The organism is Sphingomonas sp. BK069 (assembly GCF_014193405.1).
GTDB lineage: Bacteria > Pseudomonadota > Alphaproteobacteria > Sphingomonadales > Sphingomonadaceae > Sphingomonas.
In genome coordinates this window covers 279,661-320,330 of sequence record NZ_JACHZH010000005.1, presented here as the reverse complement: position 1 = coordinate 320,330, position 40,670 = coordinate 279,661, and the positions used below count along the sequence as shown (strand labels likewise).

General features: G+C 71.6%; 33 protein-coding genes (1 of these 33 running past the window's edge). 15 read left to right on the top strand and 18 right to left on the bottom strand.

Annotation, left to right across the window (positions count from 1 at the left end):
* The first annotated feature begins 202 nt into the window (after nucleotides 1-202).
* Nucleotides 203-1,486, top strand: a complete 1,284-nt coding sequence (locus tag FHY02_RS16995; RefSeq protein WP_183924333.1) for an Hsp70 family protein — start codon at nucleotides 203-205, stop codon at nucleotides 1,484-1,486.
* A 42-nt stretch (nucleotides 1,487-1,528) separates the two neighbouring features.
* Here FHY02_RS16995 and FHY02_RS16990 read toward each other — a convergent pair whose 3' ends face one another.
* From FHY02_RS16990 to FHY02_RS16970, 5 genes are all read right to left on the bottom strand, one after another.
* A complete protein-coding gene (locus FHY02_RS16990) occupies nucleotides 1,529-1,723 on the bottom strand; it encodes a hypothetical protein (protein WP_183924331.1) in 195 nt (64 codons plus the stop codon).
* Nucleotides 1,720-1,887 (bottom strand): Flp family type IVb pilin, encoded by a 168-nt coding sequence (locus FHY02_RS16985; RefSeq protein WP_183924329.1) that lies wholly within the window; start codon nucleotides 1,885-1,887, stop codon nucleotides 1,720-1,722. Before FHY02_RS16985 ends, FHY02_RS16990 begins: the two co-directional genes overlap by 4 nt.
* Nucleotides 1,888-1,967: 80 nt before the next feature.
* Nucleotides 1,968-2,465 carry a hypothetical protein gene (locus FHY02_RS16980; RefSeq protein WP_183924327.1) on the bottom strand — a complete coding sequence of 166 codons (498 nt, stop codon included), beginning with the start codon at nucleotides 2,463-2,465 and terminating at the stop codon, nucleotides 1,968-1,970.
* 16 nt (nucleotides 2,466-2,481) lie between these two features.
* Nucleotides 2,482-3,477, bottom strand: a complete 996-nt coding sequence (locus tag FHY02_RS16975) for an aldo/keto reductase (protein WP_183924325.1) — start codon at nucleotides 3,475-3,477, stop codon at nucleotides 2,482-2,484.
* A gap of 62 nt (nucleotides 3,478-3,539) precedes the next feature.
* Nucleotides 3,540-4,781: a sulfotransferase gene (locus tag FHY02_RS16970; RefSeq protein WP_183924323.1), complete on the bottom strand. Its 1,242-nt coding sequence runs from the start codon at nucleotides 4,779-4,781 to the stop codon at nucleotides 3,540-3,542.
* A 172-nt stretch (nucleotides 4,782-4,953) separates the two neighbouring features.
* Here FHY02_RS16970 and FHY02_RS16965 point away from each other — a divergent pair, with 172 nt between their 5' ends.
* On the top strand, nucleotides 4,954-5,784 hold the full coding sequence (locus FHY02_RS16965) for an NAD(P)-dependent oxidoreductase (protein WP_183924321.1): 831 nt from the start codon (nucleotides 4,954-4,956) through the stop codon (nucleotides 5,782-5,784).
* Here the strand turns inward: FHY02_RS16965 and FHY02_RS16960 are convergent.
* Nucleotides 5,694-6,620 carry a DMT family transporter gene (locus FHY02_RS16960; RefSeq protein ID WP_183924319.1) on the bottom strand — a complete coding sequence of 309 codons (927 nt, stop codon included), beginning with the start codon at nucleotides 6,618-6,620 and terminating at the stop codon, nucleotides 5,694-5,696. The two genes, FHY02_RS16965 and FHY02_RS16960, sit on opposite strands and share 91 nt — an antisense overlap.
* Before the next feature lie 88 nt (nucleotides 6,621-6,708).
* Nucleotides 6,709-7,713 carry a low specificity L-threonine aldolase gene (locus FHY02_RS16955; protein WP_183924317.1) on the bottom strand — a complete coding sequence of 335 codons (1,005 nt, stop codon included), beginning with the start codon at nucleotides 7,711-7,713 and terminating at the stop codon, nucleotides 6,709-6,711.
* 327 nt (nucleotides 7,714-8,040) lie between these two features.
* Between FHY02_RS16955 and FHY02_RS16950 the strand changes: the two genes are divergently transcribed.
* Complete coding sequence (locus tag FHY02_RS16950; RefSeq protein ID WP_183924315.1) at nucleotides 8,041-9,801, top strand: VWA domain-containing protein; 1,761 nt, start codon at nucleotides 8,041-8,043, stop codon at nucleotides 9,799-9,801.
* Between the two features lie 145 nt (nucleotides 9,802-9,946).
* Nucleotides 9,947-10,522: an opacity protein gene (locus FHY02_RS16945; RefSeq protein WP_183924313.1), complete on the top strand. Its 576-nt coding sequence runs from the start codon at nucleotides 9,947-9,949 to the stop codon at nucleotides 10,520-10,522.
* A 264-nt stretch (nucleotides 10,523-10,786) separates the two neighbouring features.
* Here FHY02_RS16945 and FHY02_RS16940 read toward each other — a convergent pair whose 3' ends face one another.
* Nucleotides 10,787-13,042: a transglycosylase domain-containing protein gene (locus FHY02_RS16940; protein WP_183924311.1), complete on the bottom strand. Its 2,256-nt coding sequence runs from the start codon at nucleotides 13,040-13,042 to the stop codon at nucleotides 10,787-10,789.
* A gap of 69 nt (nucleotides 13,043-13,111) precedes the next feature.
* Here FHY02_RS16940 and FHY02_RS16935 point away from each other — a divergent pair, with 69 nt between their 5' ends.
* The gene (locus FHY02_RS16935; RefSeq protein ID WP_183924309.1) at nucleotides 13,112-13,711 is read left to right on the top strand and encodes an NADPH-dependent FMN reductase; all 600 of its coding nucleotides are present in this window, start codon (nucleotides 13,112-13,114) and stop codon (nucleotides 13,709-13,711) included.
* A 128-nt stretch (nucleotides 13,712-13,839) separates the two neighbouring features.
* Nucleotides 13,840-15,267 (top strand): methyl-accepting chemotaxis protein, encoded by a 1,428-nt coding sequence (locus FHY02_RS16930; RefSeq protein WP_183924307.1) that lies wholly within the window; start codon nucleotides 13,840-13,842, stop codon nucleotides 15,265-15,267.
* A gap of 140 nt (nucleotides 15,268-15,407) precedes the next feature.
* On the opposite strand, the gene FHY02_RS16925 is transcribed toward FHY02_RS16930, so the two are convergent.
* The 3 genes from FHY02_RS16925 to fdhD form a co-directional block, all read right to left on the bottom strand.
* Complete coding sequence (locus tag FHY02_RS16925) at nucleotides 15,408-18,314, bottom strand: TonB-dependent receptor (protein WP_183924305.1); 2,907 nt, start codon at nucleotides 18,312-18,314, stop codon at nucleotides 15,408-15,410.
* Between the two features lie 140 nt (nucleotides 18,315-18,454).
* Complete coding sequence (locus FHY02_RS16920) at nucleotides 18,455-20,719, bottom strand: FdhF/YdeP family oxidoreductase (protein WP_183924303.1); 2,265 nt, start codon at nucleotides 20,717-20,719, stop codon at nucleotides 18,455-18,457.
* A 7-nt stretch (nucleotides 20,720-20,726) separates the two neighbouring features.
* Nucleotides 20,727-21,497, bottom strand: coding sequence for a formate dehydrogenase accessory sulfurtransferase FdhD (fdhD, locus tag FHY02_RS16915; protein ID WP_183924301.1), 771 nt, complete (start codon nucleotides 21,495-21,497; stop codon nucleotides 20,727-20,729).
* A gap of 214 nt (nucleotides 21,498-21,711) precedes the next feature.
* Between fdhD and FHY02_RS16910 the strand changes: the two genes are divergently transcribed.
* The gene (locus tag FHY02_RS16910; RefSeq protein ID WP_183924299.1) at nucleotides 21,712-21,891 is read left to right on the top strand and encodes a hypothetical protein; all 180 of its coding nucleotides are present in this window, start codon (nucleotides 21,712-21,714) and stop codon (nucleotides 21,889-21,891) included.
* Nucleotides 21,892-21,952: 61 nt separating this feature from the next.
* Here the strand turns inward: FHY02_RS16910 and FHY02_RS16905 are convergent, their stop codons facing one another.
* From FHY02_RS16905 to FHY02_RS16875, 7 genes are all read right to left on the bottom strand, one after another.
* Nucleotides 21,953-22,540 (bottom strand): DUF1989 domain-containing protein, encoded by a 588-nt coding sequence (locus FHY02_RS16905; protein ID WP_183924297.1) that lies wholly within the window; start codon nucleotides 22,538-22,540, stop codon nucleotides 21,953-21,955.
* Nucleotides 22,537-23,250, bottom strand: a complete 714-nt coding sequence (gene gntA / locus FHY02_RS16900; RefSeq protein ID WP_183924295.1) for a guanitoxin biosynthesis heme-dependent pre-guanitoxin N-hydroxylase GntA — start codon at nucleotides 23,248-23,250, stop codon at nucleotides 22,537-22,539. The genes FHY02_RS16905 and gntA overlap by 4 nt, the downstream gene beginning before the upstream one ends.
* A 292-nt stretch (nucleotides 23,251-23,542) precedes the next feature.
* Entirely contained in the window at nucleotides 23,543-24,598 is a 1,056-nt protein-coding gene (locus FHY02_RS16895; RefSeq protein ID WP_260158646.1) for a YdiY family protein, read from the bottom strand.
* A 441-nt stretch (nucleotides 24,599-25,039) separates the two neighbouring features.
* On the bottom strand, nucleotides 25,040-28,174 hold the full coding sequence (locus FHY02_RS16890; protein WP_260172955.1) for a TonB-dependent siderophore receptor: 3,135 nt from the start codon (nucleotides 28,172-28,174) through the stop codon (nucleotides 25,040-25,042).
* A 203-nt stretch (nucleotides 28,175-28,377) separates the two neighbouring features.
* Entirely contained in the window at nucleotides 28,378-29,379 is a 1,002-nt protein-coding gene (locus tag FHY02_RS16885; protein ID WP_183924293.1) for an MBL fold metallo-hydrolase, read from the bottom strand.
* Nucleotides 29,376-31,661, bottom strand: a complete 2,286-nt coding sequence (locus tag FHY02_RS16880) for a PQQ-binding-like beta-propeller repeat protein (RefSeq protein WP_183924291.1) — start codon at nucleotides 31,659-31,661, stop codon at nucleotides 29,376-29,378. The genes FHY02_RS16885 and FHY02_RS16880 overlap by 4 nt, the downstream gene beginning before the upstream one ends.
* A gap of 2 nt (nucleotides 31,662-31,663) precedes the next feature.
* The gene (locus FHY02_RS16875; protein WP_183924289.1) at nucleotides 31,664-32,176 is read right to left on the bottom strand and encodes a CHRD domain-containing protein; all 513 of its coding nucleotides are present in this window, start codon (nucleotides 32,174-32,176) and stop codon (nucleotides 31,664-31,666) included.
* A gap of 140 nt (nucleotides 32,177-32,316) precedes the next feature.
* Between FHY02_RS16875 and FHY02_RS16870 the strand changes: the two genes are divergently transcribed.
* From FHY02_RS16870 to FHY02_RS16835, 8 genes are all read left to right on the top strand, one after another.
* Nucleotides 32,317-33,273, top strand: coding sequence for a cupin domain-containing protein (locus tag FHY02_RS16870; RefSeq protein WP_183924287.1), 957 nt, complete (start codon nucleotides 32,317-32,319; stop codon nucleotides 33,271-33,273).
* Between the two features lie 23 nt (nucleotides 33,274-33,296).
* Nucleotides 33,297-35,300, top strand: a complete 2,004-nt coding sequence (locus tag FHY02_RS16865; protein ID WP_183924285.1) for a PQQ-binding-like beta-propeller repeat protein — start codon at nucleotides 33,297-33,299, stop codon at nucleotides 35,298-35,300.
* A 22-nt stretch (nucleotides 35,301-35,322) separates the two neighbouring features.
* Complete coding sequence (locus tag FHY02_RS16860; RefSeq protein WP_183924284.1) at nucleotides 35,323-35,760, top strand: c-type cytochrome; 438 nt, start codon at nucleotides 35,323-35,325, stop codon at nucleotides 35,758-35,760.
* Nucleotides 35,761-35,851: 91 nt separating this feature from the next.
* Complete coding sequence (locus FHY02_RS16855; RefSeq protein WP_183924283.1) at nucleotides 35,852-37,036, top strand: CaiB/BaiF CoA-transferase family protein; 1,185 nt, start codon at nucleotides 35,852-35,854, stop codon at nucleotides 37,034-37,036.
* Complete coding sequence (locus FHY02_RS16850) at nucleotides 37,033-37,809, top strand: enoyl-CoA hydratase (RefSeq protein WP_183924282.1); 777 nt, start codon at nucleotides 37,033-37,035, stop codon at nucleotides 37,807-37,809. Before FHY02_RS16855 ends, FHY02_RS16850 begins: the two co-directional genes overlap by 4 nt.
* Nucleotides 37,810-37,816: 7 nt before the next feature.
* On the top strand, nucleotides 37,817-38,962 hold the full coding sequence (locus FHY02_RS16845; protein WP_183924395.1) for an L-lactate dehydrogenase: 1,146 nt from the start codon (nucleotides 37,817-37,819) through the stop codon (nucleotides 38,960-38,962).
* Nucleotides 38,963-39,004: 42 nt separating this feature from the next.
* Nucleotides 39,005-40,339: an amidohydrolase family protein gene (locus FHY02_RS16840; protein ID WP_260172954.1), complete on the top strand. Its 1,335-nt coding sequence runs from the start codon at nucleotides 39,005-39,007 to the stop codon at nucleotides 40,337-40,339.
* Nucleotides 40,336-40,670 carry the 5' end (the start) of an MFS transporter gene (locus tag FHY02_RS16835; protein ID WP_183924281.1) on the top strand. Its footprint extends 991 nt past the window's final position, so the window shows 335 of its 1,326 coding nt (coding positions 1-335); its start codon is at nucleotides 40,336-40,338; its stop codon lies beyond the right edge, outside the window. The genes FHY02_RS16840 and FHY02_RS16835 overlap by 4 nt, the downstream gene beginning before the upstream one ends.

Genomic DNA, 40,670 nt, shown 5'->3' with positions numbered 1-40,670 from the left:
CAGGCTCATAACCTGAAGGTCACAGGTTCAAATCCTGTCCCCGCAACCAACCTTCCCCTTACCGACACTCCCCCGCAGCTCACCGCTGGCGGGGGATCATCGCGTTTGTCGCGCAAGTACGCCAGCTCACCGCGTCGTCGCGTAGAGCTGGCCGCGCACTTCGCGCGGCGCTAGGGCACGCTCCCCCTTACCGGAGACCCGCATGACCGCGCTCGGCCTCGACTTCGGCACGACCAATACCGTCCTCGCGCGCATGGACGCTGGCGATATGGCGCCGATGCTCGTCGCGCTCGACGACAATGAGTCGATCTATCGCACCGCGCTGTGCTTCTGGCACGAGGCGGGCGCTCGCGACGGTCTCGCGGTAGCCGCTGGCCCTGCTGCGATACGCGAATATCTCGACTTCCCCGCCGACAGTCGGTTCCTCCAGTCGTTCAAGTCGGTGGCGGCCAGCACCTCGTTCGACACCGCGCCGGTGTTCGAGAAGCGTTACGGCTTCGAGCAGCTCGGGCGTCTGTTCCTAGCCCGGCTCGCTGAGGCGGCGGGCGGCGCGTTCGACCGTGTCGACCGCCTCGTCGTCGGTCGACCCGTCACCTATGCGGGGACGCGCCCCGACGCGGCGCTCGCGCGCCGCCGCTATGATGCCATGTTCGCCGGTATCGCGCACGAGATCCATTACGTCTATGAACCGCTTGCCGCCGCCTTCGCCGATGCCAGCGCGCTCGATCGCCCGGCGACGCTGCTGGTCGCGGATTTCGGGGGCGGTACGAGCGACTTCTCGGTCGTCCAGGTCGCCACGCCGGGCGCAGTGCGGCGCTGTACGCCGCTCGCGCACGCCGGCGTCGGCATCGCGGGCGATCGTTTCGATGCGCGCATCGTCGATCAGCTCGTCCTGCCCCAACTCGGCAAGGGCGGGCGCTACCGCTCCTTCGACAAAGTGCTGGATATCCCCGCGGGCTGGTTCGCCGACGTCGCCGACTGGTCGCGACTGGCGCTCATGCGCAATCGGCGCACGCTCGCCGAGCTCGAGAAACTGCGACGCAGCGCGCTCGATCCCGAGGCGATCGCGCGGATGATCGCGCTCATCGAGCATGAGCAGGGCTATGCGCTGTACGACGCGGTCGGGCAGCTCAAGCGCGCGCTGAGCGGGGCCGAGCAGGCGCGTTTCCGCTTCGAAGGGGAGGGGATCGCGATCGATACCGAGGTGCGTCGTGCCGACTTCGAGCGCTGGATCGCCGACGACGTGGCCCGCATCGCCGCCACGCTGGACAGAGCGCTGGCGCGCGCCGCCTTGCCCGAGCAGGCGATCGATCGCGTCTTCCTGACCGGCGGTACGTCGCTGGTCCCCGCCGTGCGGGCGCTGTTCGAGGCGCGCTTCGGTCGCGAGCGCATCGCATCGGGCGGCGAGCTCACCTCGATCGCGCACGGCCTCGCACAGGTGGCGCGGGAGGACGATCCCACCGTCTGGGTACAGGCGGAGGGATAGCCGCCCCGCGGTGCTGCCGGATGTGTCTGCGTCGGTGGCGCGTCAGTCGGCCACGCGCTCCATCAGCGCGACCGTCTGGGCCGAGAGCCGGCCGCGTGGCGCCGCACGCGGCAGCGTCACCAGGCGGCGCCGCTCGCCGCGTGCCGCCATCGCCACGCCGGCACCCAGCGCGCCGGCGACGAGCGCGCCCGCGGTGAGGAGCTGCGCCATCGCCCAGCCGAGCGTCAGCGCGCTCACGCGCCCGTCGCGCTGATCTTGGCGGCGGTGCCGCGGTCGCTGTCGCCGAGCTGGTTGCCGAGGCGTGTCATCGCCGAGCTCGCGGCAACAGCCACCAGCGCGGTGATCAGCCTACATCCGACCGCGGTGGCACCGCGGCGATTACCCCATAAGCGACGGAACATGGCAGCGCATCCTCGGCGCCCGTGCGGCGGGCCGGTCGCCACCGCCTTAACCAGGCGACGTTAACGCTTCGCCACCAGCCTCACGGCACCGACAGTGGGCCGGGCAGAGCGTGGGGGAACCAGCGCAGCAGCGCGTCGCACAACGCGGTGGCCACTGCCTCGGGTGAGCCGGTCGCCGTGCCGGCAGCGCGCGCGGTGCTGGCCTCGGCCGTCCACACCACCTGCGAGTCGGCTCGCAGCGAGACGGTGACGCGCAGCTTGGTCACCACCAAGGCGTGGAGCTGCTCCTTGCGCGAGGGCAGGCCGACCGAGAAGCCGCCGCCATGATAGACCGGCGGCGCCACCTCGGCGCCGCGCGACGCGACCACGCCATTCTCGCTCGCGCTCACCGCAAGCTCGGCGACGTAGCGGCTGTGTCCGGCGTCGGGCAGCGGGGTGAAGTCGGCGCGCGCCAGCGCTGCGGTAGCCGCCTCGACGTAGCGCGCCGCGGCGGGCACCGAGTCGCGGTCTCGCACCACCACCGCCACCGTGCCCGGCACCGGCGCCGCCGCGGCGGCGAGGAGCAGCAGCGGGGTCACGCCCTACGCCCCCCGCTCACAGGAAGCTCTGCGTCGAGTGGCCGACCACCGCGTGCGGGACATAGGCCTCCTCCAGTCGCGCGATCTCCCCCTCGCTGAGCCCCAGCTCCAGCGCGGCGATCGCGTCGTCGAGGTGCGCCGGCTTGGAAGCGCCGACGATCGGCGCCGACACCTCCGGCTTGGCGAGGACCCACGCCAGCGCGACCTGTGCGCGCGGCACGCCGCGCTCGGCCGCCACCGCCGCGACCGCCTCGACGACCCGGCGGTCGGCCGCGGCGGTATGCTCGTACAATGTCTTGCCGAATTCGTCAGTGCGCGAGCGCTCGGTCGCCTCGTCCCAGTCGCGCGTCAGTCGTCCGCGCGCGAGCGGGCTCCACGGGATCACGCCCACCCCTTCCGCGGCGCAGAGCGGCAGCATCTCGCGCTCCTCCTCGCGGTACAGCAGGTTGAGATAGTTCTGCATCGTCGCGAAGCGGGTCCAGCCCTCCGCGTCGGCGACGTGGAGCATCGTGGCGAACTGCCACGCCGCCATCGACGACGCCCCGATGTAGCGCGCCTTGCCCGCCTTGACCACGTCGTGAAGCGCCTCGAGCGTCTCTTCTATCGGCGCCTCGAAGTCGAAGCGGTGAATCTGGTAGAGGTCGACATAGTCGGTGCCGAGGCGGCGCAGGCTGGCGTCGATCTCGGTCATGATCGCCTTGCGGCTCAGCCCGCCGCCGTTGGGGCCGGGGCGCATCCGGCCGTGCACCTTGGTGGCGATCACCAGCTCCTCGCGCCGGCCGAATTCCTTGAGCGCGCGGCCGACGATCTCCTCCGAGGTCCCGTCGGAATAAACGTTGGCGGTGTCGAAGAAGTTGATCCCCGCCTCGACGGCCTTCCGCAGGATCGGGCGGCTCGCCTCCTCGTCCAGCGTCCAGCCGTGATTGCCGCGGTCGGGCACGCCGAAGGTCATGCAGCCGAGGCACAAGGGTGACACGTCCAGGCCGGTGGTGCCGAGTTTGCGATAGTCCATCTGGGTGCCTCGTCTCGAGTTCGCCTTGCCCGAACGTGCGGGATCGCGCCACGGTCCGTCGTTCACGCCGCGACCGCCGCCCCGGTCGGTAGCGGAGACGTCGGCGCGAGCCCATAAGCGACCGGGTCGTATCGGTGAGGCGCGCGGCGCCCCGGCGCGGTGGCCGCGACATAGGCGCGCATCGCCGCGCTCACCCCGGCGGTGAGCGGCAGCCCGAGCAGGCGGTAGACGCGGCGCATCTCGCCGAGCCAGTCCGCGCCGACGTCGTCATAGGCGAGGTCGAGCTGCGGCCCGTCGGCGCGCGCCCGCGCCACGGCGGTGCGCGCGGCGCGCAGCGCGACCTTGCGGCGCCACTCCGCGCCGATCCAGGCCGGGTCGACGTGGTGCGACTGCAGCCGCATCTGGTTGCACACCAGCGAGGCCGAGGAGGCCACCACCGCCTCGGTGTCGCGGTGCAGGTGGACCAGCCGTGCGTCCGGAAAGGCGCCGAGCAGGCTGGGCAGGTCCTGCGCGAACTGTGGCACCTTGAGGATCCACGGCCGCGCGCACCGCTCACGCCGCTGCCAGCGGATCGTCTGAAGCAACTGGCGGAACTCGGCGTAGACCGGCGCGGCATCGTCCTGCTCGACCGCGGCGGTGAAGCCCGGCACGCGCCACTGCGCCTCGAAGGCGGCGCCGAAGATCGAGACGTTGTGCAGCCCGATCTCCTCGTCGGCGGCGTCGAGGCTGGTGGGGTGGATCGCGGCGAAGTCGGGGTTGAGCGCGTGCGCGCAGGCGAGCCCCAGGCGGCCCTTGAGCCGGCGCGAGTCGAGCCGCGCCGCGCCCGCGCCGACGGGGTGCCAGCCCTCGTAGAAGCGCGTGTAGGTCAACCGCGGGTCGCAGGCGAGCAGCCGCTGCACGCGGGTGCTGCCCGAGCGCATCTGGCCCACCACGATCACCGGCGCGGCGATCGGCTGCGCCGCGATCTCGGGGTGGCGTCGCCACAGCGCGTGCGCGCGGAAGCGCGTGGCCAGTGCGCCGACGAGCTGGCCGTGCGCGATCGTCCGGCCGAGGCCGCTGAGCTGCGCCGGACCCTCGAGGTCGTCGCACAACAGCGCGAGCCGGCGGCGCCAGCCGACCCGGTCCTCGTCCGGTTCGACCCCCGCGCGCCGCACTGCCTTGGTGATCAGTACCGTCGGATCGAGGCTCGGCGTCTCGGCCCAGCCCGCCGCCCAGAGCCGACGGAGCGCCACATCGGCGACGCGGATCCGGGTCGAGGGCGGCCCCCGGTGCAGCGACGGGGGCGGAACGGCGGGGGGCAGCATCGAGCGAGAACGCGCTGCGTCGCCGCACGTGCCCTAAGCACGCGACAGATAACAATAATTTACGAGGACACCGCCCGGCGGCGTTGCCCCGCTCGCCGGCGCGTTCCGGTCGGCGGAACCGCGCGCCGGCCCGCTCGTCTGCTCGCCGGGGTAGATCAAGGGGAAACACGACATGCGGCTGTTCGTCTTCGGGCTCGGCTATGCCGCCCGCGCCATCGCCGACGCGGCGGGGGCGCCGCTGCTCGCCACCACGCGCGACGGACGCGACGGCACGATCCGCTTCGACGACGCCGACGCCGTGCGCGCCGGGCTCGCCGCCGCCACGCACGTGCTCGCCTCCGTCCCGCCCGAGCGCGACGGCGCCGGCGACGATCCGGTGCTCGCGCGATATGGCGCGCTGCTCGGCCGGCGGTGGCTCGGCTATCTGTCCTCGACCGGCGTCTACGGCGACACCGCAGGTGCATGGGTCGACGAGAGCGCTCCCGCCGACCGCGGCCGCCGCGCCGGGCGCAATCGCGCCGACGCGGCCTGGCTGGCGCTCGGCGCGCACGTCTTCCGCCTGCCCGGCATCTACGGCCCCGGCCGTTCGCCGCTCGACCGGGTCGCCGCCGGCGCGGCGCGCCGAACCGGCGTGGCGGGTCAGGTGTTCAGCCGGGTCCACGTCGCCGACCTCGCGCGCGGCGTCGTGGCCGGCTTCGATGCGCCCGCCGGGGCCTATAATCTCGCCGACGACGTGCCCGCGCCGCAGGACGCGGTGCTCGAGCACGCCGCCCGGCTGCTGGGCGTGCCCGCACCGCCGATCGTCCCGGTGGACGCGCTCAGCCCGGCGGCGCGCGCTTTCCACGCCGAGAACCGTCGCGTCGCCAACGCGAAGGCCAAACGCGTGCTCGGCTGGCACCTGCTGTACCCCGACTATCGCGCCGGCCTGCGCGCGCTGAGCGCCACCACCAGCCCGATGCCGGCGAGCGCCGCCCCGGTCGCGGCCAGCGGCGTCCAGCGATAACCCTCGTACAAGGTCGACAGCAGCATCGCGATCACCGGCACGATCACGCTGTTGTAGGCGGCCTTGGCCGGGCCGATCACGCGGATGAGGCGGAAGTAGAGCGTGAAGGCCAGTGCCGAGGCGGCGATCCCCAGGTACAATACGCCCGCGACATAGCTCGGCCGCGGGTCGAACACTGGCGGGCCGGTGGTGAGCCAGGCCCAGCCCGCGTCCATGCCGGCGCCGATCAGCATCGCGGCGGCGAGCATCGGGACCATCGGGTAGCGCCGCGCGCGCTCGGTCGCCTGCATCACGTTCGACACCGAGGCCGAGAGGATCGCCACCAGGGTGAGCGCGATGCCCAGCACGGTCTGGTGCGCGCCGTTGGCGTCGCCGCGCACCTCGCGCACGAACAGCAGCGCCACCCCCGCCATCGCGATCGCTGAGCCGAGCAACAGCTGCGGGCCCAGTCTCTGACCCAGGAAGATTCGCCCGAACAACGCGTTGGGCACTAGCAGCAGCGCGAAGGTGACCGCCACCAGGCCGGAGGTGATATGCTGCTCGGCGCGGTAGACGAAGTTGAAGTTCATCACGAACTGGAGCAGCCCGACGAGCGCGGCGAAGCGCCAGAAGCCGGGATCGCGGCGGTGCGCCCCGCCGAGCTCGCCGCGCCAGGCGGCGACCGCGGTGAGGGTCAGCCCGGCGACGAAAAAGCGATAGCTCACCGACCAGCTCGGCGGCACGCCCGCGCCGGCGAGCTGGTCGCGGATGACGATCCAGGTCGAGCCCCAGATCAGCGTGACGATCGCGAAGGGCACCAGCACCGCGGCGCGCGTGCTGTTGGGGCGGGGAGTCATGGCGCGGATGTGCCCGCGAGCGGAGCCCCTTCCCTTGCGGGAACCCCCGACCCCTCGCCTGAAGGGGAGGCGAGAAGTTCACCCCCCCTCACAGCGCCGCGATCGCCTCGGCGAGCGGGCGGATGGCCTCGGCGCGCTGGTCCCAGCTGATCACCAGCCGCGCCTCGCCCGGTCCCCAGTCGTAGAAGTCGAAGCCGAGCGACCGCAGCCGGGCCGCTTCCGCGGGCGTGACGCGCAGGAACACCTCGTTTGCCTCGACCGGGTGGACCAGCCGCTCCCCCGCCGCCTCGGCGAGCAGCGCCGCGCCCGCGTTGCTCGCGCGCGCGCAGTCGAGCCACAGGTCGCCGTCGAGCATGGCGAGCAGCTGCGCGGCGAGATAGCGCCCCTTGCTCAGCAGGTGCCCGGCGCGCTTGCGGCGGAACAGCGTCTCCTCCGCCAGCTCGGGGCGGAAGAAGACGAGCGCCTCGGCGTTCATCCCGCCATTCTTGACGAAGCCGAAGCTCAACGCGTCGATCCCGGCGCGCCAGGTGAGATCGGCGGGCGAGGCGCCGGTCGAGACCACCGCGTTGGCGAAGCGCGCGCCGTCCATGTGGAAGCCGAGCCCGCGCGCCGCCGCCAGCGACCCGAGCGCGGCGACCTCGGCAGGCGCGTAGACCCGGCCATATTCGGTCGCGTTGGTGATCGACAGCGCGTGCGGGCGCTGCTGGTGGACGTCGTAGCGCTGCAGGTCGAGCACCGCGGCGGCGGTCTCGGGCGTCAGCTTGGCGCCCCCGCCCTCGGCGAGCAGCAGCTTGGCGCCATGGGTGAAGAACTCGGGCGCGCCGCACTCGTCATTCTGGATGTGCGACTCGCGGTGGCACAGCACCGCGCCGTGCGGCGGGCACAGCGCCGCGAGCGCGAGGCAGTTGGCGGCGGTGCCGCTCGGCACCCACAGCACGCGCAGCGTCTCGGTCTCGAACAGCGCGGCGAAGCGCGCGTCGAGCGCCTTGGACCAGCGATCGCCGTCATAGGCGGTGTCGAGCCGGTCGGCATCGGCGAGGGCGCGCAGCACGGCGGGGTGAACCGGCGCGGCATTGTCGGAGAAGAAGCGCATGGTCAGTGCCTTCGGTCAGCCAAGCGGGGCGGTCAAGGTGGTGCCGGCGCGCGCGAATGTTGCGAATGTTGAGTCGCTGGCGTGTGTCGGGCGGGGAACGAGCGGGCGCGACCGGCGGCGCAGCGGAGTGCAGAGATGGTGGAGCATGCGACGGGGAATGGCATGAGCCTGGGCGTGTAGGACAGCGTCGCACGAAGATCTCGGTCGCGCGGCAGAGGCGGCGCCTGCGAGGCACGGCATCTGACCCACAGCGGTGGCGATCGCCGGCGGGGCGGCTTGTGCGGGCGGAACCGGGCTGTCACGCTGACGGCCAAAAGGGAGAAGGTCATGTCGGGTCGCACCGTCATCGGATCGCTGGTCAGCGCCGCGCTGCTGGTCGGGGCGGCGCTGCCGCGGGAGCCGGCGCGTGCCGCGACCGTGGCACGATCGCCGGTGCGCTGCACCCCGGCGGGCGAGCGATCCTGGGCCGCGTCGGGCGCGATCGTCACCGCCGGCGTGCCGACGCCGCCTCCGGTGTTCGCGCCGGGTGCGCCTCCGCCTCCGCCTCCGCCTCCGCCCCCGCCACCTCCACCTCCACCTCCGCCGCCACCGCCACCTCCGCCCCAGCCCGGCAGCGCGCCCGCCGCGCCGCCGGCGCCGGGCTACACCGCCTCCGCCGTCGTCGCGCCGTCTGCCCCGTACGGCTCCGCCGCGAATCGCGAGCGCTACGAGGGTCGCGCCGTCGCCGCTGTGATGGACACCGCCACCGCGCCGGTCTCCACCTTCGCGATCGACGTCGACACCGGCGCCTATGCCAATGTCCGCCGCCTGCTCAACCAAGGCGCGACCGTGCCGCCCGAGGCGGTGCGGACCGAGGAGCTGATCAACTATTTCCGCTACGACTATCCGCGCTCGACCACGCCGGGGCAGCCGTTCAGCATCACCACCGACGTCGCGGTGACGCCGTGGAACCCGGCGACGCGGCTGCTGCGCGTCGGGTTACGCGGCGACGATCGCACCGCCGCCGCGCGTCCGCCGGCCAACCTCGTCTTCCTCGTCGACACCTCCGGTTCGATGGCGGAACCGGACAAGCTGCCGCTGGTGAAGACGGCATTGCGCGGGCTGGCGGAGCGGCTGCGCCCGGACGACCGCGTCGCGATCGTCGCCTATGCCGGCAGCGCCGGGATCGTGCTCGAGCCCACCGCGGACAAGCGCTTCGTCGAGGCGGCGCTCGCCTGCCTCGAGGCCGGCGGCTCGACTGCGGGCGGGCAGGGGATCGAGCTCGCTTATGCCACCGCGCGCGCGCACTTCCGCAAGGGCGGGATCAATCGCATCATCCTCGCCACCGACGGCGACTTCAACGTCGGCATCAGCGACACGCGCGCGCTGGAGGAACTGGTCAAGCGCCGCCGCGACGAGGGTATCACGCTGACCACGCTCGGCTTCGGCTCCGGCAACTACAATGACGCGATGATGGAGCGGATCGCCGACGTCGGGAACGGCAATTACGCCTATATCGACAATGCCATGGAGGCGCAGAAGGTGCTCGGCGACGAGCTCTCCGCCACGCTGGTGACGATCGCCAAGGACGTGAAGGTCCAGGTCGAGTTCAACCCGGCGCAGATCAGCCGGTATCGCCTGATCGGCTATGAGAATCGTGCGCTGCGCGAGGAGGATTTCCGCAACGACTCGGTTGACGCCGGCGACATGGGCGCGGGGCATCAGGTCACCGCGCTCTACGAGATGGTGCCCGCCGGCATGGCGGGCTGGACCGCGCCGCACCGCTACGCCGCTCCTGCCGCCGGCGCCGCGGCGGGAGCGCGCGGCGGTGAGGCCTGTTACGTGCGGCTGCGCTACAAGGACCCGGACGGCACGCGCTCGCGCGAGCTGGCACTCGCGGTGCCGGCGCGCGCGCTCGCCGCGGCGTTGCCCGCGCGCGGCGACATGGCCTTCGTCGCCGCGGTCGCGGCCTATGGGCAGAAGCTGCGCGGCGACACGCTGCTCGGCGACTTCACCTTCGCCGACGCGCAGCGCCTCGCCGGGCGGCAGGAGGATTATTGGCGGCAGGAGTTCGTCCGCCTCGCCGGGCTCGCCGCCGCGGCGCGCTAGGCCGGCGCTCTGAGGAGCGGCAGCACGGGCGTGGCCGATCGGCCACACCAACGGTTTTTTCCAATTTCGTCGGACCTGCCGCGGCCGCGACCCGTTCGACCGGGTGAGGCGCAGATGGATCGCGCCTCTCTCACGAAGGTATCTCATGAAGACGTTGCTTCTGGCAGCCGTTGCTGCCGCTTTCCTCGTTCCCGCGGCCGCTCAGGCGCAGGACACCACCAGCGACGGGTCGCGCGCGTTCGGTATCGACCCGTATGTCGGCGTGATGGGCGGCTACGAGGGGTTCGAGAGCGATCCCGGTCACGGCATTCCCTATAACGCGCCGGGCAACCGTCTGAAGGGCGGGCTGGTCGAGGGCGTGGCGGGCGTCAACGTGCCGCTTGGTTCGTTCTTCGTCGGCGTCGAGGGCAACGCCGCCAAGGGCTTCACCGGCGATATCGACTGGGAATATGGCGTCCACGGCCGAGCCGGCGTGCGCGCGGGCGAGACCGGGCTGGTCTACGGCAAGGTCGGCTACCAGTGGGTCAATTTCGACCGCTACGGCTCGAACAGCGGTGACTATGGCCGCATGTCCTACGGCATCGGCGGCGAGTTCGGGCCGTCGGCGATCGGCCTCGACGGGCTGGTGAAGAAGGAGGGCGTGCGCTTCCGCGCCGAGATCTCGACGCGCGGCGACTTCGAGACGGTGCGCCCGATGGCCGGCGTGATCGCGCACTTCTGAGGCGTGCGTGCCGCCCCCGCGCGCGTGCTGTCGCGCGTGGGGGCGGCTCACGCGGAGGTGCGGAGGCGCAAAGAGGGCGCGCCTGCCGCGACGGCTGCTCGTCACCTGCATGACGGCCCTGACGCACGATGGCTCTGCGCCTCTGCGCAGATCCTTCAGCCCGTCTTCGCGTTTCGCGTGAACAAGATGCTGGAGAGCCGCTGACGCGGCGAACTGCGTCTCAGCGCCCCCGCGCCTCCGCGTGCATCTCCACCAAGCCCTCGGTCAGAACGCGCCCGGTCCGCCATCCTCCTCGAAGCCGTCGCCGCCTTCCCCGCCGCCGCGCTCGCCGCGACCCTCGTCTAGGCGCCGCCGCTCGGGCAGGCGCTCGCCGGGCGCGGGCGGGCGGGGCAGCTCGATGCCCATCTCGCGCAGCCGGTCGAGCGCGTCCTCGATCCGCGGCTGCGCGCCGTCGATCGCGCGGCCGACCTCGCCGCCCAGGTCGACGCCCATCTGGTCGAGCATGTTGCCCGGGTCGATCGGCGCCGCCGCCTCGTCCTCCACCGGCGCCACCGCGACCGGGATGTGCAGCGCCGACATCATGAACTGGCGCCAGATCTGCGCCGGGATGCCGCCGCCGTGCAGCCCCGGGTTGGGCGCGCTGTCGTCGCGCCCGACCCACACGCCCACCACCAGGTCGCCGGCGAAGCCGATGAACCAGCCGTCGCGGCCGCCCTGGCTCGTCCCGGTCTTGCCGAAGGCGCTGACCGGCAGATTGGCGCCGCGTCCGGTGCCGCGGATCGACGAGCCCAGCAAGGTGCGCATCTCGTCGCGGATCGTGGCGGACATGGCGGTGTCGCGCCCCGCGATTGCCTCGTACCAGCTCGCGCCGCGCCCGCCCTCGACGCCGCGCGGCACCACCGGGTAGCGCCCGCTCGCCACCGCGGCATAGGCGCCGGTCAGCTCGAGCAGCGACACCTCGGAGGTGCCCAGCCCGATCGTCGCCTCGTTGGCGATCGGCGTGGTGATGCCGAGGTCGCGCGCGGCACGGATCACGTTGCGGACGCCGACCTGCTGCGTCAGCCGCGCCGCCACCACGTTCGACGAGCGCGCGAAGGCGCGCTGCAGCGTGATCGGGCCGAGGTAGCGGCCGTCGTCGTTGCGCGGCTTCCATCCCGCGATCTCGACCGGCGTGTCGTCCATCACCGTCGCGGGAGTCAGGCCCGAGCGCATCGCGGCGAGATAGACGAACAGCTTGAAGGTCGAGCCCGGCTGGCGCTTGGCCTGGACCGCGCGGTTGAACGCGCTGGCGCCGTAATCCTTGCCGCCGACCATCGCGACAACGGTGCCGTCGGGCTTCATCGCCACCAGCGCCGCCTGCATGCCGCGCAGCGTCGCCTGGCGCACGACGCGCTCGGCGGTGCGCTGGAAGCCGCGATCGAGCGTGGTGCGCACGGTGGCCTCGGTGCCCGACTCGCCCGCCACCTCGCGCGCCGAGGGCAGCACCCAGTCGGCGAAATAGGTGCCGGTCGGCAGCGTCTCAGGCCGCTCGGCGAGCACGCGCTGCGGCTGCACCCGGGCGGCCTCGTCCTGCGACAGGAAGCCGGCGTCGACCATCGCGCCGACCACCACCGCCTGACGCGCGCGAGCGCCCTTGAGGTTGCCGGTCGGCGCCAGCCGCGACGGCGCCTTGACCAGCCCGGCCAGCATCGCCGCCTGCCCGACGTTGAGCTGCATCGGGGTGCGCCCGAAATAATGCTTCGACGCCGCGGTGATGCCGTAGACGTTGTCGCCGAAATAGACGTTGGAGAGATAGCGCGAGAGGATCTCGTCCTTGCTCAGCCACGCCTCCAGCCAGAAGGCGATCATCGCCTCGCGCAGCTTGCGCGCGGCGGTGCGGTCCGAGTCGAGGAAGGCGTTCTTGGCGAGTTGCTGGGTGATCGTCGAGCCGCCCTGGCGCACCCCGCCCGAGCCGAGATTGGCCCAGGCCGCGCGCGCGATGCCGCGCGGGTCGACGCCCCAGTGCGAGTAGAAGCGGCGGTCCTCGATCGCGAGGAACGCCTCGCGCACGTGCGCGGGCAGCTTGGCGGCGTCGACGGGCGCGCCGATGATCGCGCCGCGCCGCGCGATCGGCGTGCCGTCCGCGGCGGTGAGCGTGATCGAGGGCGGCGTCGGCGGCTTGAGCGAGCGCGACAGGGGCGCCGTCACCGCGAGCCAGATCACCGCCACCACGAACAGCATGATGAACGCCGCCGCGCCGCGCACCAGCCAGCGCCCCCAGCGCACGCGCCGCCACCATGGCCGCGGCGGCGGCAGCGGATCGGGCCAGCGCCGCCGCTCCTGCTGCCAGAAGCCGTCGTCGCGCGAGGGTTCGTCCCACGGGCGCTCGTCGCGCGGTGGAGGCGGCGGCGGCGGGGCGCGATCGTCACGCCACGGATCGAAGGAGGGGAGCGGCGCGCCGTGCTCGTCGCTCACCGCGCCGGGCGAGTCGCCGCGCGTGTGATGGTAGCGGACGCGGCCGGGTTCGTAGGGGGGGCGCATGCTGCGAAGTGTCTTACAGCGATATGACAGTTGTCGCAAGGCGCGACCGCGTGCCATGAGGTCGCCAGCATGAGCGAGGAAGCGACAGGCGCGGGCGCGCCGCTGGTGGTCGGGATCGGTGGTACGATCGGCGGCATCTCATCGACCGAGCGCGCGCTGCGCGTCGCGCTCGACGCCGCGCGCGAGGAGGGATTCCGCACGCGGCTGTTCGGCGGCGAGGACATGGCGCGGCTGCCGCTCTACGACCCGCGCGCGACCAGCCGCACGCCCGAGGAGCAGGCCTTCGTCGAGTCGGTGCGCCAGGCCTCGGCGGTGATCATCGCCAGCCCGGGCTATCACGGCAGCATCTCGGGCGTGGTCAAGAACGCGCTCGACCTGCTCGAGGAGACCGCGCGCGACCGGCGCCCGTATCTGGCCGACCTGCCGGTAGGGCTGATCGCCACCGCCTATGGCTGGCAGGCGACCGGCTCGACGATCGCGGCGCTGCGCTCGATCGTCCACGCGCTGCGCGGCTGGCCGACGCCGTTCGCCGCGGCGATCAACACCCAGCTCACCAAGTTCGACGACGCCGGCGGGGTCAGCGACCCGGCGGTGCGCGAGCAACTGCGGCTGATCGGGCGGCAGGTCGCGCGCTTCGCGCCGCTCGCCGGCGCGGTGCCGGCGGAGTGAATTACCACCGCCATGGATGTTATACTTTGTTGGTGAGCACAGTCACTTAGCGGAATCTTAGCCGTGTCGGGCGCAGGGTGGCCTCCTCGGCCGCTCATCTCGTTCGGCCGTCAGCGGGGGCGGCCCGGATGGTCGAGTGGTTCGGTCGGCACGCGCCGATTCGCGTGAAGTTCAAGGTCCTGACCTTGGTATATCTGGTGCTGTCGGGCGCCATCGCGGGGTGCGCCGCTTACGGCGTGCTCGCCGGCGCCGCGGCCGATCCGCGCCTCGTGATCGGCGGCGCGCTCGCCGGGGTGGTCGCCGTCGTCGCGGTGACGCTGATCGCCGCGCGGCTGATCTGCACGCCGTACGTCGAGACCGTGGTGCGGATGGAGGGGCTCGCCGCGGGCGACCTCGACAGCCCGGTTGATCACACCGCCAACCGCGACTGCGTCGGCCGCATGACCAAGGCGATGGCGATCTTCCGCGAGAGCTCGCTCGCCGCGCGCGAATGCGACACGCAGCGCCAGATGGCGTTGGCGATGGGCGAGGGGCTCGGCCGCCTCGCCGCGGGCGACCTCACCGCGCGGATCGAGGCCGAGCTCAGCGGGCCGTTCCTCAAGCTCAAGCACGACTTCAACGACGCCGTGACCGCGTTGCAGGCGACGATGAGCTCGGTCGCCCAGGTGTCCGAGGGCATCCACCGCGGCGCGGGCGAGATCAGCGCGGCGTCGGACGACCTGTCGCAGCGCACCGAGCAGCAGGCCGCGAGCCTGGAGGAAACCGCGGCGGCGATGGAGCAGATCACCGCCACCGTCCGCGAGACCGCGTCGGGCGCCGGCCGCGCCAACCAGATCGTCGGCGTCGCCCGCGCCGAGGCGGAGGAGTCGGGCGCGGTGGTGCGTCGCGCGGTCGAGGCGATGGCGGGGATCGAGCGGACCTCGTCGGAGATCTCCGACATCATCGCGGTGATCGACGCGATCGCTTTCCAGACGAACCTGCTCGCGCTCAACGCGGGCGTCGAAGCGGCGCGCGCCGGGGACGCCGGCAAGGGCTTCGCGGTGGTCGCCTCCGAGGTGCGCGCGCTGGCGCAGCGCTCGGCCGAGGCCGCCAAGGACGTCAAGCAGCGCATCACCGCCTCGGTCGAGACGGTCGACGCCGGGGTCGCGCTGGTCAGCGAGACGGGTCGCTCGCTCGAGCGGATCATCGGTCGCATCGGCGAGATCAGCACCTTGGTGTCCGACATCTCCGGCTCGGCCGAGCAGCAGTCGCAGGGCCTCCAGCAGGTCAACACCGCGGTCGGCGAGATGGATGGCGTGACCCAGCGCAACGCCGCGATGGTGGAGGAGGCCACCGCGGCGGCGCGCAACCTGGCGGGCGAGGCGGACACGCTCGCCGCCGAGATCGCGCGCTTCACGCTCGGCGGTGCGCCGGTGGCGGCGCCGCGCGCGACCGTTCGCGCGCTGCCGACGCGCGCGGCCAGCCCGGCGCCGGCGCCGGCGCGTCGGCACGCGCCGGTCGCTCGGCGCGGAAGCGCGGCGGTCGCGGTGGCGGAGGACGACTGGTCATCGTTCTGAGCCTCGCCGCGGTGCTCCTGCGCACGCAGGGGCCCACGGGCTCTGGCGTGACGCTCTAGGCTCCGGCGTGCGCAGGAGCACCGCGCGCTTTCCTGATCCAAGCGGGCGCGGGGTGGGTTCGCCCCGCGATCACCACCCCGTTAATAGAACAACTTCCGCAACGACAGCCGCACGGTGCGCCCGATCGGGTCGAGATAGCCCGGCTGGAAGCCGATCGGCACCTCGCCGGCCTGGTCGGTGACTCGCTGGCGCGTGTTGAACAGGTTGTCGAGCTGCAGACTGACGCGCGCGCCGCGCATCCAGGGGTGCGCGCGGACCCAGTCGATCCGGCCGCCCAGGTCGGCGAAGAGGCGCAGGTTGGCGGTGGCGATGCTGCCGAAGTCGAGCGTCTCCGGGGCTGCCGCGGTCCCGCCGTTGACGCGCGTCGCGCTCTGGTAATTGACCGAGATTCGCGCGCCGAGGCCGTTGTTGGTATAGCCGGCCTGGCCCTCGAGCTCGTGACGGGGCTGGCCGCCGGCGCTGCCGATCGCGTCGCCGTCGAGCAGGTTCAGCACCGGGCCGCTGTCCGCGACCGTCACCCGCTCGGTGAGATGCCAGGTGTGGTAAAGCGCGAACTGGAGCCGGCCGCCCGCCTGCGCGCCGCCGCCGCGTCCGAACCGCCCGAAGCCGCCCCCGCCCGGCCCGCCCCCGCCAGGCCCGCCGCCGCCCGGCCCGCCGCCAGCGCCCGCCGCGCCCGGCGCCGCGCCGCTGCCGCCGGGGGGCGGCGCGCCGTCGCCGCCGCGCGCGGCGCTGCCGTCGGGCCGGGTGCGGTCGCCCGCTCCCTCGCGGCCGCCGCCCTCGCCGCCGCGCCGCTCGCCCGGCGGGCGCATGCCGGCGAAGGGATTGGGCCCGGTGCCGGCGCGGAACGCCTCCAGCTCCTTCTGGATCTTCGACTTGAGCCGGAACGACAGGTTGACGCCGTAGCGCAGCTGCGACGTCTCGCGACGCGCGAAGTTGATCGGGCGCGTGTCGATGCGCAGCAGATTGCCCTCGGCGTCGCGCGTGTAGCGATCGGGGAAGGCCGCCTCGATCGCCGCGGTGGCGCTGGGGAAGCTGGCGATCGGGTCGTCGGTCGTCTGGCGGGTGTAGTCGGCGCGGAAGCGGATGTCGCGCGCGCTCCACGGCCTGACGTCGAGCCCGACCTTGAGCGCGTGGCGCTCGTCCCGCATCAGCAGCGGGTTGCCGCCGGTCACCGTCGTCACCGTCGCGGTGGTGCCGCGGACATAGTCGAACACGCGCACGCCGGGGGTCGACACCACCGGGTTGCCGAGCTGCGCCGCGGTCGGCGCCTCGGCCTGGTCGGTCACCGAGGCGAGCAGCCGCACCGCCTCGATCGGGCGCCAGTTCGCGCCATAGCCATAGGTCCACAAGGTGCCGAAGTCGGAGACGCGGTCCGCCGCGACATTGCCGTTGAGCGAGAGATTGCCGAGGAAGGCCAGCACGCCCTCGGCGCGGCTGGCGATCGGCAGGTCGAGGTTGAGCTGGGTCGAGGCCAGGTCGCGCCCGATGTCGGCCGCGACCGGCGTGCCGAAGCGCACCGAGCGGCTCGAGAAGTCGCTCGTCGAGGCGCCGATGCGCAGGCTGGCGTTGGCGTCGCCCGCGGGCAGCGCGAACAGCGGCCCGCTCGCCAGCGCGTCGAGCCCCGCGGTAGTCGCGGTCGAGCGCGCGCTGTTGTCGGCCGAGCGGCCGAGCGTGAGCGGGCCATAGGGGTTCGCCGCCGGATCGAGTGCGTCGAGCCGCGCCTGGAAGGCGGCGGTGTCGAGTCCGGTCTGGGTGACGGTGTCGCTGGTGTCGCGGTCGACGTTGCCGGTCAGCGACCAGCGCCACCGTCCCTTGTCGCCGTTGAGCGTGCCGCCGAGATGGAGCTGCGTCGTTTCGACCTGCTGCCTCAGCGGCGCGATCGAGTCGGAGGCGCGCGTCAGCGTCACCGGTACCGCGAAGGGCGAGAAGGGGCTGCCCACCGGCAGCGCGAGGTCGAGCTCGGCGAGGCCACGCAGCGACTCGGTGCGGCTGTGATCGACCGTGGCGTTGAGCGTCGCCGCGACGTTGCCGAAGATCGTCGTGGCGTAGGTGCCGTTGGCGGAGAAGGTGCGCTCCTGCGGCAGCAGCGTGCGATAGGCCGACTGGTCGGTGGTGTTGCGCGTCGCGCTGAACTCGCCGAGCAGCGGCGCGCGCGTGGCGGCGATTGCGGGAACGCCGAGCGAGGTGGCGGTGCCGAACAGCGGGTCGATCGCGACTCGTCCGCGGGTGGCGACATTGCCCCCGATCGCCGCGGTGTTGGGCGAGGGCAGGATGTCGCGCTCGGCCTCGGTGAGCGAGTCGGCGCGGTTATATTCGAGATGGAGGTTGATGCGGCCCTGCTCGCGGATACGCAGCAGGTCGAGCTCGCCGCCGGGCGCGTTGCGCCCGCCCTCGGTGGCGAGCCGGTCCTCGATTTCGGTGGTGACCGCGCGGAAGCGGCGGCGCAGCACGAAGTTCACCACGCGCTGGTCGGCGCGATAGCCGTATTTGAGCGCGACCTCCTCGGGCAGGATGTCGACGCGCGCGATCGCCTCGGTCGGCAGGTCGCGGATCTCCTGGAAGCCCGAGATCCGCCGACCGTTGAGCAGCACCACCGGGGCGCCGCCGGCGCCGCGGCCCGAGCGGGTCTGCGGGCTGAGCTCGTTGAGCAGCTCGGTCACCGAGCTGACGCCGTAGCTGCGGATGTCGGCGGGGGAGAGCTGCTCCTCGGGGGTGATGTCGCCGACCACCGCGCCGCGCTGGGTCCGGGCGCCGGTGACGACGATGTCGGCGGGTTCGTCCTCGTTCTCGGCGGGGGCGTCGGCCGGCGCGGTGGCGGGGGTGGCCTGGCTCGACTGAGCGGCGGTGGCGGCGCCGGGCGCTGGGGTGGCGGCGGCGCTGCCGGTCGGCGCGACCGTGCCGGGCAGGTCGCGCTGCGCCGGCTGCTGCGCCGCCGCGGGCGCGGCCATCGGGGCGGCGGACGCCAGCAGAAGGTAGATCACGCGCATCACTCGCTCCCTGCCGGCGATATCGGGCCGGACGAGCGCGCTACGGCGGGTTTGTCGCACAATTATGCCGGGCGGGGTTGATGTGGATGGTGTTGAGCGCGGCGGGATAACGATCCTCCCCTGAAAGGAGAGGATCTTCTCTACCCCACGATCCGCACCGGGACCGACTTGGCCGCGGGCACGTGGCTCTCCTCGGCGTGGTGCGCGAGCGCGATCAGCGGGTTGCACTCGGGATAATAGGCCGCGATGCAGCCCGGCGGCACGTCATATTCCACCACGATCAGGTCGCCGACGCGGCGCTCGTGATTGTCGCCCGCGTCGCTCGCCAGCGTCACCTTGGCACCCGCGGTGAGCCCGGCGCGCGCGATGTCGTCGCGGTTCATCAGCACCACCTGGCGCGTGCCGTTGATGCCGCGGAAACGGTCCGAATAGCCGTAGATCGTGGTGTTGAACTGGTCGTTCGAGCGCAGCGTCAGCAAGCGGTAGCGCCCGTCGCTGTCGGTGAAGCCGGTGGCGTTGAGCACGTCGGGCACCAGGAACTCGGCCTTGCCGCTCTCCGTCTCGAAGACGCGCTCGGCGGCCTTGTTGCCCTTCCAGAAGCCGCCCTTCTCCTCGCGCAGCCGCTCGTTGAAGCGCGCGAAGAAATGCGGGATGGCCTTGGCGATCTCGTCGCGCACCAGCGCATAGTCGCCGACCCAGGCGTCCCAGTCGATCGCGGGGTTGGGCGGGAGCAGCGCCTTGGCGATGCCCGCGACGATCGCTGGCTCGGAGAGAAGGTGCGGGCTCGCCGGGTCGACCTTGCCGAGCGACGGGTGGATCACGCTGGTCGAATCTTCCATCGTCACGCGCTGGGGGCCGCTCGCCTGCAGGTCGCGCTCGATCCGGCCGAGGCAGGGCAGCAGCCAGGTCTCGCCCGCGGCGGGGATGAGGTGGCTGCGGTTGAGCTTGGTGGCGATCTGCACCGAGAGATCCAGGTTCGCCCAACCCTCCTCGAGCAGCTCGGTCTCGGGCGCGGCGCGGACGAAATTGCCGCCGAGCGAGACGAACGCCTTCACCGTGCCGTCGATGACGCCGGCGCACGCCTCGACGGTGTCGAGCCCCTTCTCGGTCGGCGGATCGAAACCGTAGAGTTCCTTGAGCTTCTCGACCGGCGCGAGCTCGGTCTTCTCGGTGATGCCGACGGTGCGCTGGCCCTGGACGTTGCTGTGCCCGCGCACCGGACACGGCCCCGCGCCGGGCTTGCCGATGTTGCCGCGGAGCAGCAGCAGGTTGACCAGCATGCGGACGTTGTCGACGCCCTTGACGTGCTGGGTCAGGCCCATGCCGTAGATCGCCATCGTCGCGGTGGAGCGCGCATAGGCCTCGGCGGCCTGCTCGAGCGCGGCGCGGGTCAGCCCCGATTCGCGCTCGATCTCGTCCCAGCCGGTCGCCCGCGCGCGCGCCTCGAAGGCGGCGTAATCGTGCGTGTGCGCCGTCACGAACTCGTGGTCGACATGGCCGTTCTCGATCACCCATTTGGCGATCCCCATCATCGCCGCGAGATCGCCGCCCGCCTTCACCTGGTGGTATTGCGTCGCGATCGGCGTCTCGCTGCGCGTCGCCATCTCGACCGGATTCTGCGGGTCGGTGAAGCGCTCCAGCCCGCGCTCGCGCAGGGGATTGAACACGATGATCTGCGCCCCGCGCTTGTGCACCGCGCGGAGCTGGTGGAGCATCCGCGGGCTGTTGGTGGCGACGTTCTGGCCGAAGTGCAGGATGCAGTCGGTGTGGTCGAAGTCTTCCAGCGTGGTGGTGCCGACCGGCACGCCGATCGCCGCCTTGAGCCCGACCGAGGTGGATTCATGGCACATGTTGGAGCTGTCGGGCAGGTTCTGGTTGCCGTACAGCCGCGCCATCAGCTGGTACATGTACGAGGTCTCGAGGCTGGCGCGGCCCGAGGCGTAGAACACCACCGAGCGCGGCGCGAGCGCCTTGAGCCGCGCCCCGATCGCGGCGAAGGCCTCCTCCCACGGCGCGACGACGTAGCGGTCGGTCGCGCGGTCGTACCTCATCGGGTGCGTCAGCCTTCCGGCTTCCTCCAGCCGATAGTCGCTCCAGCCGCGCAGTTCCGTCAGCGCATGGGCGCGGAAGAAGTCGGGGGTGACGCGCTGGCTGGTGATCTCCCAGGCGGTCGCCTTGGCGCCGTTCTCGCAGAATTCGGCGACGCTGGGCGGGTTGGGCTTGGACCAGGCGCAGCTGACGCACATGAAGCCGTCGGGCTTGTTCTGGCGCGTCAGCTCGGCGGTGGTGACCGCCACGTTCTTCTCGCGCGGGACGATGTCCGCCAGTGAGCGCATCGAGCCCCAGCCGCCCGCCGGGCCGTCATAGGGGGTGAAATCAGGGCGATCGTCGTGCTGCTTGGTCATGCGCGTCCTAACGCGTGGGATCCGAAAAGAGCACCGCATCCGAGCGCGCGAGCGAGACGAGCGTCAGCCCCGCCGCGGCGGCGCGGTCGAGCGCCAGGCTGGTCGCCGCCGACACCGTTACCAGCGTCGCGCAGCCCGCCAGCGCGGCCTTCTCGACCAGCTCGTAGGAGCAGCGCGACGACAGCAAAGCGAAGCCGTCGTCCCACGCCAGCCCGCCGCGCGCCATCGCGCCGATCAGCTTGTCGAAGGCATTGTGGCGGCCGACGTCCTCGCGCGCGAGCCGGATCGCACCCGCGGCATCGCACAGCATCGCGGCGTGCGCGGCACCGGTGGCGCGGTTGAGCGGCTGGTGATCGCGCATCGCCGCCAGCGCGGCGAAGATCGCCGTGGGCGCGACCGGTGCGCCGGTGACGTGCGGCAGCGCGCGGTGGACCGAGTCGAGATTGTCCATCCCGCACAGCCCGCACGAGCTGTCGCTGGCGCGGCGACGCACCCGGTCGGCCACCGCGGCGGCGCGCGCGGGCGGCACCGCGAGCCGGGCGATCACGCCCTGCGCGGTCTCGACGAGGTCCAGCTCCGCGATCTCGTCCGCCGCCGCGACGATCCGCTCGGACAGCGCGAAGCCGGTGGCGAAGTCGGCGAGGTCGTCGGGAGTCGCCATCATCACCGCATAGCCGAGGCCGTTGACCTCGATCGCCACCGGATGCTCGGCGATCACCGCGCGGCGATGCGGGGCGGCGGTGCCGTCGGCGGCGACGCGGCGGAAGTCACGGTCCATCGGCGATCCCATGCCGCAGCCGCCGGCGCGGCGCCAGCGCGCGGGCAGCGGCGCTCGGCCGCCGCGCGTCGTGTTGACCTAAGTAGTACTGATTCTTTTCGAGTCGCGTCGCTCTTTGTGACGAATGTTGGTGCATCGCGACCAGATGAGCGCACAATGCGAGGCGAGTCGCAGCGTACCGTGACAGAGTCCCCACACCGGGAGGGATCACGCGATGACCACGATGGACGATCTCGATTACTATCGCCGCCGCGCCGAGCAGGAGAGCGCGGCCGCGCGCCACGCGCGCGACGCGCCGATGCGACGTCTCCACCTCGACCTCGCCTCGCGCTACGCCGAACGCATCGCCGAGGCGGAACAGCGCGCGCCGACACCGCGGGCGGGGGTGAACTAAGCGGCGCGGTCGTCGTGCCCCGGCGAAGGCCGGGGAACACGAAGGGTCAGGCTTCCGCCGCTCACTCCACGCGATAATGGATCGGCTTGAAGCTGCCGCCGTTCGACGCTGGCGCGGAGCAGGCGGTGAGGCCGATGATCAGGTCCATCCGTGCCTCGAGCGTGAGATGGTCGCCGGCGCGGCTGGTCGGCGGAAGCACCTCCAGCTTCCCCGTCGCGCCGTCGACAGGCACGTTCATGAAGCAGTTGAACGCCACCGGGATCATGTCCTCGGTCACGCCGTACGGCGCGAGCGCCTCGGCGAGGTTGCCGAAGCAGCCGCGATGCGGCGGCAGCTCCGGGTAGAAATGGTGGAACGTGTCGTAGGAGCACGGCGTCAGCAGGAAGTCGTGCCGCCCGACGGTGTCCTCCACGATCGCCAGCATCGGGCGCGAGCGATTCGAGTAGAGCAGATGGCCGGCGGTGAGCCGGATCGTCTCGGCATAGTCGAAGGTGCGCCCCGAGGAGATCACCTCGCGCACGTCCTCGGCATTGTACGCCAGCAGGTCCGCCACCTGGACGCCGCGCGGGTCGATCACGGTGAGCCGCTGGCCCGCCAGCAGGCGGAAGGCGGTGCCGCTGCGCGGCGCGATCTCGATCGTCGCGCTCACGCGGGGTCGCTTCCGCCGGCATAATGGAACGGGCAGCGCCACGCCGAGTCGACCACGCGCCCGCTATACTGGCGCGCCTCGCTCAGCTCGCCGTGGCGCGCCAGCATCGGGTTGCGCGAGCCCGCGACTTTCTCGTCACGCACCATGATCGCCTCGCGCATCGTCTCGTAGCGACCGTCGGCGCGCAGCTGCTCGAACTGGTCGTGCAGGTTGAACACCATCGTCGGCCGCGCGAAACGCCGCGCCGGGCGCGAGGCGTTGGGGTGGAGGCCGACGACGAAAAAGGCCTCACCGCCGAAGCTCAGCGAGAAATGCGGGCTGTCGGGATCATGGCTGACGCGACCGTCGTAGGACTGGCCGCGCCACACGTCCTTGTCGGATAGCGACTGGATCCGCTCCCACAGCGCCGCCTCGAAGGTGGTCTCGTCGAGCACGTCAGGTCCCTCGAACACCACGGCATAGCTGCGGAACAGCGTCGGCTCGGCGCGATAGGCGGCGGCGAAGCGGACCAGCCCGTCGTGGATGCGCAGATCGTCCCACGCACTGTCGATGCGCGAGCAGGCGAGCACGTCCAGCGTCCCGCGCGCGAGCGCCGCCTTGGCGCCGACGCAGGGGAAGGATCGCTCGGCAACATGGCCGTGGAGCAGCGTCTCGAGCTCCTCCTGGGCCTGGTGCGTCCAGCGGAACAACGGTGTCTCGGGAGCAGGCATAGGGCCGAGGATACGGGTGGCGCCGATGAATCGTTCCGCCTAATCAAACTGATACGGATCAATGGGGGAGGTTTGGCGCGAAATGGCTGGTGCGCGGAACGGCCATGCGGGCGATCCAGAACTACCGCCCCGTCATCCCGGACTTGGTCCGGGATCCACTCTTCCGCGAGAGCGACGCGGTCTGAGTACGCGGCACGGTGGATCCCGGACCAAGTCCGGGATGACGGCAGGTAAGGTGATCAGGGTCGCCATACATATCGAGACCAACGAGGGACGTCGATACGAGCTTTCCTCAGAAACTATACACCAGCGACAATCGACTGAGCGTGTCGGTGCTGAGCCGTTCGTCGCGCGGCTCGCTCTCATATTGCACGGTGTAGGAGAATTTCGCCGAGAGCGGGCCGAGCAGCTTGGCCTCGAGCGCGCTGACGCTGCGCACCGTGCTGTTGTAATGTTCGAGATAGGCCGAGGCTTCCTGGCTCAGCCGCAGGCCGCCGATCAGCGTCCAGTTGAGATTCATGCTGCCGCGTGCGGCGAGGCTGCTCTGCATGAACTCGTCGGTGAAATCGGTCTGGCGGAAGGCGGGACCGGCCTCGAGGTCGAGCGTCAGCCCGGAGCGGCGGAACACGCCGTAGCCGGCCCCGACCGAGACCGCGTAGCGGCTGACATAGCCGAGGAAGCGATCCGACTCATAGCCGAGGTTGCCATAGATGTAGGCGCGGTCGCTGACCTTGTAATTGGGCTGGTAGCCGAAGGTGTAGCGCTCGCGGCTGGTGACGCCGTCGGTGCGCTGGAAGTCGGCCTGGCCGAGCAGCCGGTGGCGCCAGCGCAGCCCCTCGCGGGTGAGATCGGCCGAGCCGGTCAGCCCGGTGATGTTCGAGTTGCCGGTGGAGACGAACCCACCCGCCTCGACCTTGCCGGTCCACAGCTCGAACGCGCTGGCCTGCTGCAAGCGCTCGTCGTGCGCCCGCGCGCGCGCGGAGCGCCAGTCGCTCGCCTGTCGCAGCACCAGGTCGGCCGAGCCGGGATCGCCCGCGCGCGCGTATTTGACAATGGTGGCGACGCCGGCCTCGTCGTTGGCCGCGATCGCGGCGTCGAGCATGGCGCGGATCTCGGGCGGGATCGTCGGGCCGGGGATCTTCGCGAGGGTGACGCCGACGTCGCCGAGCGTCGGCGGCGGCACCTCGGGCTCGGGTGCCTCGACCACCACCGGGGGCAGTTCGAGCTCGGGCAGCCGCAGCGTGCCGCGCGCGCGCCGCGCCGCGCGGCGGCTTCTCGCCTGGGCGAGCGGCGCCGCCGCCGCGGCGGGGGCGGTGAGCGTGAGGGCAGAGAGCGTGAGCAGGATCATCGGTCGGGCGCGGTCGGTACGAGTGTCAGTCGCGTGCGATCACGCGTGCCGGGGCTGGGCTGACGTTCCGACCGACATTCATCTCTCACACTCCCGAGGCCTGCGGGCGGCATCGCGCGTCCGCGTCACGGCGCACTGGTGCGGGACCGACCAGGCAACGCCGATCTCCCTGCGACAGCGCAGCGCATAGAGCCGCTTGGTCGCGGGTGGAAGGGTGCGGCGCGCGCCGGCGCGACGAACTGCGCCAGGGCGAGAGGATCGTCCCGGCGCTCGCCGGATCATCCTGTCGGTCAGCCGCTGAGAGCGGAACGGCCGGCGACGGCCGCGCCGGCTGCCGGTGGGGGCGAGCTGAGCGCGGGGCCCCGTCACTGCAGACGCTTTCATAAAAAATGGCTCCCGAGGAAGGTCCTCGGGAGCCAGGGCAAGGCCAAGGGGAGCGGCCTAGAGGCTGAGGCGCAGGCCGAGCCGGAAGGTGCGGCCGAGCACGTCGTACAACACCGGGTTGAACCCGTACGTCACGCCGTTCTGCGGCGAGGGTTCGGGCGCCTTGTTGAAGAGATTGTCCACCTTGGCATAGGCGGAGATGCTCTTGCTGATGTTGAACGAGCCGCCGAGATCGACGTAGAGCGCGCCGGGCATCGTGTTGTCGCTGATCGTGGTGATGTTGCCGGTCGGATCCGGCGCCGGGCAGCTGCCCGGATCGCACTGGATATATTCGTTCGAGTAGACGCCGTCGGAGAACCAGCGCTCGGTCACCGACAGCGAGAAGTCGTCCGTGTCCCAGCTCTGGATCGCGAACACCTTCCAGTCGGGCACGTTGCCGCGGTTGTTGCCGGCCTGCTCGGTCGGGATCGTGCCGGGGAGGCCCGACGTCTCGGTGTAATGCAGCGTGCGCGTGGCGAGGCCGCGGATCGTGAAGGCGCCCGGCAGCCCGACGCCGCTGAGCGGGCGGCGATAGCTCGCCTCGATGTCGAAGCCGTTGGTGCGCACGCGCGCGAAGTTGAACAGCTGCTCGTTGACGAACAGCGGCCCGGCCGCGGCGTCGAGATTGAACGAGCCGCAGAACTGCGCGAGGTTCTGCAGGAAGCATTGGTTGATCGCCGACTGCCCGCTGAACGGCGTGATGATGCCTTCCACCTTGATGTTGTAATAGTCGAACGAGGCGCTGAAGCCCGGCAGGAAGCCGGCGGTGGTGCCGTCGAAGACGATGCCGCCGGTGGTGTTGCGCGAGGTCTCCGGCTTCAGCGCGGTGTTGCCGATCGTGTTCGACGGCGCCTGGACGAACTGCCCCGCGGTCGGCGAGCTGCCGGGCGCGCGCGGATCGAGGAAGGTGGCGTTGGCGAAGGTCGGCGTGCGGAACAGCTCGGAGAGGTTGGGCGCGCGCACGTCGCGCGAGGTCACGCCGCGCAGCTTGATGCCGGTGAGCGGCGTGTCCCACGTGCCGCCGACCTTCCAGCTCGTGATCCAGCCCGAGGTGCTGTAGCGCGTCTGGCGGACGCCCGCGTTGATGTTGGCGCGGCCGATCTGGTCCTCGTTCGAGATCGGGATGTCGAGCTCGAGGAAACCCTCGTGCACGTTGTAGCGACCGGTGCCGTTCTTGTAGTTGCCGGCGTACCAATTGCCGCCGGTCAGCGTGTTCTGCGTGGGATCGGCGGGATAGTCGGTGGTGTTCGGGTTCGCCGCGGTGACGCCGTTGCCGTACGGATCGGCCTTGGTGCGATACCATTCGCGGCGGTACTCGTAGCCGAAGGCGACCGACAGCGGACCCGCCCAGGTCGAGACCGGCTGGCCGTTGAAGCTGATCGCGCCCGCGTTCTGCGTCGACCAGGTGTGCTGATAGGGTCCGATCGCCGGCTTGACGTAGTTGAGCGCGGCCTCGGTCACGCCGCCGTCGCCGATGATGTTGAGCGGGACGCAGCCGGCGGCGCGCGCCGCCGCGTTGGCGCAGCCGATCGTGCCGTTGGGCAGCCGCACCGCCTGATAGGCCGCACGGAAGCGCGAGATGTTGAGCATGTTGTCGACGTGCAGGTCGGTGTAGTTGCGCCCGTACTCGTAGTAGGCGTCGTAGCTCCACTCGGTGCCGAGGCCGCGGAACTTGCCGTTGGCGCCGACGACGTAGCGCAGGTTGGTGCGCACCGGCTTGACCTCGATGAAGTCGCCGAGCTGCGCCAGCGCCGAGCCGTACTGGAACTGCGTGATGCCGGCGTTGGTGCAGGCCTGCTGGATCGACTGCGGCACGAACGGGTTGGCGTTGGCGTTGTTGAGGCCGCACTGGATCGTGAGGTTGGCCTGCTGCGCGTAGCCCGGGTTGGGCGAATTCTCCGAGCTGACGCGCGAGCCGTTGAACGTGAAGTAGATCTCGTTGTTGGGCGCGAAGTCGAAGCCGACGCGCGAGTAGTAATTGTAGCGCTCCAGCTTGGAGGCGAGGCTGGTGCCCGCGCCGACCACGCCGCTGGTGTCGCCGCCCGAGCAGAAGGAGGGCGTGCAGCCGGTCACGGCGCCGGTCCCGGTGGGCACGCCGTTCGAGCCGTACTGGAACTGATAGGGCTGGCCGTTGGCACCGAAGGCGGTGCCCTGGAGCGGGCCCGAGGTGATCAGGCCGAACTTCGAATATTGGTATTGCTGCGCGTTCTGGATGTAGAAAATGCGCGGCTGGCCCGCGGGCGTGTTGGTCACGCCGGTCTGCACGAACGCGGGCGAGTTGTACCAGTCGCGGCCGTTGGCGCCGACGATCCCGAACCCCGGGTTGGGCACGCCGCCCTGCCGGCCATATTCGGCGCTGACCACGACGTGGAGCCGGTCCTCGTAATAGCTGTTGCCCCAGGCCGCCTGGGCGGTGACGCCGGCGTCGTCGCCGTAGGTGGTGATGCTGCCCTGGAGGTTCGCCTTGAAGCCCTTGAAGCGCTTGTCGGTGATGAAGTTGACCACGCCGCCGACCGCGTCCGACCCGTAGGAGGCCGAGGCGCCGCCGTTGACCACGTCGACGCGCTGGACGAGCAATTGCGGGAACTGGCTGACGTCGGGCACGCCCGAGTAATTGGCGCCGACGAAGCGCTGCCCGTCGAGCAGCGTCAGCGTGCGGATCGCGCCCAGACCGCGCAGCGAGAAGGAGCTCAGTCCCTGGATGCCGCTCGACGTGCTGCCCACCGAGGTGGCGCGCCCGGTCGATCCCTGCAGCGAGGGCAGCTGCGTGACCGCGTTGAAGATGTTGGGCTGCGCCAGCCGCTGCAGGTCGGCCGCGCCGATCACCTGCGTCGGCGTGGGCGCGTTGAAACCGCTCGAGGTGATGCGCGAGCCGGTGACGATGATGTCGCTGCCGGGCTCGGCGGCGGGATCGGGCTGGTCGACCGTCGCCGCGCTGTCGGCGGTGGCGGGGTCGGCGCCCGACGGCGTCGCGGCGGCCGAACCGGGCTGGATCGTCGGGGACGGTGCGGTCTGCGCGGCCGGTTCAGTCTGCGCCTGCGCCTGCGCCGGCATCGTTAATGCCATCGCAAGCGCCGCCCCGCTCGCCGCCATCAGGGCGCTTCGGCGGCATGCCGCCAGGCCGTGCCTCAGCTCCATCTCGAACGCCATCATGTCCAGACCCCTCCTCCCGTCATGGGAGAGGCAGGTCGACACCCCGCGCGGCGCATCGGCGACCCGATCGGTCCGGCGGTTGTTCCGCTCGAACCTGCGCTGCCGGCCGGGCGTCGCCGACCTGATCCTCTCCGTCCGTCGAGTTGTCTGACAGATCTGGATCATTGTCGACAGAAAAGTTGCAGTGTGTGCACCGTCGTTTCTTACAACGGCTGCGGCTCACCGTTGCGCGCGATCCACAACCGCGTGCATTGCTCCTGCACCTGCATGTAGCGGCGGTAGCGATCGCGACCGAGCACGAAGGGATTGGTCTGACCGCCTCGCCGGTAGCGGAGCAGTTCGAGCCGCTCGAGTGCCTCGTAATGGAGCGGGTGGTTGCCGATCTGGCTATCCACTCCGGCCGCGCGGGTCAGCCCGATCCACCGCCGGATCGATCCGACCTGCGCCGCGCGCAGCTCGGGTGTCCAGGGCAGGCCCGAGCCGCCGTAGAAGCCGACCATGTGGCGTCGCCCGCGATCGTACACCGGGAAGATCGTCGAGAGCGTGCCGCGCGTGTGACCGGGGGTAACGTGGAAGCGGATCGGCACGCCGCCGATCACGCGCGACTCGCCGTCCGCCACCGCGATGTCGCGGCGCGGTGGCGGTCCCCAGCCGCGCACCGCGAGCCGCTGCGGCGACTGCATCTCGTCCCAGTCGGCGGCGGAGGCGATCACGCGCGCGCCATAGGTCTGCTGGAAATGCGCCGCGCCGCCGTAATGGTCGCCATGCGCGTGGCTGAGGATCACGTAGCGGACATCGCGCGGGTCGAGCCCCATCGCGCGCAGGTTGGGCTCGATCAGCGTGCGCGCCTCGTCGGCGTTGTTGAGCGAGTCGAACAGCACGATGCCGTCGCGCGTGCGCAGCGCCCAGGCCGAGACCGCCATCTGGCCGACCGAGAACAGCTCGTCGAACGCGGCGAAGGGCTCGACCATGCCGTTATATTGCTCGCCCTGCGTCCGCGGCTTGTAGCGCGCGTCGAGGATGCAGCGGTGCGCGAAGTCGACGAACAGGTCGTCGCGCGCGATCCGCCGCGCGGCGTCGAACGCGCGCGCCGCCGCGGCACGATCCTCCTTCGGGAAGGCGAGCGGGCGAGGATAGTCAACCGCGCTGGATGTCGGGGCGGGGGTGACGGCGAGCAGCGTGGCGAGCCAGGCGGTGAGGGTCATTTCTCCTCCGGCAGCCCGAAGACATAGACAGCGTAGCCGGTGATCGGGCGATGCACCTCGGTCAGCATCGTCCCCGGCTTGAGCTGCGGGCTGCCACCGCCCAGCGCGGTGGTGACCGCGACATATTGCCGCCCGTCGACCGCGAAGGAGACGGGGAAGCCCTGCACCGTGGTGCCCAGCCGCGTCTTCCACAATGTCTCGCCGGTGCGGACGTCGACCGCGCGGAACACGCGGTCGAAGTCACCGACGAAGGCGAGGTTGCCCGCGGTCGACACCACCGAGGTGAGGAAGGGCGCGCGCTGCTGCACGGTCCACAGCGGCGCACGGTCGCGCGCGCGGTAGGCGGACAGCCGACCCAGATTGCCGCCGGTGCCGGGCATCTCGTAATAGACCTGGCTGCCGTTGCCGAGCATCAGCACGCAGCTCTGGCTGAGCGGGATCACCAGCGCGTCGCTCGGCTGGTGATAGCTCATCGCCTGCCAATTGTGCCCGCCCTCCGGGCCGGGGCACGAGGCGAGCCACTGGTCGGACTGCTGCTTCACCACGTCGTCACGGTAGCTCGGCCGGCCGGTCACCGGGTCGATCCGCGTGAAGACGTTCTGGAACACGGTCTCGGTCGCGCCGAGGAACTTGCCGCTGGCGCGGTCGAGCTGCCACAGGATGCCGGTCTTGCCGATCGTGTAGAGCGACTTGCGCGCACCGTGATCGACCAGCACGCGCTCGAACACCTCGTCGAGGTCGAACGTCTCACCGGGGGCGTGGTTGAACCACCAGCGCAGCTTGCCCGTGCCGGGGTCGAGCGCGAGCGTGGAGTTGGCGTAATCGGTCGCTCCCGTGGCGGAGCCGCGCTCGTCGCGGCGCCACGGCTTGCCCTGCGCGGTGCCCCAGTAGGTGGTGTCGAGCGCGGGATCGTAGGTGCCCGCGATCCAGGTCTCCGATCCCTTGCGCTCGTCGTCGGGCAGCGCCCCCCAGCTGTCGCCGCCGGGCTGGCCGGTCAGCGCGACGGTGGTGAAGGTCCAGTCGCGCTTCCCCGTCGCGGCGTCGTAGGCGCTGATATAGCAATGGTCGGGCGTGCCCTTGCGCCCGCAGTTCGTCATGCCGACGATCACCTTGCCCTTGATGATGATCAGCCCGCCGGTGGAACGGCCGACGCCGGGCTTCTCGTCGGTGATGTGCGTCTTCCAGACTTCTTCGCCGCTGCGCGCGTCGAGCGCATAGACCCAGCCCTCGGGCGTGTTGACGTAGAGGTTGGTGCCCCACAGCCCCATCGCGCGCGTCTCCACCGAGGACGGGCCTGGCCCGGCGCTGGTGGGGAAGGGGCCGAGCCGGTTCTCCCACAACAGCTCGCCGTCGCGCGCGTCGAGCGCCTGGATGACGTTGCCGACGCCCCACATGTACATGATGCCGTCGTGGACGATGGGGGTGTCCTCCATCGTGCCGTTCTCGGGCATCGACCACATCCACTTGAGCTGGAGCCGCGCGACGTTCCCGGTGTCGATCTGCGCCAGCGGGCTGTAGCTCCACCCCTGGTAGTTGCGGCGGAACATCAGCCAGTCGCCCGGCGGCGGGTCGCGCAGCATCGCGTCGGTGACAGGGCGATAGCCGGCGATCGCTCCCCTGAGGCTCAGCCCCGGCTTGCTCGGCAGCACGAAGCGGCCGGGATCGGCGTACTTCACCTTCTGCCCCGGCGCGGCGAAGCCCGCCGAGGTGGCGGGGGCGGCCGCGCCGCCGGGGCCGTTGGCGGGGGCGGACTCCTTGGCACCGCCGATCTGCGCCTCCTGCGAAGCGGTGCTGCCGGCGGGCGCGCCGGTCGCGGCGGTGGACGGCGCGGCGGGGTCGGCGAAGGCGTCCGCGGGAGGCTTCCCGCTCGCTACCGCGCCGAGCAAGGTCGTCGCGCCGCGGTCGAGCGGCGTGTCGCCCGCGGGCGCGCCGTTGGCGTAGAGGATGTAGGCGACGATCGCGTCATAGGTCGCGTCGTCGAGGCTGGCGCCGCGGCCGTACGGCATCGAGGCGTGGATCTTGCTGTAGAGCGCCGCGACGGCGCGCTTGCCCCACACAGCGTTGAACGAGGCGCCGGTCAGCGCCGGCGCGTCGGTGGCGCCGGTAAGGTCGCTCTGGTGGCAGGCGGCGCATTGCTCGGCATAGGCGTTGCGCCCGGCGGCGACCTGCGCGCGGGTGAAGAAACCGCCGGGCTGCTGCGCGACCGCGATCGTGCCCGCGAGCGCGACACCGGCGGCGGCGAGCAGGAGCGCGGCGCGGGGGCGGAGGGCGAAGTGTCGCATGGTCAGCGCCGCGGCGTGTCGAGCTGCGGCAGGAACCAGGCGCCGCGCTGCGGCACGCCGGGGGTGGCGCGCGCGTGGGCGGGGAGCAGCCAGCCCCACAAGGTCCCCTTCGGCCCCCAGCTATAGCCCGGCGGCGCCTTCTCGCTGTCGATCTGGACGTACAGCCGCCCGGTGCGCAGCGCCGCGGCCTGTGCCTCGCTCAGCCGGTAGCGGCCAGCGATCGTCCCGTCGGTGTCGCCGCTCACCGTCAGCGCCAGCGCCTTTCTGCCCGGCACGCCGATCGCGGGGCCGATCAGCAGATGCGCCGCGGTGGCGCGCGACGGCAGCCCGCGGAAGCGGCCGCTGACGGTCAGCCGGGCGCCGTCGAGCCGCGCTTCCGCCTCGCCGCGGCCGGCGATCACCGCCTTGGTCTCGTCGTCGAGCGGCATCGGGCCGAGATCAGCCTGATAGTCGGCGGCGTGCGCCGAGGTGGCGAGGATCGCGGTCAACAGCAATCCCGCCAGCGTCCAGCGCATCCCGATCCTCCCCGCCACCCCGGCTCATCCTGCCGACGATCATCGTCAGTGTGCTTGACGTGATTTCAGATCGCATACAAGATTGCACCTGTCCATACAAACGGCGCGTCCACGTGCAGCGTCGCAAAAAGGAGAGTGGGATGAAAGGGTTGCTGTACCTGTGCGGCGCGCTCGCGGCGCTCGGCGGTGGCGTCGCGGCCTCTGCCCAATTCTCCGGGCGCGAGGATCCGATGCCGGTGACCCAGCCCAAGATGCCCGGCGAATATTGGGCGCCCAAGCCCACGCAGCCGACCGCTTACAGCGCCCCCAACAAGGTCCATTGGAAGCTCGCCGACATCCGCGCGGCGCATCGCGGCCAGAGCGACTGGGTCCATCCCGTCGTGCGCAACCCCGAGCAGGACGCGGACTACGTCTCGCTCGGCGCGGGCAAGAAGACCAAGCCGCGCTTCTTCGCCGACGATCGCATCATGTTCATCGTGTGGGACGGCAGCCTGCGCGTGACGATCGACGGCGCCGAGCCCTTCACCGCGACCAAGGGCTTCATGGTCAGCGTGCCGTTCCGCCACGTCTACTCGGTCGAGAATGTCGGGCAGCAGCCGGCCGTCTGGTTCGAGGTGCGCCAGGCCGGCACCGCGCCGCTCTATCCCGCCAGCGAGACCCCCGATCCGGTCAAGGGGCGCACCTATGTCAAGGTGACGGGCAACCCCGGCCCGGCGAAGGACCGCGACACGAACCCGATCTACGTCGACTTCTTCAAGACGATCGCGGTCGGCGACAAGCCGTACAACGGCAAGTTCGTGTGGGACGATCACTGGACCTCGAACATCCTGCGCGGCAAGGCCGCCGACGCGGTGCCGCCCGACACCAACAAGGGCCATTTCCACACCGAATGGACCGAGTTCTGGTTCATCATGGAAGGCAAGATCGGCTACAAGATCGAGGGCTATCCCTATTTCACCTCGGAGCCGGGTGACGTCGTGACCGCGGCGCGCGGGCGCTGGCACCGCGCCGGCAACGATCCCAGCGCGCCGATGTCGACCCGCATCCCGATCAACCCGCGCCCGATCATCCTGCACAACTTCGAGCCGGCGCACTGAGGCGGCCGGCAGGGGATCGCGCGATGCGCTTCACACGACGCGCGCTGCTGGCGCTGCCGCCGCTCACGCTGCTGGCGCTGCGCACGCCCCTCGCGGCGGCGCAGGTCAGCCCGCGGCGGCGCGCCCCCGGCGACACCGACTGGCGGCACTATGCCAACGATCTGGCGAGCACGCGCTACGCCGCGCTCGACCAGATCGACGCGACGAATTTCGACAGCCTCGAGGTGGCGTGGCGCTTCCGCACCGACTCGCTCGGCGCGCGCCCCGATTACCAGCTCGAGGCGACGCCGCTGGTGGTCAACGGCGTGATCTACTCCACCGCCGGGTCGCGCCGCGACGTGGTCGCGCTCGACGCCGCGACCGGCGAGCTGTTGTGGATCCATCGCGAGGATGAGGGCGAGCGCGCGCGCAAGGCACCGCGCCAGCTCTCCGGGCGCGGCGTCTCCTACTGGACCGACGGCACCGAGGAGCGGCTGCTCTACGTCACGATCGGCTACCGGCTGATCGCGCTCGACCCGCGCACCGGCCAGCGCGTCCCCGGCTTCGGCAGCGACGGCGCGGTCGATCTCAAGACCGAGTTCGACCAGGAGATCGACCTGATCGAGGGCGACGTCGGGCTCAACTCGACCCCGCTCGTCGCCAAGGACACGGTCGTGGTCGGTGCCGCGCATACCGCTGGCAACGTCCCCAGGACGCGCGACAACGTCCGCGGCTACGTGCGCGGCTACGACGCGCGCACCGGGCGACGGAAGTGGATCTTCCACACCATCCCGCGCCCCGGCGAGTTCGGCTACGACACGTGGCTCGACGGAACGGCGGCGATCGGCAACGCCGGCATGTGGTGCCAGATCTCGGCCGATCCCGCGCTCAACCTCGCCTATCTCGGCATCGAGCTGCCGACCGGCGACGTCGGCGGCCAGTATCGCCGCGGACCGGGGCTGTTCGGCGAGAGCATCGTCGCGGTCGACCTCGATAGCGGCGAGCGCAAGTGGCACTACCAGCTCGTCCACCACGGGCTGTGGGACTATGACATCCCCTGCGCCGCGATGCTGCTCGACGTGCCGGTGGGTGGGCGCGTGCGGCAGCTGCTCGCGCAGCCGACCAAGCAGGGCTTCCTCTACGTGCTCGACCGCGCCACGGGGAAGCCGATCTGGCCGATCCCCGAGCGCAAGGTGCCCAAGGGCGACGTGCCCGGCGAATGGTATGCGCCGACCCAGCCGATCCCGTCGCGTCCTGCGGCCTATGACGTCCAGGGTGTCGGCGACGAGGACCTGATCGACTTCACCCCGGAGTTGCGCGCCAAGGCGCTGGCGCTGGCGAAGAACTATCGCCGCGGCCCGCTCTTCACCCCGGCCTCGATGTTCGACCGGGAGGGCACCTGGGGCACGCTCACCGCGCCCAACCTGACCGGCGGCACCAACTGGCCCGGCGGTGGCGCCGATCCCGAGACGGGCGTGGTCTACGTCTATTCCAAGACCGTGGCCGACGTGATGAGCGAGCTGCCGAACGACGACCCGAAGCGATCCGACTTCGCGGTCATCAACGTGCGCGGCATGCCCGACGCGCCGCGCCGCGGCGACCACACCTATGGCGCGCTGACGGTGGAGGGGCTGCCGCTGCTCAAGCCTCCTTACGGAAGGATCACCGCGATCGACCTCCGGCGCGGCGCGCATCTGTGGCAGGTGGCGCACGGCGAGACCCCCGACACGGTGCGCAACCATCACAAGCTCAAGGGTCTGACCATCCCCAAGACGGGGCGCTCGGGCAACGTCGGGCCGCTGGTGACGAAGACGCTGGTGATCTGCGGCGAGCCCGGCGTCTTCACGCTGCCGGACGGGCGCCGCGGTGCGATGCTGTGCGCCTATGACAAGGCCAGCGGCGAGCAGAAGGGCGCGGTCTACATGCCCGCGGGCCAGACCGGCGCGCCGATGACCTACATGCTCGACCAGCGCCAGTACATCGTCATCGCGATCGGCGGCGGCGCGTACAGCAGCGAGCTGGTCGCCTTCCGTCTTCCCGCCGCGTGAGCGGCCATCCCCAGAGGTGCGCATGACCCAGCCGTCGCTCCGCCCGTTGCTCGCCGTCGCGCTGGTCGCGCTGCCCGCGGTGGCGCTGTCGCAGGCCGCGCCCACAAGTGTTTGGGGCGGCGTCTACACCGAGGCGCAGGTGCAGCGCGGCGCCGCGGTCTATGCCGCCAACTGCGCGAGCTGCCACGGCGACGCACTCGGCGGCAACGACCAGGCGCCGGCGCTGGCGGGCAGTGGCTTCCTCGCCAATTGGAACGGCCAGACCGCGGCGGCGCTGTTCACGCGGATCAAGACGACGATGCCGTTCGACAATCCCAACTCCCTCGGCGCCGCCAAGGTGGCCGACGTCGAGGCGATGATCCTGTCGAAGAACGGCTTCCCTGCGGGCGCGGCGGAGCTGCCGAGCGACGCGGGGGCGCTCGGCACGATCGCGATCACGCAGGACAAGCCGGGCGCATGAGCGCGCGCTGGCCCTTGCCGTCGCATGCGTCTATTGTATGCAAGATGTGTAAGGTGAATACACGAGAGCGCCGGGGGGCGGGGCGAGGATGATGACGGGCAATCAGCCACTGACGGGGATCCGGGTGCTCGACGTGTCGCAGGTGATGGCGGGGCCGTTCTGCTGCATGCTGCTGGGCGACATGGGTGCCGACGTCATCAAGGTGGAGCCGCCGCACGTCGGCGACAGCTCGCGCCGCTCGATGGGGTTCCGGCTCAAGGGCGAGGACAGTCCCGGCTTCCTCGCGCTCAACCGCAACAAGCGCAGCATCGTGCTCGACCTCAAGGACGCGGCCGACCGCGACACCTTCTACGCCCTGGTCGACACCGCCGACGTGCTGGTGGAGAACGGCCGTCCCGGCGTCGCCGCGCGGCTGGGCATGGGCTATGAGACGCTGCGCGCGCGCAACCCGCGGCTGATCTACGCCAGCATCTCGGGCTTCGGCGCGAGCGGACCCTGGGCGACGCGGCCCGGCTATGACCTCATCGCGCAGGCGATGTCGGGGCTGATCAGCGCGGTCGGCCTCCCCGACGCCGAACCGGTCAAGAACACCACGCCCGTCGGGGATCTCGGCTCGGCGCTGTTCGCGGCCTATGGCATCCTGTCCGCGCTGTTCGTGCGCGAGCGCACCGGCGAGGGGCAGCTCGTCACCGCCTCGCTGTTCGAGGCCGCGCTGGGCCTGTCGGTGTGGGAGACCGCGGAGCTGTGGGGCACCGGCAAGAGTCCGCGCCCGCTCGGCAGCGCCAATCGCATGTCTGCGCCCTATCAGGCGGTGGAGGCGGCGGACGGCTGGTTCGTCTTCGCCGCCGCCAACCAGAAGCTGTGGCTCGCGCTGCTCGGCGTGATCGATCGCGGCGAGCTGGCGGACGACCCGCGCTTCGTCGACAACAGCGCGCGCGTCGGCAACGCGCGCGACCTGATCGAGCTGCTCCGTCCCAGCTTCCGCGCGCGCCCCGTCGCCGACTGGGTCGACGCGCTGCTCGCCGCCGGCGTGCCCGCCGGGCCGATCCTCGACTATGCGCAGTCGACCACCAGCGAGCACGCGCAGGCGCGCGCGATGGTGCAGGACATCCCGCACCCGGTGGAGGGCAGCATCAAGGCGCTCGGCTTTCCGGTGAAGCTGTCGGCGACCCCGCAGCAGGTGCGCTATCCCCCACCGCTGCTCGACCAGCACGGCGACGAGATCCGCGGCGAGCTGCGCGCGGCGGGCCGGCTGGCGCAGGGCGCGACGGCGTGAGCGCGGGCGTTACCCGCTACGAGAAGCAGGGCGCGGTCGCGCGCATCACCTTCGACCGCCCCGCGGCGTACAACGCGCTCACCTGGGACATGTGGCGCGGGCTGGGCGCGGCCTGCGCCGCGATCGCCGCCGACCGCGAGGTGCGGGTCGTCACGTTGCGCGGCGCGGGGGGCAAGGCGTTCGTCTCGGGCACCGACATCGCCGGCTTCCGCGACTTCACCGGCGGCGAACAGGGCGTCGCCTACGAGGCCGAGATGGACGGCTATGTCGGCGCGGTCGAGGCGCTGCCGCAGCCGGTGATCGCGATCGTCGACGGCTGGGCGGTCGGCGGCGGGCTGGCGCTGGCGTTCGCGAGCGACTTCCGCGTCGCGGCCGCGGGCGCGCGGTTCGGCTCGCCGCTGGCGCGGACGATCGGCAACTGCCTGTCCGCGCGCGGTTATGGCCGGCTGGTCCAGCATGCCGGCGTGGCGATGGCGAAGCGGCTGCTGCTCGGCGCCGAGATCGTCGACGTTGCCGAGCTGCACGCGCTCGGGCTGGTCAACGCGGTGGTCGCGCCCGCGGAGATCGACGCCACCGTCGCCGCGCTGGTCGAGCGGCTGCTCGCGCACGCGCCGCTGACGATGGCGGTGAGCAAGGAGGCGATCCGCCGCGCCGCCGTCGCCGCGCAGCCCGACATCGCCGACCTGATCGCGCGCGTCTACGGCAGCGCCGACTTCGCCGAGGGCGTGCGCGCTTACCTCGCCAAGGACACGCCGCAGTGGCGTGGCGCGTGAGCGGGCGATGATCGCCGCCTCGGTCGACGATTTCCGGGAGATGGCGCGGCGGCGCCTGCCCGACTTCCTGTTCGAATATATCGACGGCGGCTCCTATGCCGAGGAGACGCTGCGCGCCAACACCGCCGATCTCGCCGCGCTGAAGCTGCGCCAGCGCGTGATGCGCGACGTCGACGGGCTCAGCCTAGGCACGACACTGATGGGGCAGGCGGCGGACTTCCCGGTGGCGCTCGCGCCGATCGGGCTCGCCGGGCTGTACGCGCGGCGCGGCGAGGTGCAGGCGGCGCGCGCGGCGGCGGCGGCGGGGGTGCCGTTCATCCTCTCCTCCTCGTCCTGCTGCGGGATCGAGGAGGTGGCCGCGGCGGCGCCGGTGATGCTCCAGCTCTACATCATCAAGGACCGCGGCTTCATGGAGGACCTGCTCGCGCGCACCGCCGCGCTGGGGGTCGAGACGCTGGTGCTGACGGTCGACCTGATCGTGCACAGCCCGCGCCGCCGCGATGTGCGCACTAGCCTGACCGGCGACCAGGGCGCGGCGGCGCGGCTGCGGCGCGCGGTGGAGATCGCACGCCATCCGGCGTGGGCATGGGACGTCGGCGTGCGCGGGCGGCCGCACACGCTCGGCAACTACGCCGCCAAGATGCCGGGCGGCGCCGGGCTGGCCGAGTTCACCGCCTGGGTCAGCCGCAACTTCGACGCCTCGGTCACCTGGGCCGACCTCGACTGGCTGCGCCGGCATTGGCGCGGGCGGCTCGTCATCAAGGGCGTGCTCGACGCCGAGGACGCGCGCGACGCGGTCGCGGCCGGGGCGGAGTCGATCATCGTCTCCAACCACGGCGGCCGTCAGCTCGACGGCGCGCCCTCCGCGATCGCCGCGCTGCCGCGCGTGGTGGAAGCGGTCGATGGGTGCGCCGAGGTGCTGATGGACGGCGGCATCCGCTCGGGCACCGACATTCTGCGCGCGCTCGCGCTCGGCGCGCGGGGTGTGCTGCTCGGGCGCGCCTGGGCCTATGCGCTCGGCGCGCAGGGCGGGGCGGGGGTGACGCGGATGCTCGCGCTGCTCCGCCACGAGCTGGCGGTGGCGATGGCGCTGGCGGGGCAGCGCGACGTCACCGCGGTGGGGCGCGACGTGCTGGTCGCCCCGCCGCGCTGAGCGACCCGCCGCTTGATGCTGGAACAGCCTGGGAGGATGACGATGCGACGGACGATGACGGGCGCGGCGCGGTGGGCGCCGCTCGCCGCGCTGCTGCTGGCGGGCGCGGCGCGCGCGGAGCCGGTGCTCTACCGCGGCTTCACGCTGATCGACGGCACCGGCGCCGCGCCGCGCGCGGGGCACGCGATGCTGGTCGAGGGCGCGCGGATCCGCTGGGTCGGCGCGCAGGGCAAGGCGCCGAAGCGCCGCGGCGTGCGCACCGTCGACCTCGGCGGCAAGTACCTGATGCCCGGGATCATCGATCTCCACATCCACATCGGCACGGTGCGCGACCTCGTCCAAAAGGCGGAGTATTTCACCCCCGAGTCGGTACGGCGCGACCTGCGCACCTACGCCGCCTTCGGCGTGACCACGGTACAGTCGATGGGCACCGACAAGGACAGCGTGCTCGCGATCCGCGACGCCGGCCGCGACGGTCCGCAGACGATGGCGCGGCTGCTGACCGCGGGGCAGGGGCTGGTGTTCAAGGGCGGCTATGGCGGCGTGCCGGGGATCAATCACCCCGTCGCCACGCCCGAGGAGGCGGCCGCCGAGGTCGACGCGCAGGCGCGCAAGGGCGTCGACTATATCAAGCTGTGGATGGACGACGAGCTCGGCGCGATGCCGAAGATGCCCTACGCGATCAGCAAGGCGATCATCGACGCCGGCCACCGCCGCGGCAAGCGCGTGCTCGCCCATGTCTTCTACCTCGCCGACGCCAAGATGCTGGTGGCGCAGGGGATCGACGGCTTCATGCACAGCGTGCGCGACAGGCCGGTCGACGCCGAGCTGATCGGGGCGATGAAGGCGCACGGCGTGTGGCAGGGCGCCGGCACGCTCAGCCGCGAGGCCGCGGTGTACGCCTTCGCCGCGGACAATCCGCGCACGCGCGACCCGTTCTTCCGCCAGGCCGCCGACCCCGCCACGATCGCGGGGCTGGAGAGTCCCGAGCGCGAGAAGTCGATCGCGTCGAGCCGCATCTATCCCGCGCTGCCGAGGATCGACGAGCAGGCGCGCGACAATGAGATGGCGCTGGCGCGCGCTGGGGTCCGCTACGGCTTCGGCACCGACGCGGGGCCGCCGGGGCGGCTGCCGGGCTATTCCGAACATTGGGAGCTGGAGCAGCTGGTGAAGGCGGGTTTCACCCCGGCGCAGGCGATCCACGCCGCGACCGGCCGCTCCGCGCAGTGGCTCGGCACCGGCGACCGCGGCGTGATCGCGACCGGCCGCCTCGCCGATTTCGTCGTGCTCGACGCCGACCCGACGCGCGACATCCGCAACAGCCGCCGCATCGCCGCGGTCTATGTCGGCGGCACCAAGGTACCGTCGGTCCGATGAGCGGGGTGCCGCTCGCCGCGGCGCCGGTGCCCGCATCCGCCGGCGCCCCCGCGGCGATGCGGCCGACGCGGGTGCGCCACGTCGTGCTGTGGCTCACCGTGCTGGCCTATATGATCACCTACATGGACCGCGTGGTCATCTCGGTGACCGGGCCGATGATCCAGCAGGAATATGGCATCGGCGACCGCGCCTGGGGCTGGGTGCTGGGCGTGTTCCAGATCGGCTATGCCTTGTTCCAGATCCCCGGTGGCTGGCTCGGCGACCGCTTCGGCCCGCGCCGCGTGCTCACCGCGGTGGTGATATGGTGGTCGAGCTTCACCGCGCTGACGAC

What these genes read in the sequence shown, in the direction of transcription:
- FHY02_RS16860 (WP_183924284.1), top strand. Translation starts at nt 35,323, where the DNA reads ATGACCCAGCCGTCGCTCCGCCCGTTGCTCGCCGTCGCGCTGGTCGCG.
- FHY02_RS16885 (WP_183924293.1), bottom strand. Translation starts at nt 29,379, where the DNA reads ATGACCCTCACCGCCTGGCTCGCCACGCTGCTCGCCGTCACCCCCGCC.
- FHY02_RS16955 (WP_183924317.1), bottom strand. Translation starts at nt 7,713, where the DNA reads ATGCGCTTCTTCTCCGACAATGCCGCGCCGGTTCACCCCGCCGTGCTG.
- FHY02_RS16895 (WP_260158646.1), bottom strand. Translation starts at nt 24,598, where the DNA reads ATGATCCTGCTCACGCTCTCTGCCCTCACGCTCACCGCCCCCGCCGCG.
- FHY02_RS16960 (WP_183924319.1), bottom strand. Translation starts at nt 6,620, where the DNA reads ATGACTCCCCGCCCCAACAGCACGCGCGCCGCGGTGCTGGTGCCCTTC.
- FHY02_RS16930 (WP_183924307.1), top strand. Translation starts at nt 13,840, where the DNA reads ATGGTCGAGTGGTTCGGTCGGCACGCGCCGATTCGCGTGAAGTTCAAG.
- fdhD (WP_183924301.1), bottom strand. Translation starts at nt 21,497, where the DNA reads ATGGACCGTGACTTCCGCCGCGTCGCCGCCGACGGCACCGCCGCCCCG.
- FHY02_RS16935 (WP_183924309.1), top strand. Translation starts at nt 13,112, where the DNA reads ATGAGCGAGGAAGCGACAGGCGCGGGCGCGCCGCTGGTGGTCGGGATC.
- FHY02_RS16880 (WP_183924291.1), bottom strand. Translation starts at nt 31,661, where the DNA reads ATGCGACACTTCGCCCTCCGCCCCCGCGCCGCGCTCCTGCTCGCCGCC.
- FHY02_RS16910 (WP_183924299.1), top strand. Translation starts at nt 21,712, where the DNA reads ATGACCACGATGGACGATCTCGATTACTATCGCCGCCGCGCCGAGCAG.
- FHY02_RS16845 (WP_183924395.1), top strand. Translation starts at nt 37,817, where the DNA reads ATGATCGCCGCCTCGGTCGACGATTTCCGGGAGATGGCGCGGCGGCGC.
- FHY02_RS16890 (WP_260172955.1), bottom strand. Translation starts at nt 28,174, where the DNA reads ATGATGGCGTTCGAGATGGAGCTGAGGCACGGCCTGGCGGCATGCCGC.
- FHY02_RS16870 (WP_183924287.1), top strand. Translation starts at nt 32,317, where the DNA reads ATGAAAGGGTTGCTGTACCTGTGCGGCGCGCTCGCGGCGCTCGGCGGT.
- FHY02_RS16865 (WP_183924285.1), top strand. Translation starts at nt 33,297, where the DNA reads ATGCGCTTCACACGACGCGCGCTGCTGGCGCTGCCGCCGCTCACGCTG.
- FHY02_RS16985 (WP_183924329.1), bottom strand. Translation starts at nt 1,887, where the DNA reads ATGTTCCGTCGCTTATGGGGTAATCGCCGCGGTGCCACCGCGGTCGGA.
- FHY02_RS16840 (WP_260172954.1), top strand. Translation starts at nt 39,005, where the DNA reads ATGCGACGGACGATGACGGGCGCGGCGCGGTGGGCGCCGCTCGCCGCG.
- FHY02_RS16945 (WP_183924313.1), top strand. Translation starts at nt 9,947, where the DNA reads ATGAAGACGTTGCTTCTGGCAGCCGTTGCTGCCGCTTTCCTCGTTCCC.
- gntA (WP_183924295.1), bottom strand. Translation starts at nt 23,250, where the DNA reads ATGCCTGCTCCCGAGACACCGTTGTTCCGCTGGACGCACCAGGCCCAG.
- FHY02_RS16950 (WP_183924315.1), top strand. Translation starts at nt 8,041, where the DNA reads ATGTCGGGTCGCACCGTCATCGGATCGCTGGTCAGCGCCGCGCTGCTG.
- FHY02_RS16940 (WP_183924311.1), bottom strand. Translation starts at nt 13,042, where the DNA reads ATGCGCCCCCCCTACGAACCCGGCCGCGTCCGCTACCATCACACGCGC.
- FHY02_RS16855 (WP_183924283.1), top strand. Translation starts at nt 35,852, where the DNA reads ATGACGGGCAATCAGCCACTGACGGGGATCCGGGTGCTCGACGTGTCG.
- FHY02_RS16995 (WP_183924333.1), top strand. Translation starts at nt 203, where the DNA reads ATGACCGCGCTCGGCCTCGACTTCGGCACGACCAATACCGTCCTCGCG.
- FHY02_RS16925 (WP_183924305.1), bottom strand. Translation starts at nt 18,314, where the DNA reads ATGCGCGTGATCTACCTTCTGCTGGCGTCCGCCGCCCCGATGGCCGCG.
- FHY02_RS16970 (WP_183924323.1), bottom strand. Translation starts at nt 4,781, where the DNA reads ATGCTGCCCCCCGCCGTTCCGCCCCCGTCGCTGCACCGGGGGCCGCCC.
- FHY02_RS16965 (WP_183924321.1), top strand. Translation starts at nt 4,954, where the DNA reads ATGCGGCTGTTCGTCTTCGGGCTCGGCTATGCCGCCCGCGCCATCGCC.
- FHY02_RS16975 (WP_183924325.1), bottom strand. Translation starts at nt 3,477, where the DNA reads ATGGACTATCGCAAACTCGGCACCACCGGCCTGGACGTGTCACCCTTG.
- FHY02_RS16875 (WP_183924289.1), bottom strand. Translation starts at nt 32,176, where the DNA reads ATGCGCTGGACGCTGGCGGGATTGCTGTTGACCGCGATCCTCGCCACC.
- FHY02_RS16920 (WP_183924303.1), bottom strand. Translation starts at nt 20,719, where the DNA reads ATGACCAAGCAGCACGACGATCGCCCTGATTTCACCCCCTATGACGGC.